At 70.9% G+C, this 57,272-nt stretch carries 51 protein-coding genes and 2 tRNA genes (1 of these 53 running past the window's edge); 38 read left to right on the forward strand and 15 right to left on the reverse strand.

Annotated features, from left to right (window positions below; translation table 11 throughout):
- Positions 1–292: 292 nt before the first annotated feature.
- Positions 293–2,101 carry an ABC-F family ATP-binding cassette domain-containing protein gene (locus tag ACWENQ_RS21060; protein WP_452415722.1) on the forward strand — a complete coding sequence of 603 codons (1,809 nt, stop codon included), beginning with the start codon at positions 293–295 and terminating at the stop codon, positions 2,099–2,101.
- 541 nt (positions 2,102–2,642) lie between these two features.
- Here ACWENQ_RS21060 and ACWENQ_RS21065 read toward each other — a convergent pair.
- Entirely contained in the window at positions 2,643–3,134 is a 492-nt protein-coding gene (locus ACWENQ_RS21065) for a MarR family winged helix-turn-helix transcriptional regulator (RefSeq protein WP_354905465.1), read from the reverse strand.
- Between the two features lie 56 nt (positions 3,135–3,190).
- Here ACWENQ_RS21065 and ACWENQ_RS21070 point away from each other — a divergent pair, with 56 nt between their 5' ends.
- Together ACWENQ_RS21070 and ACWENQ_RS21075 are read left to right on the forward strand one after the other, a co-directional pair.
- Complete coding sequence (locus tag ACWENQ_RS21070) at positions 3,191–3,967, forward strand: trans-aconitate 2-methyltransferase (RefSeq protein ID WP_452415723.1); 777 nt, start codon at positions 3,191–3,193, stop codon at positions 3,965–3,967.
- Between the two features lie 147 nt (positions 3,968–4,114).
- Positions 4,115–5,548, forward strand: a complete 1,434-nt coding sequence (locus ACWENQ_RS21075; RefSeq protein WP_452415725.1) for a CYTH and CHAD domain-containing protein — start codon at positions 4,115–4,117, stop codon at positions 5,546–5,548.
- On the opposite strand, the gene ACWENQ_RS21080 is transcribed toward ACWENQ_RS21075, so the two are convergent.
- From ACWENQ_RS21080 to ACWENQ_RS21095, 4 genes are read right to left on the reverse strand one after another with little or no spacing between them, the layout of a single operon-like run.
- Positions 5,536–6,345: an NUDIX hydrolase gene (locus ACWENQ_RS21080; RefSeq protein WP_452415727.1), complete on the reverse strand. Its 810-nt coding sequence runs from the start codon at positions 6,343–6,345 to the stop codon at positions 5,536–5,538. The genes ACWENQ_RS21075 and ACWENQ_RS21080 overlap by 13 nt on opposite strands.
- Positions 6,338–8,398 (reverse strand): RNA degradosome polyphosphate kinase, encoded by a 2,061-nt coding sequence (locus ACWENQ_RS21085; protein ID WP_449918119.1) that lies wholly within the window; start codon positions 8,396–8,398, stop codon positions 6,338–6,340. Before ACWENQ_RS21085 ends, ACWENQ_RS21080 begins: the two co-directional genes overlap by 8 nt.
- 54 nt (positions 8,399–8,452) lie before the next feature.
- A complete protein-coding gene (locus ACWENQ_RS21090) occupies positions 8,453–9,322 on the reverse strand; it encodes a TetR/AcrR family transcriptional regulator (RefSeq protein WP_449918116.1) in 870 nt (289 codons plus the stop codon).
- Positions 9,323–9,365: 43 nt separating this feature from the next.
- On the reverse strand, positions 9,366–10,304 hold the full coding sequence (locus tag ACWENQ_RS21095) for an acyl-CoA desaturase (RefSeq protein WP_449918114.1): 939 nt from the start codon (positions 10,302–10,304) through the stop codon (positions 9,366–9,368).
- Between the two features lie 281 nt (positions 10,305–10,585).
- Between ACWENQ_RS21095 and ACWENQ_RS21100 the strand changes: the two genes are divergently transcribed.
- From ACWENQ_RS21100 to ACWENQ_RS21170, 15 genes are all read left to right on the forward strand, one after another.
- Positions 10,586–10,657: transfer RNA gene (locus ACWENQ_RS21100), tRNA-Gln, on the forward strand.
- 139 nt (positions 10,658–10,796) lie between these two features.
- A complete protein-coding gene (glmU, locus tag ACWENQ_RS21105) occupies positions 10,797–12,245 on the forward strand; it encodes a bifunctional UDP-N-acetylglucosamine diphosphorylase/glucosamine-1-phosphate N-acetyltransferase GlmU (protein WP_354905480.1) in 1,449 nt (482 codons plus the stop codon).
- Entirely contained in the window at positions 12,242–13,219 is a 978-nt protein-coding gene (locus ACWENQ_RS21110) for a ribose-phosphate diphosphokinase (protein ID WP_354905483.1), read from the forward strand. The genes glmU and ACWENQ_RS21110 overlap by 4 nt, the downstream gene beginning before the upstream one ends.
- Before the next feature lie 178 nt (positions 13,220–13,397).
- Positions 13,398–13,988, forward strand: coding sequence for an RNA polymerase sigma factor (locus ACWENQ_RS21115; protein WP_452415728.1), 591 nt, complete (start codon positions 13,398–13,400; stop codon positions 13,986–13,988).
- Positions 13,988–15,076, forward strand: a complete 1,089-nt coding sequence (locus ACWENQ_RS21120) for a CU044_5270 family protein (RefSeq protein ID WP_452415729.1) — start codon at positions 13,988–13,990, stop codon at positions 15,074–15,076. Before ACWENQ_RS21115 ends, ACWENQ_RS21120 begins: the two co-directional genes overlap by 1 nt.
- Positions 15,077–15,296: 220 nt before the next feature.
- Positions 15,297–15,815: a hypothetical protein gene (locus ACWENQ_RS21125; protein WP_449918104.1), complete on the forward strand. Its 519-nt coding sequence runs from the start codon at positions 15,297–15,299 to the stop codon at positions 15,813–15,815.
- A gap of 198 nt (positions 15,816–16,013) precedes the next feature.
- Positions 16,014–16,631 carry a 50S ribosomal protein L25/general stress protein Ctc gene (locus tag ACWENQ_RS21130; protein ID WP_449918102.1) on the forward strand — a complete coding sequence of 206 codons (618 nt, stop codon included), beginning with the start codon at positions 16,014–16,016 and terminating at the stop codon, positions 16,629–16,631.
- Between the two features lie 69 nt (positions 16,632–16,700).
- Positions 16,701–17,285, forward strand: coding sequence for an aminoacyl-tRNA hydrolase (pth, locus tag ACWENQ_RS21135; protein WP_354905495.1), 585 nt, complete (start codon positions 16,701–16,703; stop codon positions 17,283–17,285).
- Between the two features lie 72 nt (positions 17,286–17,357).
- Complete coding sequence (locus ACWENQ_RS21140) at positions 17,358–18,797, forward strand: sugar transferase (protein WP_452415730.1); 1,440 nt, start codon at positions 17,358–17,360, stop codon at positions 18,795–18,797.
- On the forward strand, positions 18,797–19,561 hold the full coding sequence (locus tag ACWENQ_RS21145) for a 3'(2'),5'-bisphosphate nucleotidase CysQ (RefSeq protein ID WP_449918100.1): 765 nt from the start codon (positions 18,797–18,799) through the stop codon (positions 19,559–19,561). Before ACWENQ_RS21140 ends, ACWENQ_RS21145 begins: the two co-directional genes overlap by 1 nt.
- A gap of 17 nt (positions 19,562–19,578) precedes the next feature.
- Entirely contained in the window at positions 19,579–20,493 is a 915-nt protein-coding gene (cysD, locus tag ACWENQ_RS21150; protein WP_354905501.1) for a sulfate adenylyltransferase subunit CysD, read from the forward strand.
- A gap of 49 nt (positions 20,494–20,542) precedes the next feature.
- On the forward strand, positions 20,543–21,799 hold the full coding sequence (gene cysN, locus ACWENQ_RS21155) for a sulfate adenylyltransferase subunit CysN (protein WP_354905502.1): 1,257 nt from the start codon (positions 20,543–20,545) through the stop codon (positions 21,797–21,799).
- A gap of 281 nt (positions 21,800–22,080) precedes the next feature.
- Complete coding sequence (locus ACWENQ_RS21160) at positions 22,081–22,974, forward strand: sulfotransferase family protein (protein WP_452415732.1); 894 nt, start codon at positions 22,081–22,083, stop codon at positions 22,972–22,974.
- Positions 22,971–23,891, forward strand: a complete 921-nt coding sequence (locus ACWENQ_RS21165; RefSeq protein WP_452415734.1) for a glycosyltransferase family 2 protein — start codon at positions 22,971–22,973, stop codon at positions 23,889–23,891. Before ACWENQ_RS21160 ends, ACWENQ_RS21165 begins: the two co-directional genes overlap by 4 nt.
- Positions 23,892–24,631: 740 nt before the next feature.
- Positions 24,632–25,435, forward strand: a complete 804-nt coding sequence (locus ACWENQ_RS21170) for a WecB/TagA/CpsF family glycosyltransferase (RefSeq protein WP_449918092.1) — start codon at positions 24,632–24,634, stop codon at positions 25,433–25,435.
- 219 nt (positions 25,436–25,654) lie between these two features.
- On the opposite strand, the gene ACWENQ_RS21175 is transcribed toward ACWENQ_RS21170, so the two are convergent.
- Genes ACWENQ_RS21175 through ACWENQ_RS21200 form a run of 6 tightly spaced genes read right to left on the reverse strand, consistent with a single transcriptional unit; the run spans position 25,655 to position 32,299 of the window.
- A complete protein-coding gene (locus ACWENQ_RS21175; RefSeq protein WP_452415735.1) occupies positions 25,655–26,554 on the reverse strand; it encodes a sulfotransferase in 900 nt (299 codons plus the stop codon).
- Positions 26,539–27,852, reverse strand: coding sequence for a lipopolysaccharide biosynthesis protein (locus tag ACWENQ_RS21180; protein ID WP_452415737.1), 1,314 nt, complete (start codon positions 27,850–27,852; stop codon positions 26,539–26,541). Before ACWENQ_RS21180 ends, ACWENQ_RS21175 begins: the two co-directional genes overlap by 16 nt.
- Positions 27,849–28,703 carry a sulfotransferase domain-containing protein gene (locus ACWENQ_RS21185; protein ID WP_452415738.1) on the reverse strand — a complete coding sequence of 285 codons (855 nt, stop codon included), beginning with the start codon at positions 28,701–28,703 and terminating at the stop codon, positions 27,849–27,851. The genes ACWENQ_RS21180 and ACWENQ_RS21185 overlap by 4 nt, the downstream gene beginning before the upstream one ends.
- Positions 28,700–29,605: a hypothetical protein gene (locus tag ACWENQ_RS21190; RefSeq protein ID WP_452415740.1), complete on the reverse strand. Its 906-nt coding sequence runs from the start codon at positions 29,603–29,605 to the stop codon at positions 28,700–28,702. The genes ACWENQ_RS21185 and ACWENQ_RS21190 overlap by 4 nt, the downstream gene beginning before the upstream one ends.
- Positions 29,598–30,893, reverse strand: coding sequence for a hypothetical protein (locus ACWENQ_RS21195; protein ID WP_452415742.1), 1,296 nt, complete (start codon positions 30,891–30,893; stop codon positions 29,598–29,600). The genes ACWENQ_RS21190 and ACWENQ_RS21195 overlap by 8 nt, the downstream gene beginning before the upstream one ends.
- On the reverse strand, positions 30,890–32,299 hold the full coding sequence (locus ACWENQ_RS21200) for a Wzz/FepE/Etk N-terminal domain-containing protein (protein ID WP_452415743.1): 1,410 nt from the start codon (positions 32,297–32,299) through the stop codon (positions 30,890–30,892). The genes ACWENQ_RS21195 and ACWENQ_RS21200 overlap by 4 nt, the downstream gene beginning before the upstream one ends.
- 247 nt (positions 32,300–32,546) lie before the next feature.
- On the opposite strand from ACWENQ_RS21200, the gene ACWENQ_RS21205 reads away from it, so the two are divergent.
- Positions 32,547–33,611: a glycoside hydrolase family 26 protein gene (locus ACWENQ_RS21205; protein ID WP_452415745.1), complete on the forward strand. Its 1,065-nt coding sequence runs from the start codon at positions 32,547–32,549 to the stop codon at positions 33,609–33,611.
- Here the strand turns inward: ACWENQ_RS21205 and ACWENQ_RS21210 are convergent.
- From ACWENQ_RS21210 to ACWENQ_RS21220, 3 genes are read right to left on the reverse strand one after another with little or no spacing between them, the layout of a single operon-like run.
- Positions 33,556–34,437 carry a sulfite exporter TauE/SafE family protein gene (locus tag ACWENQ_RS21210; RefSeq protein ID WP_452415747.1) on the reverse strand — a complete coding sequence of 294 codons (882 nt, stop codon included), beginning with the start codon at positions 34,435–34,437 and terminating at the stop codon, positions 33,556–33,558. The two genes, ACWENQ_RS21205 and ACWENQ_RS21210, sit on opposite strands and share 56 nt — an antisense overlap.
- The gene (cysC, locus tag ACWENQ_RS21215) at positions 34,434–35,663 is read right to left on the reverse strand and encodes an adenylyl-sulfate kinase (RefSeq protein WP_452415748.1); all 1,230 of its coding nucleotides are present in this window, start codon (positions 35,661–35,663) and stop codon (positions 34,434–34,436) included. The genes ACWENQ_RS21210 and cysC overlap by 4 nt, the downstream gene beginning before the upstream one ends.
- Positions 35,664–35,707: 44 nt before the next feature.
- Entirely contained in the window at positions 35,708–36,421 is a 714-nt protein-coding gene (locus tag ACWENQ_RS21220) for a methyltransferase type 12 (protein ID WP_449918069.1), read from the reverse strand.
- Between the two features lie 406 nt (positions 36,422–36,827).
- On the opposite strand from ACWENQ_RS21220, the gene mfd reads away from it, so the two are divergent.
- The 19 genes from mfd to ACWENQ_RS21315 all read left to right on the forward strand — a co-directional run bounded on the left by mfd (position 36,828) and on the right by ACWENQ_RS21315 (position 56,364).
- Positions 36,828–40,316 carry a transcription-repair coupling factor gene (gene mfd / locus ACWENQ_RS21225; protein WP_452415750.1) on the forward strand — a complete coding sequence of 1,163 codons (3,489 nt, stop codon included), beginning with the start codon at positions 36,828–36,830 and terminating at the stop codon, positions 40,314–40,316.
- Between the two features lie 47 nt (positions 40,317–40,363).
- Positions 40,364–40,948, forward strand: coding sequence for a SurA N-terminal domain-containing protein (locus ACWENQ_RS21230; RefSeq protein WP_452415752.1), 585 nt, complete (start codon positions 40,364–40,366; stop codon positions 40,946–40,948).
- 1 nt (position 40,949) lies between these two features.
- Complete coding sequence (locus tag ACWENQ_RS21235) at positions 40,950–41,867, forward strand: MazG family protein (RefSeq protein WP_449918063.1); 918 nt, start codon at positions 40,950–40,952, stop codon at positions 41,865–41,867.
- Positions 41,868–41,901: 34 nt separating this feature from the next.
- Entirely contained in the window at positions 41,902–43,845 is a 1,944-nt protein-coding gene (locus ACWENQ_RS21240; RefSeq protein ID WP_452415754.1) for a protein kinase domain-containing protein, read from the forward strand.
- 42 nt (positions 43,846–43,887) lie between these two features.
- Entirely contained in the window at positions 43,888–45,165 is a 1,278-nt protein-coding gene (eno, locus tag ACWENQ_RS21245) for a phosphopyruvate hydratase (RefSeq protein WP_354905542.1), read from the forward strand.
- Positions 45,166–45,824: 659 nt separating this feature from the next.
- The gene (locus tag ACWENQ_RS21250) at positions 45,825–46,262 is read left to right on the forward strand and encodes an FtsB family cell division protein (RefSeq protein ID WP_354905545.1); all 438 of its coding nucleotides are present in this window, start codon (positions 45,825–45,827) and stop codon (positions 46,260–46,262) included.
- The gene (locus tag ACWENQ_RS21255) at positions 46,249–46,755 is read left to right on the forward strand and encodes a DUF501 domain-containing protein (RefSeq protein ID WP_452415756.1); all 507 of its coding nucleotides are present in this window, start codon (positions 46,249–46,251) and stop codon (positions 46,753–46,755) included. The genes ACWENQ_RS21250 and ACWENQ_RS21255 overlap by 14 nt, the downstream gene beginning before the upstream one ends.
- Positions 46,752–47,699 (forward strand): Ppx/GppA phosphatase family protein, encoded by a 948-nt coding sequence (locus ACWENQ_RS21260; protein WP_449918055.1) that lies wholly within the window; start codon positions 46,752–46,754, stop codon positions 47,697–47,699. The genes ACWENQ_RS21255 and ACWENQ_RS21260 overlap by 4 nt, the downstream gene beginning before the upstream one ends.
- A 176-nt stretch (positions 47,700–47,875) precedes the next feature.
- Complete coding sequence (locus ACWENQ_RS21265) at positions 47,876–49,363, forward strand: hypothetical protein (protein ID WP_452415758.1); 1,488 nt, start codon at positions 47,876–47,878, stop codon at positions 49,361–49,363.
- A 90-nt stretch (positions 49,364–49,453) separates the two neighbouring features.
- On the forward strand, positions 49,454–49,780 hold the full coding sequence (locus ACWENQ_RS21270; protein ID WP_354905556.1) for a PadR family transcriptional regulator: 327 nt from the start codon (positions 49,454–49,456) through the stop codon (positions 49,778–49,780).
- Positions 49,780–50,691: a hypothetical protein gene (locus tag ACWENQ_RS21275; protein WP_452415759.1), complete on the forward strand. Its 912-nt coding sequence runs from the start codon at positions 49,780–49,782 to the stop codon at positions 50,689–50,691. Before ACWENQ_RS21270 ends, ACWENQ_RS21275 begins: the two co-directional genes overlap by 1 nt.
- 120 nt (positions 50,692–50,811) lie before the next feature.
- The gene (locus ACWENQ_RS21280) at positions 50,812–51,633 is read left to right on the forward strand and encodes a uracil-DNA glycosylase (RefSeq protein WP_452415761.1); all 822 of its coding nucleotides are present in this window, start codon (positions 50,812–50,814) and stop codon (positions 51,631–51,633) included.
- Between the two features lie 124 nt (positions 51,634–51,757).
- Entirely contained in the window at positions 51,758–53,035 is a 1,278-nt protein-coding gene (locus ACWENQ_RS21285) for an NAD(P)/FAD-dependent oxidoreductase (RefSeq protein WP_449918650.1), read from the forward strand.
- A gap of 48 nt (positions 53,036–53,083) precedes the next feature.
- The gene (locus ACWENQ_RS21290; RefSeq protein ID WP_354905566.1) at positions 53,084–53,596 is read left to right on the forward strand and encodes a glycine cleavage system protein R; all 513 of its coding nucleotides are present in this window, start codon (positions 53,084–53,086) and stop codon (positions 53,594–53,596) included.
- On the forward strand, positions 53,593–54,108 hold the full coding sequence (locus ACWENQ_RS21295) for a peptide deformylase (protein ID WP_354905569.1): 516 nt from the start codon (positions 53,593–53,595) through the stop codon (positions 54,106–54,108). The genes ACWENQ_RS21290 and ACWENQ_RS21295 overlap by 4 nt, the downstream gene beginning before the upstream one ends.
- Positions 54,109–54,157: 49 nt before the next feature.
- Positions 54,158–54,230: transfer RNA gene (locus tag ACWENQ_RS21300), tRNA-Leu, on the forward strand.
- 483 nt (positions 54,231–54,713) lie between these two features.
- A complete protein-coding gene (locus ACWENQ_RS21305) occupies positions 54,714–55,502 on the forward strand; it encodes a Bax inhibitor-1/YccA family protein (RefSeq protein ID WP_449918045.1) in 789 nt (262 codons plus the stop codon).
- A 180-nt stretch (positions 55,503–55,682) separates the two neighbouring features.
- A complete protein-coding gene (locus tag ACWENQ_RS21310) occupies positions 55,683–55,892 on the forward strand; it encodes a DUF4287 domain-containing protein (protein ID WP_452415928.1) in 210 nt (69 codons plus the stop codon).
- A gap of 61 nt (positions 55,893–55,953) precedes the next feature.
- On the forward strand, positions 55,954–56,364 hold the full coding sequence (locus tag ACWENQ_RS21315; RefSeq protein WP_354905573.1) for a PPOX class F420-dependent oxidoreductase: 411 nt from the start codon (positions 55,954–55,956) through the stop codon (positions 56,362–56,364).
- On the opposite strand, the gene ACWENQ_RS21320 is transcribed toward ACWENQ_RS21315, so the two are convergent.
- Positions 56,333–57,272: the 3' portion of a hypothetical protein gene (locus tag ACWENQ_RS21320; RefSeq protein ID WP_452415762.1), read on the reverse strand. 308 nt of this gene lie beyond the right edge of the window; the window shows 940 of its 1,248 coding nt (coding positions 309–1,248); its start codon lies off the right edge, out of view; its stop codon occupies positions 56,333–56,335. The genes ACWENQ_RS21315 and ACWENQ_RS21320 overlap by 32 nt on opposite strands.

Consider the following 57,272-nt stretch of genomic DNA (forward strand, 5'->3'; position numbering starts at 1 on the left):
TGGCGGCGGGGGCGAAGTGCGGGCGGCGCGGGTCGAGAGGGCTGGCGGCGGGGGCGAAGTGCGGGCGGCGCGGGTCGAGAGGGCTGGCGGCGGGGGCGAAGTGCGGGCGGCGCGGGTCGAGAGGGCTGGCGGCGGGGCCCGGAGAGCTGGCGCGCGGGCCGAGAAGGCAGGCGGTGCGGGCTCGGAGGGCAGGCGGTCCGGGGGGGCCGGGCGAGGGCCGCGTGAGGCTGCCGTATCGCCGAGTGCTTGGTCGCTTAGCCAAATGGGGCGGTAGTCCGTACCCTTGGGGACGATGAATCTGGTCAATCTCGAGTCGGTCTCCCACGCCTACGGGCCCAAGCCGCTGCTCGCCGACGTCTCTCTCGGTATCGAGGCCGGTGAGCGCATCGGCGTCGTCGGGCGTAACGGCGGCGGCAAGACGACACTGCTGTCCGTGGTCGCGGGCGGGTTGAAGCCCGACTCCGGGCGGGTGACGCACAACAGGGGTCTGCGGGTCGGTCTGCTGTCGCAGCGTGACGACCTCGATCCCGGCAAGACCGTTCACGAGACGGTGCTGGGCGCCAGGGCCGAGCACGAGTGGGCGGGTGACCAGACGATCAGGGAGATCCTCGCCAACCTGATCGGCGATCTCGATCTGGAGAGCCCGGTCGGCGACCTGTCCGGCGGGGAGCGGCGGCGTACGGCGCTGGCGAAGCTGCTCATCGACGAGCACGAGCTGATCCTGCTCGACGAGCCCACCAACCACCTCGACATCGAGGCCATCGCCTGGCTGGCGGCGCACCTGGCGCAGCGCAGGAGCGCGCTGCTGGTCGTGACGCACGACAGGTGGTTCCTCGACGCGGTGTCCACCCGGACGTGGGAGGTCGTCGACGGCAGGGTGGAGCGCTACGAGGGTGGTTATGCCGCCTACGTGCTGGCCAAGGCCGAGCGGGCGCGCATCGCGCAGGCCGCCGAGGAGCGCCGCCAGAACCTCATGCGCAAGGAGATCGCCTGGCTGCGCCGGGGTCCGCCCGCGCGTACGTCGAAGCCGAAGTTCAGGATCGAGGCCGCGCAGGCGCTGATCGCCGACGAGCCGCCGGCGAGGGAGACCGTCGAGCTGATGAAGTTCGCGGCGGCCAGGCTCGGCAAGACGGTCTACGACCTGGAGGACGTCACGCTCCACGCGGGCGGGCCCGGCATGGGCCCGCTGGTGCTGGAGCGGTGCACCTACCAGTTCGGGCCGGGCGACCGCATCGGGCTGATCGGGGTCAACGGCTCCGGCAAGTCGTCGCTGCTGCGCCTGCTGGCCGACCAGGTCAAGCCGGACGCGGGCCGCGTGGTCACCGGCCGCACGGTACGGCTGGCGTACCTGTCGCAGGAGCTGGCCGAGGTCGACCCGACGCTGCGGGTGCTGGAGTCGGTGGAGCGGATCCGCAAGTACGTGCAGCTCGGCAAGAGGGAGTGGACCGCCTCCCAGCTGCTCGAACGTCTCGGCTTCAAGGGCGAGGCGCAGTGGAAGGTGGTCGGTGAGCTGTCCGGCGGCGAGCGGCGGCGGCTGCAGCTGCTGCGCCTGCTCATGGACGACCCGAACGTGCTGCTGCTCGACGAGCCGACCAACGATCTCGACATCGAGACGCTGAACGAGCTGGAGGACCTGCTCGACGGCTGGCCCGGCACCCTGGTGCTGGTCAGCCACGACCGCTACTTCCTGGAGCGCGTGGCCGACAGGTGCGTGGCGCTGCTGGGCGATGGGCGGCTCTCGCTGCTGCCCGGCGGGGTCGACGAGTACCTGGAACGGCGGGCGGCGGGCACGGCGGTGACGGCCCGGGTCGCAGGCGCGGCCGCGGCGGCTGCGGCCGCTCCGGTCGAGAAGGTGGAGAAGGTCGAGGCCGCTGGGCTGTCGGCGAAGGAGGAGCGTGAGCTGCGCAAGGAGCTCAACCGCCTCGAACGCCAGCTCGACAAGCTCAGCGGGCAGGAGGACAAGCTGCACGCCGCGATGGCGGAGGCGGCCAGCGACTACGCCAAGCTGGGCGAGCTGGACGGCAAGCTGCGCGAGATCCTCAACGAGAAGGACGCGGTCGAGGCGGAGTGGCTGGAGGTCGCCGAGCGCCTGGGCGAGTGACCGGCGACCAGGTCACCCGCCCAGGCGCGGCGCCGGGGCTCCCGGTGGTCGGCGAGGGAAGACGGCAGAGGCCCGCGCCGGGGGTTCCCGAAGGCCGGCGGTGCGCTGACGTCCAAGATGCCGACGTCCGGGCACGCTGACGTCCCGACGGACTGCTGTCCGGGCGCGCTGCTGTCCGGGCGCGCTGCTGTCCGGGCGCGCTGACGTCCAAGAGGCTGACGTTCGGGCGAGCTGACGTCCAGGGGGTTGCTGTCCAGGCGGGCTGACGTCCCCGGGGCGGGCCGGGGCTGAGGTGCTCGACAGATGGCGCGGGCCCGGGCTCTCGAGGCTGACGTGCCCGACGGTTGGCGCGGGCCTGGGCTGTCGGGGGCTGACGTGCCGGACGGTTGGCGCGGGTCTGAGGTCTCGGGGGCTGGCCCAGGCTGGGCTCCCGAAGGCGGGGATTCCTGGTTCCCTGGGTCAAGGCCGGGCAGAGAGCCGGGCGCTGGAGGTTTCCCAGGGTGTGGCGGAGGGCACGAGGACGCGACAGGGATTCGGGGCGTCAGGAGTCGAAGGGTGTGAGAAGGGTGCGGAGCAGATCTGCCAGGACCTTCTGCTCGTCGCCGCCCAATCCGGCCAGCAGTTCCCGTTCGCGCCGCAGCAGGTCGGCGAAGGCCGCGTCGACCCTGGCCCGTCCGGCGTCGGTCAGCGACACGAGCACTCCGCGCCGGTCCTCGGGGTCGGGGCGCCGCCGTACCAGGCCGGCCTGCTCGAGCCGGTCGATGCGGTTGGTCATCGTTCCGGAGGTGACCAGGGTCGCGCGCAGCAGCGCGCCCGGTGACAGCTCGTACGGCCCGCCCGCCCGCCGCAGCGCGGTGAGCACGTCGAACTCCCACGGTTCGAGGTCGTGTTCGGCGAAGGCGGCGCGGCGTGCCCGGTCGAGGTGGCGGGCCAGGCGGGAGACTCGACTCAGCACCTGCAGCGGCGTCACATCGAGATCGGGGCGCTCCTGCTGCCAGGACGCCACGAGCCTGTCGACCTCGTCCATCGTCATGGCACAAAGTGTACTGTCTTGACATCGAGATATCTCTCTCGATATCAATTATCTTTATGTCAAGAGATATCTGGGACCCGGCGACCTACGCGAAGTACGCCGACGAGCGCGGCCGGCCGTACGCGGAGCTGGTCGGACGCGTGTACGCGGATGCCCCCGATTATGTCGTCGACGCCGGCTGCGGCTCAGGGGAACTGACCGCCACGCTCGCCGAGCGCTGGCCGGAGGCGACCGTCTACGGCTTCGACTCCTCGCCGGCGATGATCAGCAAGGCCCGCGAGCTGAAGACGACCGCCCGCTTCGACGTCGCCGACGTCACTCTGTGGCACCCGGACCGCCCGGTCGACGTGCTCGTCTCGAACGCGCTGCTGCAGTGGGTGCCGACGCACCGCGACCTGTTCGAGCGGTGGGTCGACGACCTCAGCGTGGGCGGCTGGCTCGCGTTCCAGATGCCGGGCAACTTCGACGCCCCGAGCCACGTGCTGGTCAGGCAGCTGTGCGCGAGCGAGGCGTGGCGCGACAGGCTCGGCGACTTCGAGCGGCCCTGGCCGGTGGCCGAGCCGGTGGAGTACGTCGACCAGCTCAGCGGCCTCGGGCTGCGGGTGGACGCCTGGGAGACGACCTACGTCCACATCCTCCAGGGCGAGCGCGCGGTGCTCAACTGGATCTCCGGTTCGGCCCTGCGCCCGATCTTCGACCGCCTCGACGCGGGCGAGCGGCAGCGTTTCCTCGACGAACTCGCCGGCCTGCTGGACGACGCCTATCCGGCCAGGCCGTACGGCACGCTCTTCCCGTTCCGGCGGGTCTTCGTGGTCGGCCAGAAGGTGCGATAGCGCCCCGAAAGCCTTCTGAACAGGTCGAATATGGGTAGGAATACCGCAAGGGTGCTGCCCGCCACCTGACAGCGAGGCTCCGATCAGCCTTCTCCTGTTCATCGCGCAGTGGCATCATTGTCCGCAATTCGACACTTGCGAGGTGTAGTGGGCATCGAGATCGAAGACAAGTTCGACGTTCCTGACGATTACGAAGTCCCCGACCTCAGCAAGTTCGGCGAGGTTCTCGGGCCGAGAAGCTACCAACTCGTGGCGCTCTACTACGACACGCCCGATCTACGGCTGGCCGCCAGGGGTATCACGCTGCGCAGGCGCAGGGGCGGCGCGGATCCCGGCTGGCACCTCAAGCTGCCCCGGGCCAAGGGCGCCCGTCAGGAGATCCAGCTCCCGCTCACCCGCAGCACGAAGATCGTGCCCAGCGAGCTGGCCGGACTCGTCCAGGCCTACACGCGCGGCGCCGCGCTGGCTCCCGTGGCCGAGCTCGACTCCCGCAGGAGCGTGCGGGTGGTGTCGGGGCTGGTCGAGGTGGCCGACGACCGGGTGAAGGGCACGGTGCTCGGCGACGAGCCGCGCGTGGAGCGCTGGCGCGAGGTCGAGGCCGAGCTGCTCGAGCAGGGCGACCCGAAACTGCTGGCCAAGGTCGGCAAGCGGCTGCGCAAGGCGGGAGCCGTACCCGCGGGGACCGGGAGCAAGCTGGCCAGGCTGCTCAAGCCGGCGCCGCCGGCGCGCGTCCAGGTCGGCGACGGCACCGCCGCCGACGTCGTCATCGCCTACCTGGCGGGACATGTCGACGCGCTGCTGGCGCAGGATCCGCGCACGCGCAGGGCGGAGGAGGACGCGGTGCATCAGATGCGCGTCGCCTGCCGCAGGATGCGCAGCGCGCTCAAGGCGTTCAAGACCGTCGTGCAGGACACCGTGCACCTCCAGGACGAGCTGAAGTGGCTCGGCACCGTGCTCGGCGAGGCCCGTGACCTGGAGGTCATCAGGACGAGGTTCGCCCGTCATCTGGAGAGCCTGCCGCCCGAGCAGGTGGTGGGTCCGGTCCAGGCGCGGCTCGGCGACGACCTCGGCGCCCGCGAGGAGGAGGCCTACGGCAGGATCAGGGAGGCGTTGAGCGGCGAGCGCTACTACGCCCTGCTCGACGCGCTCGACGGGCTGGTCGCCGATCCGTCGCTCGGCAAGGCGGCGGAGAAGCCCGCCGACGACGTCCTTCCGGCCATCGCCGGCAAGAACTGGAAGCGGGTGACGAAGGCGTACGACACCGCGCAGACCATCGCCGAGCCGGAGCAGCGCGAGATCGCCATGCACGACGTGCGCAAGGCGGCCAAACGCGCCCGGTACACCGCCGAGGCGCTCGGAATGGGCGATCTGGCCAAGCGCGCCGAATCCATCCAGGACGTGCTCGGACTGCACCAGGACGGAGTGGTCGCCCAGGAAACGCTCGCCAAGGAGGCCGAGACCGCGCGCCAGGCGGGCGAGGACACCTTCACCTACGGCGTGCTGGTGGGCATCGAGCGGGCCACGGCCGAGCGCGCCCAGGCGGACTTCCCCGAGGTGTGGGCGGGGGTTCAGACGGGGTAACGCTCGACGCCGACGACTTTCCCGTCCGCGCGGTGGACGACGGCGAACGCGCCCTTCCGCAGGTGCAGGCGCACTCCGCCGAGCTCGGCGATCAGCGGAGGGAGCACCTTGCCGTGACTGCACACGACCGCGGGGCCGTCGAGCCGGCGGACGAGCTCGGCGGTTCTGGCGGGGTCGTAGCCCGGCTCGCTCAGCAGCGGGTCGAGCCGGATGTCGCCGTCGGGCAGGGTCTGGACGCACCGCCTGCTCGGGGAGCTGAGCAGGGTGGTGGGCAGGTAGGCGGGCAGCACCGTGGCCAGCGTGCGCGCCTGGGCCTCGCCCTCCTCGTCGAGCGGGCGCAGGTCGTCGTCGCCCGTCCATTCCTGGCGTGATCCGGCGCTGCCGTGCCGTACCAGGATCAGGGGGGTGGTCTCGGGCTGCGCGGCGGTCAGCGCGCGCAGCAGCCGCACGTCCCATGCGTACGTCAGGCGCGCGTACGCCTCCTCGACCGGAAGCCAGACCAGCTCGTCCACCTCGGGGCCGGGCACGAACCGGCCGGAGACGGCGCGGGCCGTCCAGTAGTCGACCCGCTTCAACCGGCCCTTGTGCGGGTAATGAGCGGGCGGCAGGGAGCGCCCGAGGGCCACGGTGAGGCCCGTCTCCTCGCGCACCTCCCGTACGGCGCCGGCGATCGGATGCTCGCCCTTGCGCAGCTTGCCCTTCGGGAAGCTCCAGTCGTCGTAGGCCGGCCGGTGGACGAGGGCCACCTCGTCGCCGCGCCGGACGACCGCGCCCGCGGCTCTGATGGAGTCAGTCATCGACCGTTCTCCAGCGCCTGGTGCCGAGCAGGTGGGTCTGCAGGTCCTGGCCGTGGTGGCGGCTCCACGTGCCGTCGGAGTTCAGCCACCAGCTGTTCGTGGTGTCGGCCATGATCAGGTCGAGCAGCTCGATCAGGTAGGCCCGGTGCGCCTGGCCGGTGACCTTCACCAGTGCTTCCACCCGGCGGTCGAGGTTGCGGCGCATCAGGTCGGCGCTGCCGATCCAGACCTCCGGCCGCCGGCCCAGCCCGAACTCGTAGACCCTGGAGTGCTCGAGGAAGCGCCCGAGAACCGAACGGACGCGGATGGTCTCGCTCAGGCCGGGAATGCCCGGACGGAGCGTGCAGATGCCGCGGACCCACAGGTCCACCGGCACGCCCGCGCGGGAGGCCCGGTAGAGGGCGTCGATCAGCTGCTCGTCCACCAGCGAGTTGGTCTTGATCCTGATCCTGGCGGGACGGCCGGCCTGCTGGTGGGCGATCTCCCGCTCGATGCGCGCCAGCAGGCCGCCGCGCAGGGAGTGCGGGGCGACGAGCAGCCGGCGGTAGGCCGAGTGGTTGGAGTAGCCGGTCAGGTGGATGAACAGGTCGGTGACGTCCTCGCCGACCAGCGGGTCGCCGGTGAGCAACCCGAAGTCCTCGTACAGCCGCGCGGTCTTCGGGTTGTAGTTGCCCGTGCCGATGTGGCAGTAGCGGCGCAGCTCGCCCGAGGCCTCCTGGCGGACCACCAGCGCGAGCTTGCAGTGGGTCTTCAGCCCGACCACGCCGTAGACCACGTGGCAGCCCGCCTTCTCCAGCTTGCGCGCCCAGGAGATGTTCGCGTGCTCGTCGAAGCGGGCCTTGATCTCGACGACGACCACGACCTGCTTGCCCGCCTCGGCCGCGTCGATCAGCGCGTTCACGATCGGGGAGTCGCCGCTGGTGCGGTAGAGGGTCTGCTTGATGGCCAGGACGTTCGGGTCCTCGGCCGCCTGCTCGATGAAGCGCTGCACGCTCGTGGCGAAGGAGTCGTAGGGGTGGTGCAGCAGCACGTCGCGTTCGCGCAGCACGGCGAAGATGTCGTCCTCGGCGTGGATCGCCTCGGAGGGGACGAACGGCCGGAAGCTCAGCTCGCCCCTGTCCAGGTCGGCGATCGCGTGCAGCCCGGTCAGGTCGAGCGGTCCGTTGATCTTGTAGATCTCGTGCGGCGCCACGTCCAGCTCGTCGACCAGCAGCTCCAGCACCTCAGGGGTGATCGTGTCCTCGACCTCGAGCCGGACCGCCGGGCCGAACCTGCGCTTGAGCAGTTCCTTCTCCAGCGCCTTCATGAGGTTCTCGGTGACGTCCTCGTCGACGTCGAGGTCCTCGTTGCGGGTGACCCTGAAGGCGTGGTGCTGCAGGATCTCCATGCCCTTGAACAGCTGCCCGAGATGGGCGGCGATCACGTCCTCCAGCGGCACGAACCGGTCCTTGGAGGCGGTCACGAAGCGGGGCAGCTGCGACGGCACCTTGACCCTGGCGAAGACCGTGTGGTCGGTCGACGGGTTCCGCACCACGACGGCCAGGTTGAGGCTGAGGCCGGAGATGTACGGGAAGGGGTGGGCCGGGTCGACGGCCAGGGGGGTCAGGACAGGGCGGATCCGCTCCCTGAACAGCTTGCGCAGCTCGGTGCGCTCCTCACGGCCGAGGTCGTCCCACCGGACGATCTCGATGCCTTCGGTCGCCAGCTGCGGGCAGATCTGCTCGTGGAAGAGGGCCGCGTGGCGCTTGGCCAGGCCGTCCGCGACCGTCGCGATCCGCGCCAGCTCCTCGCGCGGCTTGAGCCCGCTCTTGGTACGCAGCAGCAGACCTGTGGCCATCCGCCGCTTGAGTCCCGCCACCCGCACCCTGAAGAACTCGTCGAGGTTGCTGGCGAAGATCGCCAGGAAGCGCACCCGTTCGAGAAGGGGGAGCGAGGGGTCCTCGGCCAGTTCCAGCACCCGTTCGTTGAACTGGAGCCAGCTCTCCTCGCGGTTGAGGAACCGCTCCTGAGGCAGGGGCAGATCGTTGTCGGGGTGCAGGAGCTCAACGGACATATTACGTAATATGCCCAACGAGATTGAACAAAGCGTTAACTTCTCTTCAACGACTTACTCTTGTTCGAGTTTGGCGGCCCGCTCGGCCAGCCTCGCCTCGCGCTGGCGCAGCTTCTCCTCGCGTTCCCTGGCCTTCTCGGCCTCGCGCAGCATCCGCTCGCGCTCCTTCAGCTCGCGTTCCCTGGCCTTCTCCGCCTCCTTGAGCTCCCTGGCCCTGGCCTTCTGCGCCTCCTTGAGCTCCTTCTCGGTCGGCCTCGGCAGGGCGGGCGCGGGAGACAGCTCCAGGCCCTTGCTCGTCGCGGTGATCTGCGGCTTGGGGTTGAGCCCCGTCAGCCCGTTCCACGACAGGTTCACCAGGTGCGCGGCGACCTCCTCGCGGCCGGGCCTGCGCACGTCGAGCCACCACTGGCCGGTCAACGCCACCATGCCGACCAGCATCTGGGCGTACATCGGCGCCAGCTTCGGGTCGTAGCCCCTGGCCTTGAACTCGTCGGCCAGCACGTCCTCGACCTGGCTGGCGATCTCGCTGATCAGGCTCGCGAACGTGCCCGTGCCCGAGGCGGCGTGCGAGTCGCGCACCAGGATGCGGAAGCCCTCGCTGCTCTCCTCGATGTACTGCAACAGCGCGAGCGCCGCCCGCTCCAGCTTGACCAGCGAGTGCGACGCCGACAGCGCCGCGGTGATCATGCCGAGCAGCTTCTGCATCTCGCGGTCGACCACCACCGCGTAGACGCCCTCCTTGCCGCCGAAGTGCTCGTACACCACCGGCTTGGACACCTGCGCCGTGGCGGCGATCTCCTCGATGGAGGTCCCGTCGAACCCCTTCTCGGCGAACAGCGCGCGGCTGATGGTGATCAGCTGCTCTCTTCGCTCTCTTCCTGTCATACGTCTGCGGGAACGGGATTCGGTGGTCACAGGTTCCATAATGACGGTGCCCGGTCGAAAACCGGGCACCGCTGTATCGGCACTAGCCAATGCGCTTCGCCGCCAGCCGCTCAGGCGTCGGCCACCGTACGTCGTGGACCCAGCCCAGCCGCTCGAAGAGGCGGATCACCGCCGCGCTGATGTCGATCTGCCCCTTCAGGACACCGTGACGGGCGCAGGTCGGGTCGGAGTGGTGCAGGTTGTGCCACGACTCGCCGAACGAGGGGATCGCCAGCCACCACACGTTGCGCGACTTGTCGCGCACCTCGAACGCCTCCTCGCCGAAGACGTGGCAGATCGAGTTGATCGACCAGGTCACGTGGTGCAGCAGGCCGATGCGCACCAGCGAGCCCCAGAAGAAGGCGGTCACCGCGCCCTGCCACGACCAGGTCAGCAGCCCGCCGAGGATGCCGGGAAGCACGATCGAGGTGAGGGCCAGCGCGCCGAACCACTTGTGCAGCCTGACGATGTCGGGGTCCTTGGACAGGTCGGGGGCGTACTTCTCCCTGTTGGTGCGCTCGCTCTCGAACAGCCAGCCCATGTGCGCGTAGAGCAGGCCCTTGGTCATGGACCTGAAGCCGGGGCCGAAGCGCCACGGCGAGTGGGGGTCGCCGTCCTTGTCGGAGAACTTGTGGTGCTTGCGGTGCGTGGCCACCCAGTCGAGCACCGACATCTCCAGCGACAGGCTGCCCGCGATGCCGAGGGCGATCTTCAGCGGGCGCTTCGCCTTGAAGGAGCCGTGCGTGAAATAGCGGTGCAGCCCGACCGTCACGCCGAGACCGGAGACGACGTAGAAGACGAAGGAGATCGCGACGTCGGTCCAGCCCAGCCCCCAGCCCCACGCGAACGGCACGGCGGCGGCGAACGCGACCAGGGGGAGGCCCACGACGAGAGCGAACATGATCAGCTCGGGCTTGGTCCTGGGCTCGGGATCCGCGTCTGGCTTGGGACCGGGCGCCGGTCGATCGGTCAGGACGGTCATGGGCTACCTCTCACGACAGGTATGAGGATGATTGTCCGGGCTACGCATCCGTAACTTACGTCAGCGTAAGTTAGGAATTCCTAAGAGGCGAATGTGGGGAAGGTGAAGGTATCGGCGAGTTGCCGAGTGGGTTCTGTGCCTTGTGGAAAGCCGTCGCCGGCTGGTATAAGCCCGGCCGAGCGTCCGAGGGCCTGCCCTGTCCGGGAGATGGAATGCGGGCGCGGAGGTGAGGTGCGGGTCGGTATCGTATGTCTAGCCGTGACACGCCAGTGTCCGGATTATCCCGGATCGTCTAATTGGCAGGACAAGTGGTTTTGGTCCACTTTGTAGGGGTTCGAGTCCTCTTCCGGGAGCTCTGAGGCGGTTCGCGGCCACCGGCTGGGTGGCTAGAGAGACACCGAGGGCGGGAAGGTATCCTCACGGTGTCGGGAGGGTGGCGGTGCGGTAGCCGTACCGCGCCCTGATCCGCCTCGTCACAGGGAGCCTCAGTCCGTGAGTGTGCCGCGCCCGGCCGCCGTCATCGTCCTCGCCGCAGGCGAGGGCACCCGGATGAAGAGCCAGACCCCCAAAGTCCTCCATGAGCTGTGCGGCCGCCCGCTGGTCGACCACATGCTCGCCGCCGCCAGAGAGCTCGACCCCGAGCGGCTCATCGTCGTCATCGGTCACGCGAGGGAGCGCGTCGGCGGTCACCTCGCCCGCAACAGCCCCGACGCGCGCGCCGTCGTGCAGCGCGAGCAGCGGGGCACCGGCCACGCCGTCCGCACCGTGCTCGAAGAGGTCGGCACGATCGCCGGCACGGTGCTGGTCACCTACGGCGACACCCCGCTGCTGCGCGGCCGGACCCTCGCCGACCTGCTCGAGGCCCACGCGAGCGAGCGCAACGCGGTCACGGTCCTGACCGCCGAGGTGCCCGATCCGACCGGTTACGGACGGATCATCCGCGACGGTTCGGGCGCCGTGCTGGAGATCGTCGAGGAGAAGGACGCCACCTCGGCGCAGCGCGCCATCAGGGAGATGAACTCCGGCGTCTACGCCTTCGACGGCCTGCTGCTGGCCGACGCGGTCAAGCGGGTCTCGACCGACAACGCGCAGGGCGAGGAGTACCTCACCGACGTGCTGTCCATCCTCAGGGCCGACGGCCACCGGGTCGGCGCCCACATCGCCGCCGACTACGTCGAGGTCGAGGGCGTCAACGACAGGGTGCAGCTCGCCTTCGCCCGCAAGGTGCTGAACCAGCGCGTCCTCGAGACGCACATGCGGGCGGGCGTCACCGTGATCGACCCCGCGAGCACCTTCGTCGACGTGCAGGTCAGGCTCGAGGCCGACGTCGTCATCCACCCCGGCACGCAGCTGCACGGCAGCACCGTCGTCGAGACCGGCGCGCAGATCGGCCCCGCCTCCACGCTGACCGACACGACGGTGCGCGCCGGAGCGGTGGTGCGCTACGCCGTGTGCGACGGCGCGGTCATCGGGCCCGAGGCCGCCGTCGGGCCGTACGCCTACCTCAGGCCCGGCGCCGAGCTGGGGCACAAGGCCAAGGCGGGCACCTACGTCGAGGTGAAGAACTCCACGGTGGGGGCGCGCTCCAAGGTGCCGCACCTCACCTACGTCGGCGACGCGACGATCGGCGAGGACGTCAACATCGGCGCCTCCGCCGTCTTCGTCAACTACGACGGGGTCAACAAGCATCACACCACCATCGGGGACGGCGTCTTCGTGGGGTGCGACACCATGCTGGTCGCTCCGGTGACCGTCGGCGACGGCGCCTACACCGCCGCCGGTTCGGTGATCACCGAGGAGGTCCCACCCGGGGCGATGGGCGTGGCGAGAGCGCGGCAGCGCAACATCGAGAAATGGGTCTTGCGCAGGCGCGCGGGCACGAAGTCGGCAGCGGCGGCCGAGAGGGCGCTGGCCGAGAAACAGCGGGAGAGTGGCACGTGACGAGCATCAAACAGCCGGGGTCGAAAGAGCTGATGCTCTTTTCTGGCCGGGCCTACCCTGAGCTGGCCGACGAGGTCGCCCGGAATGTCGGGGTCTCGCTCACGCCGACGAAGCTGATCGACTTCGCCAACGGTGAGATCTACGCGCGCTACCTCGAGTCGGTGCGCGGGTGCGACGCCTTCGTGATCCAGAGCCACACCGGACCGATCAACAAGTGGATCATGGAGCAGCTCATCATGGTCGACGCGCTCAAGCGGGCCTCCGCCAAGCGCATCACCGTGGTCATGCCGTTCTTCGGCTACGCCAGGCAGGACAAGAAGGGCCGCGGCCGCGAGCCCATCACCGCGCGGCTGATGGCCGACATCTTCAAGACGGCGGGCGCCGACCGGCTCATGTCGATCGACCTGCACACCTCGCAGATCCAGGGCTTCTTCGACGGCCCCGTCGACCACCTGTTCGCGATGCCGGTGCTGGAGAGCTACCTCAAGGACAAGCTCGACCTGGCCACCACCACGATCGTCTCGCCCGACACCGGCCGCGTACGGCTGTCGGAGCGGTGGGCCGACACGCTGGGCACCCCCATGGCGTTCATCCACAAGCGGCGCGACCTCGACGTGGCCAACACGGTGAAGGTCAACGAGGTGGTCGGCAAGGTGCGCGGCCGCACCTGCGTGCTGATCGACGACATGATCGACACGGCGGGCACGATCTGCAAGGCGGCCGACGCGCTGTACGAGCAGGGGGCCACGAACGTCATCGTGGCGGCCACCCACGCGGTGTTCTCCGACCCCGCCGTGGACCGGTTGAAGAACTCCCGCATCTCCGAGGTGATCGTGACGAACACCTTGCCGCTGACGGAGGAGAAGCGGTTCGACAAGCTGACCGTGCTGTCGATCGCGCCGCTGATCGCGCGGGCGATCACCGAGGTGTTCAGCGACGGCTCGGTCACGAGCATGTTCGAGGGCAACACCTGAGTTCGCCTGGGCCGGTGCGCCCAGGCAGGACCTGCGGGGGAGCTGTTCCAGCTCCCCCGTTTTCTTTTCCCCGCGGCGGATCCGGGGGCCGCGTGCACACGGCTACCGGCCCGCCGTGAAGACGGATCAGGGCAGCGCCGTACCACTGGTGTCCGACACACATCGTCGAAGGGCCACCATGCATGTCAGCCCACCACAAGATCCCGAGATCCTCCTGCTGGGTACCGATGCCGAACTGATCGGCGATTCGCTGGAGCGGCCCGAACGCTTCGGCGCCGTCTTCGACCGCCATTTCGACGCCATCCACCGCTACGTCCACCTGCGCCTGGGCGAGTCGACGGCAGACGACATCGCCGCCGAGACGTTCCTGCGCGCCTTCCGCGCCAGGAAGCAGTACGACCTGTCCAAGCCCAGCGCGCGCGCCTGGCTCTACGGCATCGCCTCCAACCTCGTCGCCGACCACGCCCGCTCCGAGGCCCGCAGGTACCGGGCGCTGGCCAGGAGCGCCGCGCCCGCCGACCAGGAGAGCCACGACGACCGGGTGGCCGGCCGGGTGTCCGCCGCGGTCATGCAGCCGGCGCTGGCCGCGGGCCTGGCGAAACTCTCGGCGGGTGACAGGGGCGTCCTGTTGCTGATCGCCTGCGCCGACCTCAGCTACGACGAGGTGGCCGCCGCCTTACGCATCCCCAAGGGAACAGTGGGCTCCCGGCTCAACCGGGCGCGCAGGAAGCTACGCAAGATCATCGGAATGAACGGGGAGGACCTGTGATGAACGAGCTCGACCTGATCAAGGAGTACCACGACGGCCTCCCCGGGCCGTCCCGGCGGGCCTCGGCGCGTGCCTGGAGCCGGCTGGCCCCGCAGGCGCAGGCGCCGGAGGGACTCGGACCGGTCCCCGCTCGCGGCCGCGGCCTGCGCCGGCTGGCCTTCAGGGTGGGCGTCGTCGCGGCGCTCGTGTCGGCCGTGAGCGCCGGCGTGGTCGTGGTGGGCGGCGACGGCGGTGGCTCGCCGCTGTCGCTGCGCCCGGCCAACGCCGCCGAACTGCTGGAGCAGGCCGCGGCGGCCTCGCTCAAGGACCCGCGGCCGCGCGCCGACCAGTTCGTCTACCTGGACCGCAAGGACCTGCAGTACCACATCGGCAGCGGCCCGGAGGGTGAGTGGGAGGGCGCGCAGGAGGTTCGCAGGGAGATCTGGGTCCCCGCCGCACCCGACGGTGAGGTGATCACCCGTGCGACCTTCGGGAAGGACGTCCTGACCCGCGGCAAGCCGTACGAGGGCCAGGCTGCCGAGGGGACGGTGAACTACTACCGCGGCGACCAATGCGTTGCGATCGCGGGTGGCGTGCTGCGCCGGGACGCGGGCGAGTTCCCGACGGAGCCGGGCGCGCTCCTGGCCAAGGTACGCCAGGAGGCGGTGCGGGAGGTCCGTGACCCGTCGACCTTCGACCAGGAGCTGGCTCCCGAGGAGATCCCGATACTGGTCGAGGGCTTCGTCGTGGACAAGCTGGTGTCGCTGGTCGAGAATCCCTTCGCCACCCCCGAGATCAGGGCCACGGTCTTCCGCGCGCTGAAGACCATGCCGAACGTGACGATCGCCCCCGACCTCGCCGACGCGGCCGGCCGGCACGGGATCGGGGCCGAGATCTCGTGGGCCGGGCTGGAGGGCAGGCAGCGATCGGAGATCGTCTTCGAGCAGGAGACCTTCAAGCTGTTCGGCTGGCGGCACTTCGAGGAGCTGAAGCAGCCCGACGGCGGCGCCAAGGAGACGCTGACAGGCAGCACGGCGTTGATGGCGAGCGAGGTCGTCGACTCCACGCCGGAGATCCCCGCGGGCAACGAGCCCCAGTACCCCTGCTGAAAGCCGGCGCCCGTCTCCTCGGCCAGGGGGCCGCCGAGGAGGCGGCGCGGTCCGCGCCGAGACACGACGTTCTTCACAGTTATCTCAGCCCTCTCGAATGTCACTATGTGCACATGTATCATTGCTCTCCGTAGCCAATCGGTGGTGATGCGTACAGCGCGCCCACCGCTCCACGACAAGGACTCTCGTGAGTTCTTGCGCACACAATCGGGGATGAATCATGAGCATTCGAGTGATCGGCGCGACCATCGTGGCCGCGACCGCGATAGCAGGCGGTCTGGCGGTCTTCGGCGGCGCGTCCATGGCGTCCGAGTTCAGGCCGGCGCCGACGCCTGGGCCCGGCTCGGACAACAGGACCATGTCCGACTCCGACGCCAACTCGACCTCCACCACCTCCTCCCAGTCCGCGCCCAGGAAGAGCCGGTCCAGGAACCAGAGCAAGTCGGTCTCCTGCTCCAACGGCTCCTGCACGGTGAAGCTGTCCGGCGCGCCGGTCAACAGCGCCGACCTGATCGCCACCAGCGACACCTCGGTCTCCGACCTGGGCAGGGCGGCCCTGGGTGTCAGCGACTTCATGTCCGACGGGGTCGCGGTCGAGGTGGAGGGTCAGGAGAAGGGCCTCAGGATGGGCGAGCCGGTGACGATCGGCGACTGGACCATGACTCTGGAGCGCGTCAACCCGCGCAGGTACGAGGCTCAGCTTGTCGCCACCTACAAGGCGCCGAACACGGGACGTTGATCCCGGCGCCGCAGGGGATTCCGGCGGACGTTCCGCCCCGGCCGGTCGCCGGCCGGGGCGGTTCCCCGCGCCCCGCGTGCGAGCCGAGGGGTGAGGGAAGCGGGTAGACTGCACAGGTTGCGTTCGTAACGCCTTCCGCTAGGGCGGGTGAGGGTGAACGCAGTATCCGATCTTTCCGATGCATCCCTAGGAGATGTCGTGTCCGAAGTACGTATCGCCGCCGAGTCGCGCACCGAGTTCGGCAAGGGCGCCGCCCGCAAGATCCGTCGCGCCGACAAGGTGCCCGCCGTTCTGTACGGGCACGGCATCGACCCCAAGCACCTCACGCTGCCCGGCCACGAGGTCCTGCTGGCCCTGCGCACCGCCAACGTCCTGATCCACCTCAAGGGCGAGGGCATCGACGAGCTCGCGCTGCCCAAGGGCGTCCAGCGCGACCCGATCAAGGGCTTCGTCGAGCACGTCGACCTGCTGCTGGTCAAGCGCGGCGAGAAGGTCACGGTCGAGATCCCCGTCACCACCGTCGGTGACGTCAACTCCGAGGGTCTGCTCGACCAGCAGTCGGTGAGCGTCGCGGTCGAGGCCGAGGCCACCCACATCCCGACCGGCGTCGAGGTCGACGTCGAGGGTCTCGAGGTCGGTGCCTCCATCACCGCCGGCGACCTGCAGCTGCCGAAGGGCGCCACGCTGGCCGCCGACCCGGAGACCGTGATCATCCAGGTCATCGCCAAGCCCACCGAGGCTCCCGCCGAGGCCGCCGCCGAGGGTGAGGCCGCCGAGGCCGCCGCCGAGGGCGAGACCGCCGAGGCCGCCGAGTAAGAAGCCAGAGCCCGGAACGGGGCGAGCCGGGCACGCGCCCAGCTCGCCCCGTTTCTGCATGGAGGAGCGATGGATCGCTGGCTGATCGTCGGCCTGGGCAACCCCGGGTCCCAGTACGAACGCAACAGGCACAACGCGGGCTTCATGGTGCTCGACGAGCTGGCCGCGCGGGCGGGCGGCACGTTCAAGGCGCACAAGAGCCGCGCGCACGTGCTGGAGACCAGGGGTGCGGTGCTGGCCAAACCGCAGACGTACATGAACCTGTCAGGGGGCCCCACCAAGCATCTCGCCGACTTCTACAAGATCCCCCCGGAGCGGGTGATCGTGGTGCACGACGAGCTGGACATCCCGTACGGCGCGCTGCGCGCCAAGTTCGGCGGCGGCGACAACGGCCACAACGGGCTGAAGTCGATCACCAAGGTCCTGGGTACCCGCGACTACCTGCGGGTACGGTTCGGCATCGGCCGCCCGCCCGGCCAGATGGACGCGGCCACCTTCGTGCTCAGGGACTTCGGCACCGTCGAGCGCAAGGACCTGGCCTTCCTCGTCGACAGAGCGGCCGACGTGGTCGAGTCGCTGGTGGAGAAGGGGCTGGAGACCACGCAGAACGCCTTCCACAGTCTCGACCTGAAGATCTCCGGCCCGCCACGCTGAAATCCCGCCATCGGGTACTACCGGGCGCTACCATTCCATGACTGTCCGTTGATACAGGTCGTGGGGGGGCAGATGACGGTCGCGAAGGTCGAGCCGCCGCTCGTCTGGCGGGCCAACCCTCGCATGCCTGGATGGGTGCGTTCCTACCGCGTGCAGGCGTTGTGGACAGATCTGTCGTGCGCGGCGGCGGGGGCGATGCTCGCCTTCGCCGCCCGGTTCGGCGAGATCACGCCCCACGCCGCGCCGTACATCGTGCTCAGCCTCGCGCTGCCGCCCGTGTGGGTGTGCGCGGTGGCGCTCAACAGGGCCTACGAGCCGCGCCTGGTCGGCATCGGCTCGGAGGAGTTCCGCCGGATCGTGCGGTGCGGGGTGGCGCTGACCGCCGCGATGGCGATCTGCGCCTACGCCACCAAGACGGAGGTGGCGCGCGGCTACGTCGTGCTGGCACTGCCGCTGACGACCCTGCTGACCGTCGTCTTCCGGTACGGCCTGCGCCGCGCCCTGCACAGGCGCAGGGCGGCCGGGAGGTGCATGCGCAGGGTGGTGGCCGTCGGCCACGCCGCGGGCATCGCCGAGCTGGTCAGCAGGTTCCGCAAGGAGCGCTACCACGGCATGGAGATCGTCGCCGCCTGCCTGCCCGAGGACTCTCCGGACAAGGAGGTCGGCGGCGTGCCGGTGGCGGGCGGGTTCGGCGACGTCCCGCTGGTGGTCGGCCAGTACGGCGCCGACACCGTGGCGGTGCTGGCCTGCCAGGAGATGGACGGCGTGGCGCTGCGGCGCCTGGCCTGGCGGCTCGAGCGCACGCACACCGAGCTGGTCGTCGCCCCGGCGCTGATGGAGGTGGCCGGCCCGCGCACGACGATCAGGCCCGCCGCGGGGCTGCCCCTGCTCCACGTGGAGCACCCCGAGCTGGCCGGGATGCGGCAGCTGGTGAAGAACGTGTTCGACCGGCTGGTGGCCGGAGTGCTGCTGGTGCTGGCCACGCCGCTGCTGCTGGCCGTGGCGGTCGCCGTACGGCTGGACAGCCCGGGCCCCGCGCTGTTCAGGCAGACCCGCGTGGGCAAGGACGGCAGGCTGTTCACGATCGTGAAGTTCCGCACCATGCGGCAGGACGCCGAACGGCTGAAGGTGCTGCTGGTCAGCGACGCCGACGGCGTGCTGTTCAAGGTCAGGAACGATCCACGCGTCACCGGCATCGGCGCGCTGATGCGCCGCCATTCCCTGGACGAGCTCCCGCAACTGGTCAACGTGTTGCTGGGGCACATGTCACTCGTCGGCCCCCGCCCTCCGCTGCCGGAGGAGGTCGCCAGGTACGGCGACGACGTCCGCCGGCGACTGCTGGTGCGCCCGGGGCTGACGGGGCTGTGGCAGGTTTCCGGCAGGTCGGATCTGTCATGGGAGGAATCCGTCCGCCTCGACCTGCGTTACGTCGAGAACTGGTCACTCATGCTGGATCTGCAGATCCTGTGGAAGACTTGGTCGGCCGTCGCCCGCGGGCAAGGAGCTTATTGATGACGATTCGCGACGACCATTCCCTGGCCTCCGACCTGGCGACGGAGGCGGGCGAGCGGCTGCTCGCGCTGCGCTCCCGCGAGGGTTTCGGGCACCCGCCCACGCTGCGCGCCGAGGGTGACCGGATGTCCCACGTCTTCCTCACCGAGGCGCTGGCGCGGCTACGGCCCAGCGACGGCGTGCTGTCGGAGGAGGCCACCCGCGAGGAGCGCGAAGACCCCGCCAGACGCGCGGCCGACCGGGTGTGGATCGTCGACCCGCTCGACGGCACCAGGGAGTTCGCCGAGGAGGGCCGCGCCGACTGGGCGGTCCACGTCGCGCTCTGGGAGCGCGGGGCGCTGGTCGCCGGAGCGGTGGCGCTGCCCGCCCAGGGCCGCACGCTGTCGACCGGCGAGCCGCCCAAGCTGCCCGCCTACCAGGGCGGCAGGTTCCGCATCGCGGTCAGCCGCACCAGACCGCCCGAGTTCGTCCAGAGACTCGCCTACCTCGCGGGCGCCGACCTCGTGCCGATCGGCTCGGCCGGAGCGAAGATCTCCGCGGTGCTGACCGGCGAGGTCGAGGCGTACGTCCACGCGGGCGGCCAGTACGAGTGGGATTCCGCGGCCCCCGTGGCGGTCGCGCAGGCCACCGGAGCGCACGCGAGCCGCATCGACGGCGCTGAGCTGGCCTATAACCAGGAGGACCCCACTCTTCCGGATATCCTTGTTTCCCTACCGGAGCTGGCGCCAACGTTGCTCGCCGGGATCCGCGACCTGCACCGCTAATGCCGGAGGAAGCCCCCATGCTTCAGCGCGACTACACGACGTCGCAGCTCGACGTCCTAGAGGCCGAGGCCATCCACATCATGCGCGAGGTCGCCGCGGAGTTCGAGCGGCCGTGTCTGCTGTTCTCCGGCGGCAAGGACTCCATCGTCATGCTGCGCATCGCGGAGAAGGCGTTCTGGCCCGCGCCGATCCCGTTCCCGCTGATGCACGTCGACACCGGACACAACTTCTCCGAGGTCATCGAGTTCCGCGACCGGCGGGCGGAGGAGCTCGGCGCGCGCCTGGTGGTGGCCAGCGTCCAGGACTCCATCGACGCCGGGCGCGTCACCGAGGAGACCGGACGGCGCGCCTCGCGCAACCGCCTGCAGACCACGACGCTGCTCGACGCCATCGAGGACCACGAGTTCGACGCCGTCTTCGGCGGCGCCCGCCGCGACGAGGAGAAGGCGCGCGCCAAGGAGCGGGTCTTCTCCTTCCGCGACGAGTTCGGCCAGTGGGACCCGAAGAACCAGCGCCCCGAGCTGTGGAACCTCTACAACGCGCGCATCCGCAAGGGCGAGCACATCCGGGTCTTCCCGCTGTCCAACTGGACCGAACTCGACATCTGGGACTACATCCGCCGCGAGGGCATCGAGATCCCCTCGATCTACTTCGCGCACACCCGCAAGGTGTTCGAGCGCGACGGCATGCTGCTGCCCGACGCCTCCGTGGTCAACAGGGGCGAGGACGAGCCGCTGTTCGAGGCCGTCGTCCGCTACCGCACGGTCGGCGACATGACCTGCACGGGCGCCGTGCAGTCCACGGCCGCCACGGTCGAGGAGATCATCGAGGAGATCGCGGCGACCAGGATCACCGAGCGCGGCGCCACCAGGGCCGACGACCGGGCCTCCGAGGCCGCGATGGAAGACCGCAAGCGGGAGGGCTACTTCTGATGCGCGACCTTCCCCTCGCCAGCCGTACCACCATGGGAGAGCAGCTGTAATGGACATCCTTCGCTTTGCCACGGCGGGAAGCGTCGACGACGGCAAGTCCACCCTCATCGGGCGCCTGCTCTTCGACTCCAAGGCCATCTTCGAGGACCAGCTCGAGGCCGTCGAGCGCACCTCGCGCGACCGCGGCACCGAGTACACCGACCTGTCGCTGCTCACCGACGGCCTGCGTGCCGAGCGGGAGCAGGGCATCACGATCGACGTGGCCTACCGCTACTTCGCGACGCCGCGGCGGAAGTTCATCATCGCCGACACCCCTGGTCACATCCAGTACACCCGCAACATGGTGACCGGCGCCTCCACGGCCGACCTGGCGATCATCCTGATCGACGCGCGCAAGGGCGTGCTGGAGCAGTCGCGCCGCCACGCGTTCCTGACCTCGCTGCTGCGGGTGCCGCACCTGGTGCTCGCGGTCAACAAGATGGACCTGGTCGACTACTCCGAGGACCGGTTCGAGGAGATCCGCGAGGAGTTCACCGCCTTCTCCTCCAAGCTCAACGTGGCCGACCTGACCTTCATCCCGATCTCCGCGCTCAACGGCGACAACGTGGTGTCCAGGTCGGAGAACATGCCCTGGTACCAGGGCTCCTCGCTGCTGCACCACCTGGAGAACGTGCACATCGCCTCCGACCGCAACCTGGTCGACGTGCGCTTCCCCGTGCAGTACGTCATCCGTCCGCACAAGACGGAGTTCCACGACTACCGCGGCTACGCGGGGCAGGTCGCGGGCGGCATCCTCAAGCCGGGCGACGAGGTGCTCCACCTGCCCTCGGGTCTGACCTCGCGGATCGCCGCGATCGACACCTTCGACGGGCCCGTCGAGGAGGCGTTCCCGCCCATGTCGGTCACCCTCCGGCTGGAGGACGACATCGACATCTCCCGCGGCGACATGATCTGCCGGCCCAACAACCGGCCGCACGTCGCCCAGGAGCTGGAGGCGATGGTCTGCTGGATGTCCGACGCGGCCAAGCTCGCGCCGCGCTCCAAGCTGACCATCAAGCACACCACGCGGACGGCCCGCGCGCTCGTGCGCGACCTGCACTACCGGCTCGACGTCAACACGCTGCACCGTGACGAGACGGCGACCTCGCTGGGCCTGAACGAGATCGGCAGGGTGTCGCTGCGGGTCACCCAGCCGCTGTTCGTCGACGACTACGCCCGCAACCGGCTGACGGGCGGGTTCATCCTCGTCGACGAGGGCACCAACACGACGGTCGGCGCCGGGATGATCGTCGACGCCCGAGCGTGACGTTCGACAGGGCCCGCGGTTCGACCGCGGGCCCTGCCGCGTTTCCGGGCGCTTCCCCTTTTCCGGGCGTTTCTCCGCGTGCTCGGCGGGACGGGCCCTGCGTGGTCATCGCCTGCCGGGTCCTGCGTGCCTGGCCGCGCGGGCAGTACGGCCGGCGGCTCATGATCGGGTCGGTGGGGCCGCCGCTTAGGTAGATCCTTTTACGTTTCCGTGACACTGTGATTACTCTCCGCGCTAATGTCTCCACGGTCCGTATCCGCCGCACCGCCGGAGGCGAGCCCATGACCAGCCGGGTGATCTTTCTCGGCGGCCTCGGCCGCAGTGGTACCACGCTGCTCGAACGCCTCCTCGGCGAGCTGCCCGGCGTCGTGCCGCTCGGCGAGGTCGTCCACCTCTGGGCGCGCGGAGTGCTGGCCGACGAGCCGTGCGGCTGCGGCGAGCCGTTCGGGCGCTGCCCCTTCTGGCGGCAGGTGGGCGAGCGCGCCTTCGGCGGCTGGCCCCGGGAACTGGCCGAACGGGTCCTGGCCCTGCGCCACCGGGTCGACCGCACCAGGCGCATCCCCGCCGTCGGTCACCCCGACCTGGCCGAGTACGTCGCCGCCTACGACCGCGTCTACTGTGCCGCCCTGGAGGTCACAGGCGGCACGGTCGTCGTCGACTCCAGCAAGCACGCCTCGCTGGCGTTCTGCCTGTCGGCGGGCGGCGTGGCCCCCCGCGTGGTCCACGTCGTGCGCGACCCCCGCGCCGTGGCCCACTCCTGGCGCAGGACGGTCGCCCGCCCCGAGGACGGCCGCCCGATGACCAGGTGGGGCGCGATGCGCACCTCCCTCCACTGGAGCGCCCAGAACCTCGCGCTCGACCTGCTGTCCCGACGGGGTGCCAGGGTGACCAGGGTCCGCTACGAGGACCTGCTCGCCGACCCCCACAGCACCCTCACCGCGCTCGCCACCGAACTGGGCCTCGAGACCCGCCTCGGCTTCCTCGACGGAGCCACCGCGAGCCTCGGCCCCGCCCACACCGCCTCGGGCAACCCCATGCGGTTCGCCGTCGGCCAGGTGCGGCTCTTCCACGACGACGCGTGGCGCGGCGGGCTGCCTCCCGTGCAGCGCGCCGTCGTCTCGGGCCTGACAGCCCCTCTCATGACCAGGTACGGCTATCGCGGAGCGGCGGCATGACTCCTTCGGTCGGCGTGGTGATCCCCACCGCGGGCAAGCGGCCGGCGCAGCTGCGGGCAGCGACACGCGCGGTGCTCGCCCAGGACTATCCAGGCCGCGTCGAGCTGGTCATCGTGGCCGACGGCGGAGACCCGCCCGCGGTCGCCGAGCAGGTGGCCGACGCCGTCGCGCCCAGGTCCCACGCCGACGGGCGCCACCGGGTGCGGGTGCTGCCCAACCGGTTCAGCCCCGGCCTGCCCGGCGCCCGCAACACCGGCATCGCCGCCTCCGACACCGACCTGGTCGCCTTCTGCGACGACGACGACGTCTGGCTGCCCGGCAAGCTCGCCGCCCAGCGCCACGCCCTCTCCGATGGCGCCGACTTCGTCAGCTGCTCCATCGAGGTCGAGTACGGCTCCCGCCGCGTCCCCAGGCTCGCCGGAACTGACCAGGTCACCAAGGCCGACCTGGTGCGCTCGCGCATGGTGATGGTGCATTCCTCGACGTTCCTGTTCCGACGCGGTGCCTACTGGGTCGACGAGAGCGCGCCCGCGGGTCAGAACGAGGACTGGGACCTCGCGTTGCGCGCCGCCAAGCGGCAGCCGATCGCGCACGTCGACCGTCCGCTGGTCAGGGTCCGCTGGGGGGCGTCGCAGTACGTCACCAGATGGGCCGACCGCATCGCCGGGCTGGAGTGGATGCTCGCCCGGCACCCCGAACTGGCCGTGGATCCGCGCGGCGCGGCGCGGATCTACGGCCAACTCGCCTTCCACCACGCGGCGCTGGGGCGGCGCAGGGAGGCGGGCCGGTGGGCGCTGCGCACGTTCGCCGCCCACCTGGGCGAACCACGCGCCCCGATCGCGCTGGCGGTGGCGGCGGGGCTGGTGTCCGCTCCCGCGGTGCTGGCCCTGCTGCACGACAGGGGTCACGGGATTTGAGCGGTCCGGCACCGCACCCCACCCCCGACAGGAGCCCCGCCGAGGACCAGCCCTCCCGGCCCACCACCCGGGACCTGACCGGAGAACCGCTCTCCTCGCCCGGGACTCCCAGCCGCTGCCTGGGGCTTCCCCCTCCCGAGGCGTTCCCGGCTTGCGGGGTGTTCGCGGCTCCTGAGGCGTGTCGTGTGCCTGAGGTGCTTCCGGTCTCCGGGACGCCATCGGCTTCGCGCGTGGTGCTCGCTCCTGGGGCGGTTCCCGCTTCAGGGGGGTCCAGGGCTTCCGGGGCGCTTCGCGCTCCCGGGGGCTCCGCGGCTCGTGGCGTGGTCCCGGCGCGCGGGGTGCTTCCAGGCTGTTGGGCTTTTCCGGCTTCCGGGACGCTTCCGGCTCCTGGAGTGCTTCCGGATTCAGGGGGGTCCAAGGCTTCTGTGGTGCTTCCCGTTCCCAGAGGCTCCGCGGCGCGTGGTGTGGTCCCGGCGTCCGGGACGCTCCCGGGTTGTTGGGAGCTTCCGGCTTCTGGGGCGCTTCCGGTCTCTCAGATGGTTCCCGCTCCTGTGGTGCCGTCGGCACCTGGGGTGTTGCTCTCTCCGGGCGCGGCACGGGCACCCCAAGGCGCCGCCGGTTCCGGCGTGGCCGGGGCAGCTCGGGGCGCCGCCGGTTCCGGCGTGGCAGCTCAGGGCGCTTTCGCTTCCGGTGTGGTGACAGGGGCAGCTCAGGGGGCCTCCGCTTCCGGCGTGGCGTGGGTGCGCGAGCCCGATGCCGGCCGGACGGGTGGCCGGCCCGCGCGGGTGGAGGTGGCGGGGGTCGAGGTGGACCCGCTCACCGAGCGCCAGGTGGTCGACTGGGTGGCCGCGGCGCTCCGGCGCGGCACGGGCGGCCACATCGTCACGCCCAACATCGACATCTGCCGCGCCGTCTCGCGCGAGCCCGCGCTCAGGCGCCTGGTCGCCGCCGCCGACCTGGTGGTGGCCGACGGGATGCCGCTGGTGTGGGCGTCCAGGCTGCTCGGCACGGCCATCCCCGAGCGGGTGACGGGCGCCGACCTGATCTGGTCGCTCAGCGCCATGGCCGCCGCGGCCGGTCATCCGGTCTACCTGCTCGGCGGTCCGCCCGGCGTGGCGGCCGCAGCGGCGCGGGAGTTGACGGCGCGGTGCGCTGGGCTGGCGGTGTGCGGGGTGGACGCTCCGCCGTACGGGTTCGACAGGAGCGCCGAGGTGCTGGCCGAGGTCAGGGCCAGGTTGGTCGCCGCCGGGCCGGGCATCGTGTTCGTGGGGCTCGGGTTCCCCAAGCAGGACCGGCTGATCGCCGAGTTGCGTGCCGACCTGCCGCAGGCGTGGTTCGTGGGGTGCGGTTCGGCGATCGCGTTCGCGGCCGGGTCGGTGGCCAGGGCGCCGGCGTGGATGCGGCGCACGGGGACCGAGTGGCTGTTCCGGCTGGCGGCCGAGCCCGACCGGCTGGCCAGACGCTACCTGGTCGACGACCTGCCGTTCGCGCTGCGGCTGATGTCCAGGTCCTTACGGGACCGGTGGACGTCGGCCCGGCGATGAGGGCTCACCGGTTCTGACGATCTCGGAGGCGATCACGCGGCTGAGGGCGGCGATTCCGCTGGTCTCACGCTCGGGCCAGCTGGTGAGGGCACGCGGGTTCCGGTGGCTTCGGGCCCTGGGGTGGCGAGGGCGCGGGTTCTGACGATCTCGGAGGCCGGGCGTCCGTGCTGGTGGGCTCGGGCCGATGGCCGGGTGTCCGTGCTGGTGGGCTCGGGGTGGTCAGCTGGTGAGGGTGCGGATCGTGGCGATCTCGGCGTCGGTCAGGCGGTCCCGGTAGGAGTGGAGCGCGCTGCTGGAGTCCATCGGGCGGTAGGCGGTGCGTGACAGGCCGGACCAGGCGAAGCCGCGCTCCGCCGTACCCGGGGTCGTGCAGGCGCGCGTGACGCGGCGCTCGGCGGCGGGGGACCAGCGCAGGCCCGCCAGATCGTAGAGCCTGCGGAATCCCGGCAGGGGCGCGCCGGCGAGATCCTCGTAGGAGACGACGGTGACGCCCTCCGCGCGGGCGAGGACCGCGCGGGCCACCCGCCACAGCGCGCAGATCTTGGCGATGCGGTCCTGGGAGCCGACCAGCGCCCGTAGCTCCTCCACCTCGGGATGGTCGCGGACGAGCAGCGGCTGCTCGAGCAGTTCGTGGAAGTAGACGGTCCAGCCGAGCCGCGTCCACGAGCCGGCGAGCGAGACCGGGTCGCGGACCAGCGCGATGACCGTGCAGCCGAGCGTGCGCGCGAACCAGCTCGCCGACAGCACGGCGAAGGGGTCGTCCAGGAGCGCCCGCCGTCCGGTGCGGCGTCCCCAGGCGAAGGCGGTGCCGTACCGGACGAGCCGGGCCAGGTCGTACGGCGAGCGGTTGGCACGCAGTTCGGCCAGCCAGCCGTAGCGGAGGGCGACGGTGTCGCGGAAGGCGGGCAGCCAGTCGGCGGAGTTGTCGTCGCAGATGTACTGGAAGCGGTGGGTGACGCCGGCGCGCAGCACGCCGGGGCAGCGGCCGGGCGGGTGTTGCGGGTTGAGCGGCTCGTTGACGTAGACCAGCTCGCCCGAGGCGGCCAGCATCTTGCCGACCCAGCTGGTGCCGCTGCGGGGCAGGCCCGTCACGAGGACGGGGTTCACGCGGCCGCCCATGAGCGGAACCTGAGCGCGGTCATGCTGTGGCGGCCGAAGGGACGCAGGCCGTAGCGCTGGTGGATCTGCCAGAGCGGCAGCAGGTTCTTCAGCAGCACCCCGCCCGACCAGCCGAGCGCCGCGCCCAGCGCGCCGTGCGCGGGGATGAGCGCGACGTCGAGCAGGACGGTGAACCCGACGGCGGCGAGCAGGTTGGCGAGGCTGGTGGTGGTGTGGCCGGCCGAGGTGAGCACGACGTCGACCATGCCGCACGCCGTCGCCACCATCATCGTGCCCGCCAGGACCAGCGCGATGGGCACCGCGTGGCCGTACCCGGTGCCGAAGACGCGCAGCAGCCAGGGCGCCAGGACGGCGTAGCCGAGCCACACCGGCCAGGTCAGGAGCACCAGCCACATGGTGGTCACCTGGTAGAGCTCGCGCGCCCGCGCCAGGTCGTCCTCGGCCAGGGCGCGCACCAGGCGGGGCTGGGCGGCCTGGGCCAGGCCCTGGTTCGCGAGCTGCCCGACCACCCTGAACCTGGTCGCCGCGGTGTAGCAGGCGACCTGGGCGGGGCCCGCCAGCAGGGCGACGACCACGATGTCGAGCCGCTGGAACACCGCCTGGATCGCGCCCGCGGCCGAGCGCGGCGCGGTGTGGCGCCACAGGTCGCGCGCGGTGCCGGGCAGGTACGGCGTGCGCGGCAGCCGCGCGCGCAGGCTCACCGCCGCCAGGATCACGACCATCAGGTACGGCACGCCCCACGCTCCGGCGAGCACTCCGGGGACGGGGACGCCGGGCAGGAGGCCGGCCGGCACGGCGTAGGCCACGGCCGCCACCAGGGCCAGTTGCGCGACGGGAAGCACGATCCCGTCGAGCAGCACGGTCGGGCGCATCGCGCCGAACCCTCGGGTGGCGGCCAGGAGCACGTCGGCGACGACGATGCAGGGGAGCGCCAGGGCGAGGGGGCCGAGCTGGGGGTGGAGGAGTACGCCCGCCGCGAGGGAGAGCACCGCGCCGGGAGCCACGGCCGCCCGGACGTATCCGGAGATGCCGCGGTAGTCGTAGGTCCTGGCGCGGGCGATGAAGTAGACCAGGCCGTTGCCCGCGTCGAGCTTGGCGATGCCGGCGACCATCAGGGCCAGCGCGACGGCGGTGAAGAAGGTGCCCGCCTGCTCGACGGTGAAGGCCCTGGTCACCACCACGGCCAGCAGGAACTGGGCGAGCGCGCCGGCTCCCGCGCCGGTGATGCCCGCGATGCCCCCGCGGGCCACCCGCCCCACCGCCCCCCGCCCTTCCCGGCCGGCGGGATCCGTCGTCACCTGCGCCACGAGGGATCACCGCCCAGCCACGGGACGAGGTCCAGGTCGTACACCTCGAAGTGCTCCATCAGCGCCTGCCGTACCGGCTCGGGCAGCGGTTTGGGCCTGGACCTGCCGTTGTGCCGCTCGAAGACCGGGTCGCCCATCGGGGGGACGCCCAGGAAGTCCAGCACCTCGTCGTGGACCACCTCCGGCTCGGCGAAGAACCGGTGGCTGTCGATGACGAGGATCCGGTCCCGCCCGAACAGCGGCTCCAGCCGGTTGAGCTGCTCGGCGTAGCGGCCGCGCGCCAGGTAGGCGTGGTGACGGTGCGAGTGGTGGACCGAGTAAGGCTGGGAGCGCAGCTGGTCCTCCGCCCCTGCCAGGCGCCTGAGCTCCAGCTCCACCGCGTACTCGAAATGGGACTCGAGCTCGAACCCGCGCGCCAGCTCGTGGGAGTGCGCGGAGAAGGCCCGCTCGACGGGGTCGCGCACCAGCACGATCAGCTTCACACCCGGCAGGTCCCTGACGATCCGCTCGCCGGCCAGGGGATGGAACATGTAGTAGGGGGCCGACTCGAAGGCCAGCGGCTGCCTGCCGTACCGCTTCTTGAGCAGCGCCGCGCCCACCTTGAGCGGGAAGTGCCCCTGGTACCACGACGGGCCCTTGGCATAGTCGATGTCGAAGTAGTGGATGCCCTTGTGCAGCACGGGCTTGAGCAGGAGCGGGTGCTGGGCGAGCGCGCGGTAGAGCGAGGTGGTGCCGCACCGCTGGGCTCCCACGATCAGGAAGGACGGCAGCACCCGGCCGCCGGAGGTGAGCCGCCCGGTGGTGCGCGAGACCGACATGACCGAGTGCTTCATGGCGTTCATATGAGGAGCTCCTGGTGATCGACGAGCGGGTTGAGCCAAGAGGACGGCGGGCCCAGCGGCTCGTGGCCGTCGGCGGCGTGCCGGTCGGCGAGCGCGATGAGGTAGCGGATCGCGGTCAGCCGGGCCTGCGCGGACGAGAGCCCGAGCGGCGCGAGCGCCCGCGCCGACCGGGCCAGGCAGGCTCTGGCGGCCTGGTCGGGCGGCATGCGGCGCAGTGCCCGCTGGAACAGGTGGTGGAGCGCGTCGAAGCCGGGCGGCACGCCGACCTCGTAGCGCTCCCAGTCCCACACGTGGAGGCGGCCGTCGCCGGTCGGCGCGATGTTCCACGGCGACAGGTCGCCGTGCCAGGCCGGGCCCGCGGGGCCGCCGGTGGCCGCGATCTCCTTGACGGCCGCGGTGAGCAGCGCGGGGGAGACGCGGGCCCGCCGTACGGGCAGGGCGGACAGGGCGAGGACGGCCAGCTCGTTCCAGGCGCCGTGGTAGAGCACGACCGGCGGCACGACGGTCTTCAGCGGCAGGTCGGCGAGCTTTCGCAGCGTGGCGGCCTCGTTGGTGATGAGCTCGCGGGTCCGTGGCGTGTCGCCGATCTTGGCGTAGGCCATGAGCGTGCCCTGCGAGTGGAGTTCGAGGACGGGCTTGCGGTTGGGCCTGCGCGCGGGCCGTACGTGCAGGACCACGCGGACGGGCGCGCCGAACACCTCGCTCAGATGGCTCTCGATCGAGCCCTCGAGAGGCAGCATGAGCTTCGGCGCGAGGGGCGCGTGCCACCAGCGGCGCGGTCGCAGCCGCCGGGGGAGCACGGCGTGCGGGAGCACGCTGTAGGCCTGCGGCCGGCCCTGCCCCGGATAGAGCAGGCGGATGGTCTGACCGAGGTAGCGCAGCCTGACGCGGGCGTCACGCATGGGTGTTCCTCCACAGGAGGGCGAACGAGACGAGGTAGAGGCTGAGCGGCGTGACCAGGCCGTCGTAGACGAACATGTAGAGCAGCACGAGGATCATCACCAGCACGCCCGCCAGGCCGATGGGGCTGCGGTCGGGCCAGTGGCGGCGGATCGCGCCGAGGAAGAAGGCGACGTAGAGCGCGGCGCCCACGAAGCCCTGCGTGATGATCAGGTGCCACAGCTGGCCGTCGCTGCCCAGCGGTGGGTGGCCGCACTCCCTGCACCAGTCGGTCCTGCCCGTGGTGATCGTGCGGTGGTTGCCCATGGCGTTGCGGGTGTTGCCGTAGCCGATGAACGGCGAGCCGGCGGCGGCCTTGACGGTGGCGGCCACGGTGAAGGCTCTGATGTCGTTGCTGTGTGGGTTGTCCAGGCGCTGGATCACCAGGTCGGTGAGGGGGCTGGCGGCGAACACGACCGCGCCGAGGGCCCCCGCCGCGCACAGTGTCAGGCGGGTGCGCCCGCCGACCCTGACGACGAGGTAGACGACGATCAGGCCGAGGCCGATCCACAGGCCCCTGTTGAGCGAGTAGACGACCGGTACGGAGGCCGCCGCGACGAGCGCGACGGCCGCGGCCTTGCGGCGCGGCCCGCCGTGGACCCACCAGCCGACCACGAACCAGATGAGCAGCACCGACAGGTTGCTGCCCCACGCGTTGGCCCACTCGAAGGGCGCCTCGGGCCGCGGCGAGGCGTGGCCGAGCACCTTCTGGATCTGGGCCGCCGTCGGGTGGATCAGGTTCTCGACGAACGGGTTGCCGGCGATCCAGGCGGGCAGCACGCGTTCGAGCGGCGAGGTGAAGGCGAAGGTGGGCCAGAACACGCCGAGCAGGCCGCCGGCCACCGTGGTGACGAACAGCACGCCGAGCATCCTGACCAGGCGCAGCTGCGGGAGCTCCCGTTCGGTGAGGTTGCCGAGGTAGAGCACCATGATCAGGAGGGAGACGTAGAGCGCCAGGCGCATGAGGTAGCCGATGACGCGGCCCGCGCCGAAGTCGCCGTAGGTGTCCTGCGGCATCTCGCCCAGCATGAGGGCGCTGAGCAGGTAGCCGGCCAGCATGAGCGCCCACAGCCCCAGCCCGCGCGGCAGCCTGATCGGCCGCCTGCGCCACAGGACGCACGCCATGGGGACGGCCAGGACGATCACGGCCAGGCCGCCGAAGCCGAGGGCCCACCATACGGGATAGCCGACCAGCAGGGCTCCGATCGGCCATGCTGCCCGGCTGTTCGGGCGGGTGTCCCGCACCGTCACGTGTCGGACACCTGGGGCATCGGTGACGTCTCCGGCCCCTCGGTGCGCTGCCGCGGGCCCGTTGCGCCCATCGCCAGGATGTCGCCGGTGACGGGGCTGACCCTGGCCGCCCGGCGCGCGGGGGCGGGGACGATGGGGGTGGGGATGCTCGTGGCCGCCTTCGCCGGCACCGCCTTGCCCGGCACCGCTCTGCCCGGCGCCGCCTTGTCCAGCGCCGCCTTGCCCGGCACCGCCTTGCCCGCGACGGGCGCGGCCGGCGAGGGGCCGGGCGCCGTGACCGTGACCGCGCCGATGACCGGCACCCGGTGCCGCTCCAGCCGCCGTACGGCGAGCGTCACGTCGCCGGCCCGTACCGCGCCCAGCCCGATGACCAGCAGCGCGCCGTCGGCCCTGGCCACGTCCGCGACGTCGGCCCCGGTCAGCACGGTGACCCGCGCGGCCATCGACAACCGCTGGGCCAGCGGGGCCGAGCCGATCGCCGGCGGAACCTGCCACAGCAGCAGGCGCGGCCCCCGGCACGAGGCCACCACGGCGGTGGCCAGCTCGTGCAGCGTCCGGGGGTCGGCGGGGCCGGACAGGTCGGCCAGCAGCGGCAGCCCGGTCAGCCGTTCGACGTCGCCTGCCGTACGCACTCGGGTGTCGAGCCGGTCGCAGGCGTATGCGGCGGCCGCGCCGCACAGCAGCCCGAGCATCACGCCGCTGCCGAGGTAGAGCGGGACGCTGGGGGAGCTGGGCGCGGCAGGTTCGGCGGCCTGGCTGATGACGTAGCCGGGGGTGACCGCGACGGTCTTCAGCGAGTCGTACTTCATCGTGAGGCTGTAGACCTGCCGGGTGAGCAGGTTCTGCCGCTGGGTGGCGACGGTGTGCTCGGCGGACCCCCTGCGCAGCAGGGCCAGCTCGGCGACGACCTTGCTCAGGCCGGTGTTGACCTGCTTCAGCTTGGTGGTCAGCGCCTTGAGCTGGGCACTGAGGGCGGCCTGCGCGGTCTCGGTGCGGTGCTGGAGGTAGGCCTGGGCGTAGGCGCGCGACTGGGCGGCGGCGATGGCGGGGGTGTCGGCCGTGACGGCGATGGACAGCACCGCGGAGTTGGGCGGCACCGTCACCTCGGCCGGCGAAGGGGTGGCCTTCAGCACCACCGCGGCCTTGGCCGCCACGACCGCCGACTGGGCGACCTGCGCCTCGGTGTCGAGGTTGAGCGCCTCGCGCTGCCTGCCCGTCACCTGGTTGGGCTGCTCCTGCACGCCGGTGGAGGCGACGAGGACCTGCGTGGTGGCGGTGTAGGCGGGCGGGATGAGGCAGAGCAGCGCGAGACCGCCGAGCAGGCCGGTGAGAAGGCAGGCGAGGAAGAGGTTTCTGCGCCTGCGCAGCAGTGAGAGGTGCTCGGCCAGGTCCACGCCGGAGGACATCAGGCATCTCCCTGTAGTCGCTGTGCGACTCTGGGTTACTGGGTCACGTCACTATAGGGCGGGCGGATATTTCCCCGGTTGAATACTGAAGATTTTCTCCCGGACCCCCCGCTAAATATCGCCAATTATTGCGAAATGTCGGTGTTGGCGATCCGGGAAACTCGCGACCCGGCAGGTGGCAGGCGTGGCAGGGTAGTTCGGCAACACGGCGGGGGCTGACAGTAATTACGAGGGGAGTGGAGACGACTTGCGTCTCAGAAAAGCAGTGGCGCTCATTCTGCTCGCCGCACTGCCGGCCTGCTCCACGGCCTCGGGTACGGCCAGGCACGTCCAGGCCGATCCCACGGTCGAGGCCGAAGTCAACGGCATGCTCGGCATCACGGAGTCGCCGGCGTGCGAGGTCACGGCCAAGCTCATCCCGTCCTGCGGCGCGTGGTGGGGGATCGCGCCCGAGATCTTCACCGGGCTGACGTCCGACAGGGCGCTCGCCAGTGCGGAGAAGCGCATGGGGCGCACCGCCGACATCCTGCACGTCTACCACCGCGGCAGCGAGCTGTTCCCGACCGGCAGGGAGATCGCGCTGGCCCGCGACCCCGCCCACCCGAGGCTGCTGCTGGTCAACTGGAAGCCGACGTTCGACACCACCTGGGCCGCCATCGCCGGCGGGGCGCTCGACCGCCGCATCGACCGGCTGGCCGACCACATCAGGCGGACTTTCCCCGAGCGCTTCTTCCTCACCATCCACCACGAGCCCGAGGACGACGTCAGGGCGGACCCCGGCTCGGGCATGACGGCCACCGACTACGCCGCGATGTTCCGCCACGTCGTGCAGCGGCTGCGCGCGAAAGGGGTCAGGAACGCCGTCACGGTGATGACCTACATGGGGGCGCCCAACTGGGCCTCACAGCCGTGGTTCGAGCAGCTCTACCCCGGCGACGACGTGGTCGACTGGGTGGCGATGGACCCCTACGTCGACAGCGCGGTGCGCGACTTCGACGGGCTGGTCAACAAGACGCGCAAGGACTACCCGCGCTGGCCGGGCTTCTCCCGCTGGATGCAGTGGCGCTTCCCCGGCAAGCCCATCATGATCGCGGAGTGGGGGGTGTTCTCCGCCGGCCACAAGCGCGCCTTCTTCGAGTCCGTGCGCGCCCAGGTCGGGCGCTATCCGCAGATCAAGGCGCTGGTCTACTTCGACTCGCCGCGCGCGCCGCGGGGCGACACCAGGTTCGACACCGACCCGGGGGCCGCGCGCGCCTTCACCACACTCGCGACGGATCCGCACTTCTCCGCGACGAGCGTGCCGCGACCGTGAGCGCGGCGCCGCCGAGGACGGCCGTCGCGCCAACGATCCACAGCGTGGCCGGGTCGGGCACGCTCAGGAGCTTGAGCGCCGACGCGAGCAGGACCAGGACCAGCAGCGCCCTGATGGTCGCGCCGGGCGCCCACGCGGAGATCCGCGCGCCGAGATAGACGCCGGGGACCGAGCCCAGCAGCAGCGAGAAGGTGAGGTCGAGCTGGAAGTCGCCGAAGAACAGGTGCGCCAGCGCCGCCGCGCCCACGAGGGGGACGGCCTGCACCAGGTCGGTGCCGACGAGCTGGTTGGCCTTGAGCGCCGGGTAGAGGGCCAGCAGCGCCACGACGATCAGTGACCCGGATCCGACGGAGGAGACACCGACCACCACGCCGCCCACCGTACCGACCAGTACAGTCGGAATCGGGCGCACGACGATCTCATGGGCGCTCGACGAGCCCCCCTTGCCGCCGAGCCAGGCCTTCAGCACCAGACCGGCGACGGCCAGGAGCAGCGCGATGCCCAGCGACACCTTCACCGCCTGCTGGACGGCCGCGCCGTCGCCGAAGGCCCGCACCAGGAAGACGCCGCTGAAGGCGGCCGGCACCGAGCCGGCGCACAGCCAGCCCACCAGACGCAGGTTGACGGTGCCCCTGCGCAGGTGGACCAGGCCGCCGACCGGCTTCATGACCGCCGAGGCGACCAGGTCGCTGGAGACGGCCGCCAGCGGAGGGACGTTGAAGAACAGCATCATCATGGGCGTCATCAGCGCCCCGCCGCCCATGCCGGTCAGGCCGACGACGATCGCGACGACGAACGACCCGGCCGCCAGGGGGAGGTCGATCAACGAACCCATCCTCCGCCGCGAAGGGTGTCGAGGACCCGGGAGACGGCGGCTCCCACCGAGAGGTGCGTGGTGTCGATGACCAGGTCGGCGTCCTCGGGCTCCTCGTAGGGGTCGGAGACGCCGGTGAACGCGGGGATCTCGCCGGCGCGGGCCTTGGCGTACAGGCCCTTGCGGTCGCGGCGCTCGCACTCCTCCAGCGGCGTGGACACGTGCACCAGCAGGAAGTCGGCCCCGACCGACTCGACCAGCGCCCGCACCTCCTCGCGGGTGGCGGCGTAGGGCGCGATGGGCGCGCAGATGGCCAGCCCGCCGTGCCGCGCGGCCTCGGCGGCGACGAAGCCGATGCGGCGGATGTTGAGGTCGCGGTCGGCCTTGGAGAAGGTCAGGCCCTTGGACAGCAGGTGACGCACCACGTCGCCGTCCAGGTGGGTGACCGTGCGGGTGCCGAGCTCCAGCAGGGCGTCGCGCAGGCCGCGGGCGATCGTCGACTTGCCGGACCCCGACAGGCCGGTGAAGAAGACCACGACACCCCTGCGGTGCGGCGGGCCCGGCAGCGTGACCGGCTCGGGGCCGGCCAGGTGCTCGGTGGCGCCGTAGGCGGTCGCGACGTGCTCGCGCAGCTCCAGGTCGATCTCGTGGTCCTCGCGGGGGGCCAGCGGCACCGAGACGACGATCGTGTCGTCCGGCAGCTTCTCGCGGGCCTTCAGCGCGGCTCTGACCACCGCGGGGCCGCCCTCGCCGTACGCCAGGGGCAGCAGCACGACGGCGCCCTCGAGTTCCTCGGCGACGGCCAGGATCTCCTGCGTGCTCAGGTCGTCGAGCGGGCCGCGCATGGTGACGGCCAGCGCGGGACGGCCGGCCAGGTCCTCGCGCACCTCGGCGGGGGTGCGGCGCAGCCGGGCGAAGGGGCCGTGCTCGGCGGCGCCGAGCGCCTCGACGGGGCCCGCCACCAGGTCGTCGTGGCCGGTCTCTGCCACCGTCAGCACGGCGAGCGCGACGCCCTCAGGGTCGAGGAGGGTCACCCTGTCGCCCTGCTTGGCCTCGGGGACGCGCAGCGTCACGGGCGCGGGCCAGGGGCTGCCGTCGGCGAGCGTGCCGTGCGCGGCGACCTCATGAAGGTCGTCATGGCCGAGGAAACCGGTCAGCGGGTGGAAGGCGCCGGAGAGCAGCAACTCAAGGTCGGCGAGCTCGCGAGGGTCGGGGGTCCACTGGAAATTCGCCGTCATCGCTCCACAATTCCGGTCGACTTAGTCGGATATACCATACCCGGTCATATCAGCCGGGCGAAATGATTCTGGGGCTTCCTGATGACCATCGTCACCTCGTCGTAGGAAGAGGTGAACCGCCCCCGCGACAGCTTGTCGACCAGCCGCACCACCGCCGAGCCGATCCGCCCCATGGCGGGGCCGCTGGTCGAGCTGAGGTCGTCACAGATCATCAGGCCGCGCATCAGGCAGAACGCGTGCATGCCCTCGCGGGAGGAGACCGGCTCGTAGACGGCGGGCAGCGGCCCCGCGCCCTCGCCGGTCGACAGGCGCGGCCACAGCAGGCGGCGCAGCCACCCGGGGGTGAGCCTGGCGCACAGGCCGTAGGCGGTGGACCGGTCGCGCATCCGCAGCAGGAGCAGCCCGCCCGGCCGCAGGCCGTTCAGCAGGCGGTCGAGGACCAGTTCGGCGTGCTGGATGCGCTCGACGAGAAAGGTCACCTGGACGGCGTCGAACGAGCGCGGCGTGACGGGCACCGAGCGCAGGTCGCCGAGCGTCCAGGCGTCCAGGTCGGTACGGCCCGCCATCAGGGCCCTGACGGCAGGCAGGTCCTCGTCGACGCCGAGGGCCCTGGTGTCGATCCCGTCGAGGGCGAGAGGCGAGTCGTGGGCGCACCCAGCGACGAGCAGGTCGAGCCTGCGCCCCAGTTGCTCGGTCCACTGCTCGCGGATCCGCTGCTCGAAGAGGTCGCCCCTGGCGACCGACTGCACGTCAGCCATGTCACCCAGAGTAATCACACAAACGCGATCTGTTGGGTATTTCCTTCGCGATCCTGTGGGGTACTCGCGGGCGAGTCTCGGTTGACGTCAGGGGCTGCTCCGGCGGGCGCGGTGCCGTCCTCGTGGACTCTAGCCCGCGCTCGCCCGCCGTCGTGCCGGGTTCGGGAGGAGCGGGGTTCGGCTGGTCTCCGGGCGGCGAGCAACCCGGGGTGAGGGCGGGTCGCTCCGGCATCCCCTGGGAGGCCGAGGCTCCGGCATCCCACTGGGAGAGCGAGGGGAGGGCCGGGGGGCGGCGTCGCGGGCGTGTGGTGGCGCCGGTGGAAGTAGTCTGGTCGGACAAGACCCCCGCGACCCCACCCGGCCGGGGGTAGTCGTGTTGCCGTCGTGGGGCTTGAGGGCGTATCTGATGAGTCTTTCCGGACTGCTTGACCTTGTCTCCGCCGACCCGAAGTTGACCGCCGCCCTCAAGCAGGGCGGCGACGCCGCGTTGATCGCGCCTGCCGCGCTGCGGCCCTTCGCCGTGGCCGCGCTCGCCGAGCACGACCGGCGTACGGTGCTGGCCGTCACCGCGACGGGCCGCGAGGCCGAGGACCTGGCGGCGGCGCTGACCAGCCTCATCGACCCGGGCACCGTGGCGGTCTTCCCCACGTGGGAGACGCTGCCGCACGAGCGCCTGTCGCCGCGCAGTGACACGGTGGGCCAGCGACTGGCCGTCCTGCGCAGGCTCGCGCACCCGGTGAAGGGCGACGCGACGGCGGGCCCGCTGTCGGTGATCGTCGCGCCGGTCCGGGCGCTGCTGCAGCCGATCGTGAAGGGCCTGGGCGACCTGGAGCCGATCCGTCTCAAGGTCGGCGACGACGCCGAGCTCGACGACGTGGTGGCGCGCCTCATCCAGAACGGCTACTCCCGGGTCGACATGGTCGAGAAGCGCGGCGAGGTGGCCGTGCGCGGCGGCCTGCTCGACGTGTTCCCGCCGACCGAGGAGCACCCGCTGCGCCTGGAGTTCTGGGGCGACACGGTCGAGGAGATCCGCTGGTTCAAGGTCGCCGACCAGCGCTCGCTCGAGGTGGCGGGCGACGGCCTGTTCGCGCCGCCGTGCCGCGAGCTGCTGCTGACCGACGAGGTGCGGGCGAGGGCGGCCGAGCTGGCCGGCGAGCACCCGTCGCTGGCCGAGGTGCTCGACCAGCTCGCCGAGGGCATGCCGGTGGAGGGCATGGAGGCGTTCGCGCCGGCCCTGGCGGGGGAGATGGACCTGCTGATCGACCACCTGCCCGCGAAGGCGGCGGTGTTCGTGTGCGATCCGGAGCGGATCAGGGGCAGGGCGGAGGAACTGGTCAGGACGAGCCAGGAGTTCCTCGAGGCGTCGTGGATCAACGCGGCGGCCGGCGGCGAGGCGCCGATCGACCTCGACGCGGCGGCCTTCCGCACCCTGGAGGAGGTCCGCGACCAGGCCGACTCACTCGGCCTGCCATGGTGGACGATGGCGCCCTTCGGCGAGGGCGTCGAGCTCGAGGCCCAGGACAGCGAGTCCTACCGGGGCGACACCCAGAAGGCGCTGGCCGACATCAAGGGCTGGCTGGGCGAGGACAAGGCGGTCGTGCTGCTCAGCGAGGGCATGGGGCCGGCCGAGCGGATGGTCGAACTGCTCAAGGGTGTGGACGTGCCCGCCCGCCTGTCGAGGTATCTCGACAGCACACCGGAGCCGAAGGTGGTGCACGTCTCGACCGGGCGCATCGAGCACGGCTTCGTGACGCCGGGGCTGGCCGTACTCACGCATCTGGACCTGGTCGGGCAGAAGGCGAGCACCAAGGACATGCGCCGCCTGCCCAGCAGGCGGCGGAACATGGTCGACCCGCTGCAGCTCAAGGTCGGCGACCACGTGGTGCACGAGCAGCACGGCGTGGGCCGCTACGTGGAGATGGTGCAGCGGACCGTGCAGGGCGCCACCCGCGAGTACCTCGTCATCGAGTACGCCAAGGGCGACCGCCTCTACGTGCCGACCGACCAGCTCGACGAGGTGACGCGCTACGTCGGCGGCGAGGCGCCCACGCTCAACAGGATGGGCGGCGCCGACTGGGCCAAGGCCAAGTCGAGGGCGAAGAAGGCGGTCAAGGAGATCGCCGGCGAGCTGATCCGCCTCTACAGCGCGCGCATGGCCAGCCCAGGCCACCCCTTCGCGCCGGACTCGCCGTGGCAGCGGGAGATGGAGGACGCCTTCCCCTACGCCGAGACCGGCGACCAGCTGGAGGCCATCGACGAGGTCAAGCGCGACATGGAGCGGCCCGTCCCGATGGACCGGCTGGTCTGCGGCGACGTCGGCTACGGCAAGACCGAGATCGCGGTGCGGGCGGCCTTCAAGGCGGTGCAGGACGGCAAGCAGGTCGCGGTGCTGGTGCCGACGACGCTGCTGGTGCAGCAGCACCTGTCGACGTTCAGCGAGCGCTTCTCCAGCTTCCCCGTCACGGTGAAGCCGGTCTCCCGCTTCCAGACCGACGGCGAGGTGAAGCAGACCCTCGAAGGGCTCAAGGGCGGCCAGGTCGACCTGGTGATCGGCACGCACCGGCTGCTCAGCCCCGAGGTGCGTTTCAAGGACCTGGGTCTGATCATCATCGACGAGGAGCAGCGCTTCGGCGTCGAGCACAAGGAGGCCATGAAGCACCTGCGCACCCAGGTCGACGTGCTGGCGATGTCGGCCACGCCGATCCCGCGCACACTGGAGATGGGTCTGACCGGCATCAGGGAGATGTCGACGATCCTGACCCCGCCGGAGGAGCGGCACCCGATCCTGACCTTCGTCGGGCCGTACGACGAGAAGCAGATCGCGGCCGCCGTCAGGCGCGAGCTGATGCGCGACGGCCAGGTCTTCTTCGTCCACAACCGGGTCGCCTCGATCAACAGGGTCTCGGCCAGGCTGAAGGAGCTGGTCCCCGAGGCGCGCATCGCGGTCGCGCACGGCCAGATGAACGAGCACCAGCTCGAGAAGATCATGGTCGGCTTCTGGGAGCGCGAGTACGACGTGCTGGTCTCCACGACGATCGTGGAGTCCGGCCTGGACGTGCCCAACGCCAACACGCTGATCGTCGACCGGGCCGACAACTACGGTCTGTCGCAGCTCCACCAGCTGCGCGGCCGGGTCGGCCGGGGCCGCGAGCGCGGCTACGCCTACTTCCTGTACCCGCCGGAGAAGCCGCTCACCGAGACCGCGCACGAGCGCCTGGCCACCATCGCCCAGCACACCGAGATGGGCGCGGGCATGTACGTCGCGATGAAGGACCTGGAGATCCGCGGCGCGGGCAACGTGCTCGGCGCCGAGCAGTCGGGATTCATCGCCGGCGTCGGCTTCGACCTGTACGTCCGGCTGATGGCGGAGGCCGTCAAGGAGCAGAAGGCCAAGCTCTCGGGCGTCGAGGTCGAGGAGGAGCACCAGGACGTCAAGGTCGAGCTGCCGATCAACGCGCACATCCCGCACGACTACGTCACCTCGGAGCGGCTGCGCCTGGAGGCGTACAAGCGGATCGCCGCCATCACCGCCGAGACCCACATCGACGAGGTGCGCGCCGAGCTCACCGACCGGTACGGCAAGCCGCCCGTCGAGGTGGACAACCTCATGGAGGTGGCGCGCTTCCGGCTCAAGGCCCGCAAGGCGGGGCTGACCGACGTGACGCTCCAGGGCCAGAACATCAAGTTCGGTCCCGTCGTGCTGAAGGATTCGCAGCAGGTCAGGCTGGACCGGCTGTACAAGAAGGCCATCTACAAGCAGGCGGCCGAGACGCTGCTCGTGCCCGCGCCGAAGACCAAGCCGCTGGGCGGGGTGCCGCTGCGCGACCTCGAGCTGCTGAAATGGTGCTCGGACCTGGTCGAAGTCATGTTCCTCGAACCGGCGAGGGTAAAGTAACCGACGAAACGCGCTCGGGCAGCGTGATCGATCGCGAAGGGATCAAAGTGAAGTCGATTCGAGTGGCCGTCGCCGTGGCCGCGCTGGGTGTCGCGGTGACCGCCTGTTCGTCGCCCGTTCAGGCCGGGGCCGCGGCCATCGTCGGCAACGAGCGCATCTCGGCCGACGCTCTGAACACGAACGTCAAGCAGCTCGAAGCGGCGCTGGCCAAGGCCAAGATCCCGCAGTCGCAGATGCAGCTGCCGGTCACGCAGTACGCGCTGCTGCAGATGGTCAACGTCGCGCAGTTCAGGCAGCTGGCCGCCAAGACGGGCGCCAAGGTCACCGACGGCGAGATCGACCAGCTCATCGCCCGTTCGGGCGGGCTGCCCGCGGTCGAGCAGCAGACGCTGGCCCAGGGCGTGCCGCCGGCCTACACCCGCGAGTGGATCGGCACCTCGATCGCCATCTCCAAGCTGATGCAGCAGTACGGCGGCGGCACCGACCAGGCCGCCCAGCAGCGCGGCCAGCAGAGGCTGATCAAGGAAGCCGCCGCCATCAAGATCACCTACAGTCCTCGCTACGGCACCTTCGACCCCACCAAGGGCTTCGTCGACTCCGGCCGTTTCGGCAAGCTGTCCGCCCAGGGCTGAGATGCCGCTCGTCGTCGTCACCACCTCCCCGCGGGTCGCGCCCGGCCTGCTCAGCCGCCAGGCGTGGCAGGCGCTGGCCTCGGGGCGGGTGCTGACCGCCTCGGAGGACCACCCGCAGCTGCCGTACCTGGCGGAGGCGGGCATCGAGGTGGAGGTGGTCGTACCTGACCATGCCGCCCTGGTACGGCAGGCCGTCGACGCCACGGTGGTCTGGCTCGCCACCGACGACGAGCACTTCATGCGCGCGGTCGGCCACGCCGCTCTCGCGCTCGACGAGCCGCCGGTGATCGAGGTCGTGCCCGGCTCCTACGACCTGCCGGGCGCCCGCGTCCTCGACCTGGTCGCGGTGATGGACCGGCTGCGCGCCGAGTGCCCGTGGGACCGCAAGCAGACCCACGCCTCCCTCGTGCCCTACCTGATCGAGGAGGCCTACGAGGTCCAGGAGTCGGTCGAGCGGGGCGACTACGCCGAGCTGCGGGAGGAGCTCGGCGACGTGCTGCTGCAGGTCGCCTTCCACTCGCGGGTGGCCGAGGGCTTCGACATCGACGACGTGGCCGACGCGATCGTCACCAAGCTCGTGCGGCGCCACCCGCACGTGTTCGGCAGCGTCATCGTCGAGAGCGCCGACGAGGTCAACGCCAACTGGGAGGCCATCAAGGCCGCCGAGCGCGCGGGCAAGGAACTGTTCGACGGCGTGCCGATGGGCCAGCCCGCGCTGTCCCTCGCCGCGCAGCTGATCCGCAGGGCCGAGAGCACGGGCGTCCCGGAGAGCCTGGCCCACGCGGTCGGGCAGGGCGTGGCCAGGGAGTTGTTCGACCTGGTACGGCGGGCGCAGCAGGCGGGGCTCGACGCCGAGGCCGAGCTGCGCGCCGCGGCGCGGACCTACCGCGACCGGGTGGAGGCCTGGGAGTCCCGGTAGCGGACGTCACTCCCGAATGCCAGGATCGTCCGGCATGGGGGTATTAAGGCGACTGCATCCTGGTGAGCCGCCCGAGGTAGGCGGTTACCGTCTGGTCGGCGGCATCGGCGACGGCGGTCAGGGCTCGGTGTTCCTGGGGGAGGGACCCGACGGCCGCAGGGTCGCGGTGAAGATCCTGCACGCGCGGCTGCTGGGCGACCAGCACGCCAGGCGCAGGTTCCTGCAGGAGGGCGCGACCGCCGCGCGGGTGGCCGCCTTCTCGACCGCCAAGGTGATCGAGACGGGGCTGGCGCAGGGCAGGCCGTACATCGTCAGCGAGTACGTCGAGGGTCCCTCGCTGCAGGAGCTGGTCGCGAAGGAGGGCCCGCGCGCCGGCGGCGCGCTCGACCGGCTGGCCGTCGGGACGGCGGCCGCGCTCGCCGCCATCCACCGCGCGGGCATCGTGCACCGCGACTTCAAGCCCAGCAACGTGATCATCGGCCTCGACGGCCCCAGGGTGATCGACTTCGGCATCGCGAAGGCCGTGGACGCGGGCACCACCGCCTCCAGCGTGGTCGGCACTCCCGGCTACATGTCGCCGGAACAGATCGCCGGCCGGCCCGCCACCCCCGCCTCGGACATGTTCGCGTGGGCGACGACGATGGCCTACGCCGCCACGGGCCGGGAGCTGTTCGCGGGGGAGTCGATTCCCGCGGTGATGCACCGCATCCTCACGGCGCAGCCCGACCTGCGGGGCATCGGCGAGCCGCTGCGCTCGCTGCTGGCCGCCTGCCTGGCCAAGGAGCCGGACTCGCGGCCGTCGGCCGACGAGGTGCTGCACGCCCTCCTGGACGGCACCACGACCGGCGGCACCGCACCCGGCAACGCGAGGCCTTCGCGGGCGTCCTCGCGTGCGTCCTCGCCCAGGGCGCGCCGCGCGGCCCCGGTACGGCGCCGCCCGCTCGCCGTGGGCGCCGTGGGCGCGGTGCTGATGACCGGGCTGGCGGCCGGCCTGGTCTGGCAGGGCGGCACCACGGCCCCGAGCACGGGCGGAGGCGCCGTCGCGGCCGCGTCACCCGCCCCGGCCTTCGGCAGGCGGATCGGCGCGGCGTTCGGGAGGGGAACGGTGAACGCCCTGGCCGTCGGCCGGCTCAACGGGTCGGCCGTCGTGGCGGCGGCCGAGGCAGGAACCGGCGAGCTGAGCGTGTGGGACCCGGTCAAGGGCGGCCTGGTGGCCCGGGCGCCGCGGCAGCGCGCCCGCGGGCTCGGCTCGCTCACCTTCGCCGACGTGGGCGGGCGGCAGGCGCTGGTGTGGGCGGCCGACGACGGCGCGGTGCGCTGGTGGTACCCGGGCAGCTCGGTTCCCGTGAAGGCGATCCCCGTCTGCGAGGGGCGCCCCCATCTGGCGGTCGTCCAGCGGCCGGAGGGCGCCGCGGCGGTCGCCGGCTGCGCGGAGGGCCGCATCCAGGCATGGGACCTGGCGACCGGCGGCAGGACGGGCACGTTCCTGCTCGACGGCCGCGGGACCGGCAGCCTGTCGTCGGCGGGGGACGGCGAGAGCGTCTTCGTCGGCGGCTCCGACGGCCGGGTCAAGAGGTGGCGGCCGTGGGCCGGCACGCCAGGGCCCGAGACGATGCCATGGAAGGGCGCCGTCGCGGTCCACGCCGCCGTCCCTGCCGCGGGCCGGCGGGTGCTGGCCGTCCAGGGGCGCGGGCAGGTGCAGGTCGTCGGCTCCGACGGCGGTCAGGAGACCTGCCGCGTCGACTCCGCCCCGCCCTTCCTCGCCGCCAGCGGGAACCTGCTGGTCGGAGCGGGCGACGGCGTGCGCGTATGGGACCTGGCGACCTGCCGGCCGTACGCCACCGTGATCGCCGCCGGCAAGGTGGGCGCCGTCGCCACGGGGGTGGTCGGCGGCGAGCCCGTCGTGGTCGCGGGCGTCGCCGGCAGGGGCATGGCCATGTGGAGCCTCGATGGCGTACCGGCTGGTAGAGGTCGATAGGCTTTCATGGCAAACCGTCCTTCGACTCTAGGAGCGCCTGACGTGGCTTCCATCGAGGCCGTTTCCGCCCGCGAGATCCTCGACTCCCGGGGCAACCCGACGGTCGAGGTCGAGGTCCTCCTCGACGACAACAGCACAGGCCGCGCAGCGGTCCCCAGCGGGGCGTCCACCGGCGCTTTCGAGGCCGTGGAGCTCCGCGACGGCGACGAGCGCTACGGCGGCAAGGGCGTCGAGAGGGCCGTGCTCGGTGTCACCGACGAGATCGCTGACGAGATCCTGGGCATCGACGCCGACGAGCAGCGCATCATCGACCAGGTCATGATCGACCTGGACGGCACGCCCAACAAGGGCAAGCTCGGCGCCAACGCCATCCTCGGCGTGTCGCTGGCCGTGGCCAAGGCCGCGGCCGACAGCGCCGACCTGCCGCTGTTCCGCTACATCGGCGGACCCAACGCGCACGTGCTGCCCGTGCCGATGATGAACATCCTGAACGGCGGCGCCCACGCCGACACCAACGTCGACATCCAGGAGTTCATGATCGCCCCGATCGGGGCCGAGACGTTCCGCGAGGCGCTCCGCGTCGGCACCGAGGTCTACCACGCGCTCAAGGGCGTGCTGAAGGAGAAGGGCTACGCCACGGGCCTGGGCGACGAAGGCGGCTTCGCGCCCAACCTGCCGTCCAACCGCGACGCGCTCGACCTGATCCTGGTCGCCATCGAGCGCGCCGGCTACCGGCCGGGTGAAGACGTCGCGCTGGCGCTCGACGTGGCCGCCTCCGAGTTCCACAAGGACGGCGTCTACACCATCGACGGCAAGGGCCACTCGGCCGACGAGCTGATCGCCTTCTACGCCGACCTGGTCGAGTCCTACCCGCTGGTCTCCATCGAGGACCCGCTGGACGAGAGCGACTGGGAAGGCTGGAACAAGATCACCAAGGCGCTCGGCGACAAGGTCCAGCTCGTCGGCGACGACCTGTTCGTGACCAACCCCGAGCGGCTGGCCCGCGGCATCGCCGAGGGCACCGCCAACGCGCTGCTGGTCAAGGTCAACCAGATCGGCACGCTGACCGAGACGCTCGACGCGGTCGACCTGGCCCACCGCAACGGCTACCGCTGCATGATGAGCCACCGTTCGGGCGAGACCGAGGACACCACGATCGCCGACCTCGCCGTGGCGACCAACTGCGGCCAGATCAAGACGGGCGCCCCCGCGCGCTCCGACCGGGTCGCCAAGTACAACCAGCTGCTCCGCATCGAGGAAATCCTGGACGACGCCGCGCGTTACGCGGGTCGCGCGGCTTTCCCACGGTTCCGGCGCTAGTTTCTACTACGGCCCTGCGTCAGGTCTCGGGCGCCTCCTCGAAACCGGCCGCGGGGTCGCCCGCGCGCCGGGCCCCGTGGCTCGCCGAGCCCGGACGGCCGGCCGCTCGACGAGCGGGGAACACCCCGTGGCCTGGCCACCTGGTGACCGGAGCGAGCGGGAACGTCCCGCGTGGTCCGGCCACCTGGCGGCTGGGATGAGTGGCAACGCCTTGGATGGTCTGGACACCTGGGGTGTGGACACCTCGTGTACGGGCGCCCGCCCGGACACCGACCATCCGCCGGCCCGGTCCCACCGGTCTGCGACCGGCCCGGTATCACGGCCGGGCAGCCGGACCGGGACCATCCGGCCTACGGTGGGAACACCGGCTGAGCGGCCGACCCCGGCGAACGGCGGGGAGGCGTGTGGCTGTCGGACGGTCCGGACCTCCTCCGGCGGTCCGGGGGTGCTTGGGCGTGCTGGGCGGTCCGTGTGGCTGTCGGGCGGTACGGGCGTGCCGGGTGGTCCGGGTGGCTGTCGGGCGGTCCGTCGAGCGTCCCGGGGGCGGACTGGAGCGGGCGCGCTGCCGGGCCCCGGTGGCCGAGGGCCCGCCGCCCGATCGCAGGGGAGGCGGTCACGGCCGGGGGTAGGGGCAGCGGAACGAGGCGGAGGGAGCACAGGTGGCGAAGCGACCGCAGTTGACGGGACGGGCCGCGATCCTCGCGGTGGTGGTGTGCGCGATCGCCATGAGCCTGGCCTATCCCGTGCGCGAATACGTCGCCCAGCGTCGCGCGATCGCCGAGCTGGAGGCCGAGAAGGCCAAGGAGCAGGAGGAGCAGCGCCTGCTGGCCGAGCGCCAGCGGCAGCTGCAGGACCCCAACTACATCAAGCGCGAGGCCAGGCGCAGGCTCCACTACTGCGGCGCGGGCGAGAAGTGCTTCATGGTCGCCGACAACAAGCCGAAGCAGGCCAAGTCGGGCGCCCGGCAGCAGCTCGCCATGACGCCGCCCTGGTACCAGACGCTGTGGGAGTCGGTCGAGGCGGCCGACACGGGCAAGGGCGTCAAGGCCCCCGCGTCGGCCACGGCCGAGGAGAAGAAGGACGATGGAAAGCCATGACATCGAGGCGGTCGAGCGGCAGCTCGGCCGTCCGCCGCGGGGCCTGCGCAGGGTCGCGCACCGCTGCCCCTGCGGCAACCCCGACGTGGTCGAGACCGCGCCGCGGCTGCCCGACGGCACGCCGTTCCCCACGCTCTACTACCTGACGTGCCCGAAGGCCGCCTCGGCGATCGGCACCCTCGAGGGCTCGGGGCTGATGAAGGAGATGCAGGCCAGGCTCGCCGACGACGAGGAGCTGGCCGCCGCCTACCGGGCCGCCCACGACGACTACGTGGCCGGGCGTGACAAGGCCGCGGCCGAGGAGGGCATGGAGCCGCTGCCGCGCGACATGCAGAGCACGGGCGGCATGCCGTACCGGGTGAAGTGCCTGCACGCGCTGGTCGCGCACGAGCTGGCGGTGCCGGGCGGCAACCCGTTCGGCGCGGAGGCGCTGGAGCGGCTGCCGGAGTGGTGGGCGGACGGTCCCTGCGTGCGGGTGGAGGACGAACAGTGACCAGGGTGGCGGCCGTCGACTGCGGCACGAACTCCGTCCGCCTGCTGATCGCCGACATCCGGTGCGGCGAGCTCCACGAGATCGAGCGGCGCATGGAGATCGTCAGGCTCGGCCAGGACGTCGACCGGACGGGACGGCTCGCGCCCGAGGCGCTCCAGCGGACCTTCGCCGCCATGCGCCACTACCGCAAGCTGATCGACCAGCACGGCGCGACCGGCACCAGGGTCGTGGCGACGAGCGCGACGCGCGACGCCGACAACCGGCAGGAGTTCGTCGACGGGGTGCGGGAGATCTTCGGCGTGGCGCCCGAGGTGGTCTCGGGTGGGGAGGAGGCCGAGCTCTCCTTCACCGGCGCCACCCACGGGCTGCTTCACCTGTCGCTGGAGACCGGTGTGCCCGAGGGGCCGCTGCCGCCGTACCTGGTGGTCGACATCGGTGGCGGCTCCACCGAGTTCGTCGTGGGCACCGACCACGCGCAGGGGGCGCTGTCGGTCGACATCGGCTGCGTACGGCTGACCGAGCGCCACCTGCGGGAGGCGGGCGACCCGCCCTCGGCGGAGGCCCTCGAACGGGTGGTCGCCGACATCGAGGCCGCGCTCGACCGGGTCGAGGCGGAGGTCCCGGTACGGCAGGCGCGCACGCTCGTGGGCCTGGCGGGTTCGGTCACGACGGTCGCCGGCATCGCGCTCGACCTTCCCGCCTACGATCCGGAGCGGATTCATCACGCGATTATCTCGGCCGAAGAGGTTCATGAGGTGACGCGTCGGCTTCTCGCCATGACGCATGGTGAGCGGGCCGCGGTTCCTGTGATGCATCCCGGACGCGTCGACGTCATTGGCGTGGGGGCGTTGATTCTGGACCGTATCGTGCGACGTTTCGGGTTTGCGCAGGTCGTCGTGAGCGAACACGACATTCTGGACGGAATCGCCTGGTCCATCGCCTGAAATTTTCTGGATTTTCGGACATTCACCCCCTTTGGGGCCTGTTGAGAGTGCATTCTGTTCTGTGATTAGGTAAAGGAGCTTTACGGGGGCTTTGCCATATGGTTCGGCACGGGGTGTGCCGGCGTGGCGACCGTTCCCGAGCGCACCTTTTCCCTCACGGAATGGAGCACTCTCACATGAAGTCCTCAGGACTGGCTCGCAGAGTGGCCGCCTTCGGCGCCACGACTGCGGTGCTGGCCGCCATGGTCACGGGGCTGGCCGCCGCCCCGGCTCAGGCGGCGACCACGGCCAAGGCCGGCACGCTGTCCACCGCTGCCGGTGCCACCAAGGCGAAGCCGCTCGCGATCTCGGTCACGACGCCCAAGGCGTCTGTCCGTGACTACGAGGGCGCCTGCCCGGTGAACGTCAAGTTCTCCGCGCAGATCAAGGTCAAGCTCAAGGGCTCGACCACGGTCGCGTGGCGCTGGCTGCACGGCAATGGGTCCAAGGGCAAGGTCCAGACCAAGAAGGTCGCGGGCAACGGGGTCAAGACGATCAACGTTGCGCAGGCCATCAAGTTCACGGACAACGTCAAGGGCTGGGAGGCCGTCGAGGTCCTCGGCCCGAAGCACGTGAAGTCGAAGAAGGTCTACTTCTCGGTCGCGTGCGGTGACAACGGCAACAACGACGGGGACGGCCTGCACGAGGCCGACTACGACAAGGTGTACGCCCGTGCGTGGGCCTCGCCGAGCACGTACGTGGGTTCGTGTACCCCCGGCGACAAGATCGACTTCACCGGTGTGATCAAGGTGGACCGCCCCCGCTGGGTGCACTACCGCTGGATCCTCAACGGTGACGTCGTCGACGGCGGCAAGGTCAAGGTCTGGGACACGCGGAAGGTCGGCTTCGGCTTCTCCCCGCGTTACAGCCACCGTGGCTGGGCGGTCCTCGAGACCCTCGGCCGTGGCGCGACCGAGTCGAACCGCGCCGGCTACAAGGTCTGGTGCAAGGATGACGGCGGCCACAACGAGACCAAGGTCTCGGTGGCCACTCCCACCACCGGCACCAACCACAACACCTGCGCGGTCGGCGCCAACGCCACCATCAACGCGACCGGCCGTGGCCGTGTCGAGTACGTGTGGTCGGTGAACGGCAAGGCCGTGGCCAGCGGCGACACCTACTTCGGTGGCGCCGGCAGCAAGACGGTCGAGCTTTCGGAGCAGGCGCTGAGCGGTGAGGCCACCAAGGGCGGCACCGTTTCGATCTCCATCGTGGGTCCGAACAACCGCGACTCGGCTTCGCAGTCCTACGCGGCCTGCCAGAAGCCCGAGCCGGCCGCGACCTCGGTGAAGGTCAGCGTCTCCGCTGTGCACGACCAGACCACCTGCAAGGGCGGCAAGGGCTCGACGATCAACGCGACCGCGACCGTGACGGTCAACGGTGCCGCGAAGAACGTCGTCGTCCAGCTGTGGAGCGAGGTGGGCGGCTTCAGCAAGAACGTCACCCTCGACTTCGACAAGGCGGGCAGCCAGACCGTGTCCTTCAGCCTCCCGGCTGCGGGCACCAACGGCATCAACGCCAAGGCGACCCTCGCGGGTGTCGGGTCTGACAGCAGCCTGGCCACGTACGGCGACCACTGCCCTGCGCCGGCCAAGGCGGACGAGAAGGCTTCCACGGATGCCTGATCGGCTGAACTGAGACCGGGCGGCGCCTTCGCCGGCGCCGCCCGGTTTTTCTGTTGCCGGTATTACGCATTGCACAGTAGTGTGCATCGCGTGGATAGCACCCAGCTCCTCAAAGGCGTGCTCGACCTCGCCGTCCTGGCGGTCCTCCACGAACGCGACAGCTACGGCTACGACGTCGTCCGGAGGCTGCGAGAGGCCGGTCTGGAGGACGTGGGCGACGCGTCCGTCTACGGCACGCTGCGCCGCCTGTTCAAGTCGGGCGCGCTGACCTCGTACGTGGTGGCCTCCGACGAGGGGCCGCATCGCAAGTACTACGGCCTGAACGACGTCGGCCGGGCCCAGCTCGCCGCCTCGGCCGCGACCTGGACCTCCTTCGCCGCGACGATGGCCGACCTGCTCAAGGAGAGGCATCCCTGATGACACCCGAACAGTACGCGCAGGCCGTACGGGAGGCCCTCGCCGGCCATCCCAACAGCGAGGAACTGCTGGAGGACCTGGACGACCACCTGGCCGAGGTGGCGTCGGAGTCGGAGGTCTCGCTCGAGGAGCGCCTGGGGCCGCCCGAGGCGTACGCGGCGGAGCTGGCGGCCGCCTACGGCGGCAGGACCGGTGAGCGGCGCACGAAGTCCCGGCTGAGGCAGGCGGGCGCGGCGCTGGCCCGGCATCCGGCCCTCACACGGTTGAGCGGCTTCCTCCCCGAACTGCGGCCAGGGTGGTGGGTGCTGCGCGGTTACGTCCTGGCCATGCTGCTGATCTCGGTAGCGGACGAAGAGCAGCTCGTGCCCGACGCGTTGGGCGAGATCGCCCTGGTCGCCGCAGCCGTCTGGATCTCTGTCCTCCTCGGCAGGGCGCCGAGGAGCCGCTGGCCGCGGCTCACCTCGGCGCTCGCCTCGGGCATCGCCGCGCTGGGCCTGCTCGCCGGCGCCGTCCACGCCGACCAGATGCGGATGAGGCTCGAGAACCCGCCGATGGCCTACGAGGCGCCGGTCCAGATGGACACCGTCTCCTCCTTCGGCGACGTCGTCAACATCAGGCCGTACGCGAAGGACGGCACGCCGCTGACCGACGTCTACCTCTACGACCAGGACGGCCGGCCGGTCACCACGAACTTCGAGGACTCCGGCTACGTCGTGGACCGCTCGTGCGGCGAGCCGGTGCTCAACCGCTACCCGCTGCCGCTGGTCGAGCCGGCCGTCGAGCCCGGCGTCGAGGACGGCTCGGTCCCCGCGCCCACCAGGGCGCCCGCCGCCTGTGCGAGGCCGTCCGAAGCGCCCGTGCCGATGGGCACCGCCACGCCCGCCCCCGTCCGGACGGACGAATCCGAGTAATCCGCCGGACGGCGCTGTCGCCCGCCGGAGGCCCACAGCGACGCGCCGGGCCGTTGCTGGGGGCGCCGGCGATGGGCGGGGCCCTGCCGGCGGTTTACACCATCGGGCACTATCGGTGCCATGAGCTTCGTACCTCCCGGCACCGGCTGGCCCGATGATCCCGCGGCTCCCGACACCCCCGTGGCGCACTCGCCCGAGGGGGTGCGGGAGCTCGCGGCCGCCAGCCGTACCATCGCGGAGCTGACGGCCCGTCAGTCGGTCTGCAGGGCGTGCCCGCGCCTGGTGGCGTGGCGGGAGGAGGTCGCGCAGGTCAGGCGGCGCGCCTTCGCGGAGGAGACCTACTGGGGACGGCCGGTCGCGGGCTGGGGCGCGCAGGAGCCGCGCGTGCTGCTGGTCGGGCTCGCGCCCGCCGCCCACGGCGGCAACAGGACCGGGCGCATCTTCACCGGCGACCGCAGCGGCGACTGGCTGTTCGCCTCGCTGTACCGCACGGGGCTCGCCGTCCAGGAGACCAGCGTGCGCGCCGGCGACGGCCAGCGGCTCATCGACACCCGCATGGTCGCCGCCGTGCGCTGCGCGCCGCCCGCCAACAAGCCGCTGCCGGAGGAGAAGGCCGCCTGCTATCCCTGGCTCCAGCGCGAGCTCGCGCTCGTCGCCGGCAGCGTGCGCGTGGTGGTGGCGCTGGGCGGCTACGCCTGGCAGGCGGTCTGGCCCGCGCTCAAGGAGACCGGGTACGGCATGCCGCGCACCAGGCCGCCGTTCGGCCACGGCGTCGAGGTCCCCCTGTCGTACGGCGAGGCCGGCGTGACGTTGCTCGGCTGCTATCACCCCAGCCAGCAGAACACCTTCACCGGCAGGGTCACCGCCGCGATGCTCGACGGGATCTTCCGCCGCGCGGCGGAGATCGCCGGGCAGGTGCCCGAATGTGGGGAGGCTCACTAGGGAATCCCTTGGCCTCCTCCGCGGTTGCACGGTTATGCTTGTGAAAGATTTCACAAGGGTGAACTCGAGGATGGGACCTCAGGTGAACAAGCACATCCTGATCGTCGGCGGTGGCTACGTCGGCATGTACACCGCTCTGCGACTGCAGCGCAGGCTCGGCAAGGAGCTGCGCGACGGCCGCGTGCACATCACCGTCATCGACCCCAACTCCTACATGACCTACCAGCCCTTCCTGCCGGAGGCCGCCGCGGGCAACCTGTCGCCGCGGCACGTCGTGGCCCCGCTGCGTCGCGTGCTGCCGAAGGTCGAGATCCTCAACGGCGTGGTCACCAAGGTCAACCACGCGGGCAGGACGGTCACCTTCGCCCCCGGCGAGGGCGAGGCGAGGGACATCTCCTACGACGTCCTCGTGATGGCCGCGGGCTCGATCTCGAGGACCCTCCCCATTCCCGGCCTGACCGACATCGGCATCGGCTTCAAGACCGTCGGCGAGGCCATCGCCCTGCGCAACAGGGTCCTGCACCAGCTCGACGTGGCCGAGTCGACCGAGGACCCCGAGGTGCGCGAGCGGGCGCTGACCTTCGTGGTCGTCGGCGCCGGGTTCGCGGGCGTCGAGGCGCTGGCCGAGCTCGAGGACATGGCCAAGGACTCCACCCGCTACTACCGCAACATCAAGCCGTCGGACGTGCGCTGGGTGCTCGTCGAGGCGACCAACAGGGTCCTGCCCGAGGTCGGCCCCGAGATGGGCAAGTGGACGCTGGAGCAGCTGCGCGAGCGCGGCATCGAGGTCAAGCTGGAGACGCGCCTCGAGTCGGCCACCGGCGGCCACGTGGTGCTGTCGGACGGCACCGAGTTCGACGCCGAGACCCTCGTCTGGACGGCGGGCGTCAAGCCCAGCCCCATCGTGACCGAGGGCGACCTGCCGATCGACGAGCGCGGCAGGATCAAGACCACCACCAAGCTGACCATCGCCGGCACGAAGGACGCCTACGCCGCCGGTGACGCGGCGGGCGTGCCCGACGTCACCAACCCCGGCCAGTTCTGCGCGCCCAACGCCCAGCACGCCGTACGGCAGGCGAAGGTGCTCGCCGACAACATCATCCACGCGCTCCGCGGCGAGCAACTGGTCGAATACCGCCACAAGTATGTCGGATCGGTCGCCGGGCTGGGGCTCCACCAGGGCGTCGCGAACGTCTACGGCATCAAGCTTCGCGGATTGGCTGCATGGTTCATGCACCGCACCTACCATCTGTCCCGGGTACCGACGCTGAACCGCAAGGTGCGCGTCGTCGCGGACTGGACGCTTGCGCTGTTCTTCAAGCGGGAGACGGTGTCTCTCGGCGAGATGGAGCACCCGCGCGACGGTTTCAGGGCGGCGGTCGCGAGCAACCGCCGCCGATAACGCTTCGGAACCCTCCTTCCCGCACGATGAGAAGGGGGAGATCCAGGGGTGGGGCTCTCTGCGGTGACCGTGCTCGGCGTCGACCGGCCAGGCGTGATAGCCGAGGTGACAGGATCGCTGGCCGAGTGCGGCGTCAACATCCAGGACTCGACCATGACGCTGCTCGGCGGGCACGTCGCGATGATGCTCCTCGTCGCGGGCGAGCTGTCGGCCGAGCAGTTGCGTGAGCGGGTGCGCATCCCCGAGGTGGTGGTCAGCGCGGCGGCCGTCGACGCGAGCCGTCACTTCAGCTGTCCGGGCGCCGGCCTGGAGTACGTGCTCACGCTGCACGGCCCGGACAAGCCGGGGATCATCTCGGCCGTCGCCGGGGTGCTGGCCTCGGTCGGCGGCAACATCACCGGGATGAGCACCCGGCTGAGCGGGCGCCTCTACGTGCTCATCGCCGACGTCGCCCTGCCGGCCGCGGTCGACGTGGCCGATCTCATGCGCAAGCTGGCGGCGGTCGGCGCGAACCTCGGCTCCGAGATCACCTTCCGTCCGGGCGAACCGGACCTGCTGTGAGCGGAGTTCCGCGCGAGGTCGTGCGCGCCCCCCACGCGGTGCTGTCCGCCTCGGCCGAGATCGTGGACCCGACCGATCCCTTCGTCGTCTCCGCCGCCGACGACCTGCTGGCGACGCTGCGCGCGATCGGCAAGCCGTCCGGGCTGTCGGCTCCCCAGATCGGGCTGAGCTGGCGGCTGATCGCGGTGAACGCGAGCCTGCACCCACGCAGCAGGTCGAGCGCAGGCGCGGTCACGCTGGTCAACCCCCGCCTGGCGGAGGCGGCCGGCTGGCGCCACGGCAGGGAGGGCTGCTTCTCGGTGCCGGGACTGCTCGGCGAGGTGCCCCGCGCCACGAGGATCACGGTGTCCGGCGAGCTGCCCAGAACGGGCGAGTCCGTGACGATCGAGGCGGACGCCTTCGAAGCCCGCTGCATCCAGCATCAACTGGACCATCTGGACGGTGTGCTCTTCCTGGACAGAGTGTCCGGAGCGCGGGCACTTCACCACAGATCTCACTCTTGTTACGCCTGATACAAAGTTGTGCTCCTCGTGAGCATGGTCCGTTTCGTATGATTGCGGCGCCCCCGTGGCCCAATGGCAGAGGCAAACCCCTTAAAAGGGTTGACGTGCGGGTTCGAATCCCGCCGGGGGCACCGCTTATTTATATCGAATTTATGGCTCTGACCAGGCGTTTCTCCTTGACGTCCGGACCTGCTGTCAGGGGCCCGCGACGCTGCGTGTCCGCCGGGCATCCCGGTGATCGGCGGGTCCGGCGAAGGGCTTGACAGCCGCCCTTTCCTCTGGTCGGTTCGCGTCTCTTTATGCGGGCGGCTGAAAACGGTTTTCCGGCCCGGTTAAACCGAGGTGAACACCTCTTACCGGAAGGCCACGCTTAGTGACGGCAATAGGTGGGCGGATGCGTTCCGCCGCCTCCAAAAACAGGACAAAACGGGCAAATAACGCCGACCTGGGATCCGGGCCGTTCATCGAGGTCGCGGCGTCCGGGAACCGGCGGGAGGCCTCGTTCGTTGGGCACGCTGCAGAAGTCTCGAAAGTACATAGATCCCGGCGTGACTTGGCCAGTGTGACGCCCTGTCCCATATTCTGATCACGTTGGTCGCAGCGTGGAGGCAGCGATGGAGAGTAAGAACCCCGTTTTCAGCCGGTCGCCGTACACCCACCAGCAGCAAGGGTGGACCCCGAGCCCCGAGCACCTGCAGGGGATGTACGACAGCCCGGCCTACGCCCCGCCCACCGCGCCGGCCGTCAGGACGATGACCATCGACGACGTCGTGGTCCGCGGATTCATGACGCTCGGCACGCTCGTCGTGGCCGGCGCCGCCGCGTGGTACTTCGAGGTGGGCATGGGCGTGGCCGCGGTCTCCGCCCTCATCGGTGTGGTCCTCGGCCTCATCGCCTCGTTCAAGCAGAGCACCAGTCCGGCGCTCATCCTGGGCTACGCCCTGTTCTACGGCGTCTTCGTCGGCGCCCTGAGCCGCATGTACGAGTCGTTCTTCAACGGCATCGTGCTCCAGGCGGTGATCGGCACGGCGCTCGCCTTCGCGGCCGTCCTGACCGTCTACTCCCTGCGGATCGTCAGGGTCACGCCGAAGTTCACCAAGTTCGTGGTGGCCGCCGCGATCGGCGCGCTCGCCCTGGTCCTGGTCAACCTCATCGCCGGCTTCTTCGTCGACGGTGGCCTCGGCCTGCGGACCGACAGCCCGCTCGGCTGGATCTTCAGCGCCGCGATGATCCTGCTCGGCACCTTCTTCCTGCTGCTCGACTTCGACGAGATCGAGCGCGCGGTGAAGGTGGGCGCTCCGGAGAAGTTCGCGTGGCAGTGCGCGTTCGGGCTCACCCTGAGCCTGGTCTGGATCTACCTCGAGGTGCTGCGATTCATCAGCTACTTCTCGGGCGACGACTGATCGTCGACCCACAAGACCCCGCTGGTCCACCAGCGGGGTCTTTTCTTTGCGCCACCAGTGATCTACCCGGCGTGACAAAACGCTGGCCGCCGAGGGGTTGCCATTCGCGGTGAGGTGTTGCAGTGTCGAGCAAAGGACCAATCCGTGGAGGTGCCCATGTCCTTGAACCACTCACCGGAGATGCAGACGAAGCTGATCGCGAGGGTCCCTGCCATTACGGGACGCGAACTCCCAGAGTGGTTCCAAGCCATTGACAACGGTCCATCGTTCCTCAGATGCGACGAGCGAGCTCATTGGCTCGCCGAGGAACACGGGCTCACTCACGGCTACGCCGCAGCCATCGTCCTCGAGCACGAGCGGCACCGCCGTAACCGGATGGGGTTCATCTAAAACCCCACACGCCCCGACGCGCCCGTGCCGTGGAAACGGCCCGGGCGCGCATCATGGGTGAATGGATCTCGACAAGGCGCGCGACTTCCTGGCGCGCAACCATCACGCCGTCCTGCTCACCCACCACGCCGACGGGCGGTCCCAGATGTCGCCGGTGCTGGTCGGCGTCGACGAGGACGGCTACGCGGTCGTCAGCACCCGGGAGGGCGCGGCCAAGACCCGCAACGCGCGCAGGGACCCCCGGGTGGCCATCTGCGCGTTCACCGACGCCTTCTTCGGCGAGTGGATCCAGGTCGAGGGCACGGCCGAGGTCGTCTCGCTGCCCGCGGCCATGGACCACCTGATCGCCTACTACCGGGGCGTCGCCGGCGAGCACGCCGACTGGGCCGAGTACCGCGCGGCCATGGAGAGGGAACGCCGCGTGGTGCTGCGGATCGCGCTCAACCGGGCCGGCCCCGACCACCACGCCTGAGCAGGTACTCCCTGCCGTCGTCGGTGTACTCGCCCGGCCAGCCCACGGCCCACAGGTCCTTCGTGCCGGGAATCGCGGCCACGGCCGTGATCGTGCCGTGGCCGGCGCGCTCGGCGGTCCAGCCCCTGCCGTCGAAGCGCAGGAAGACGGGGACGTCCGGCCGGTCGCGATCCCGCGCCGCGACCCACACGTCGTCGGGGCCGAACGCGGTGACGCCGGTCAGCTCGGCGTTCATCGGCGGCAGGGCCACCTGCTTCCAGGCGCGCCCGTCCCAGTGGAGGGCCAGGGGAAGGGCCGGAGAGTCGGTCTCGGCCAGCACACCGGAGACCCACTCACCACAGGGGCGGCCGGGGATCCGCTCCACCTGGGCATTCTCGACGATCTTCCCCACGGCCCACACGTCCGTCGGGGTGATCTGCACGACGGAGGTCAGCGTGCCGCCGGGGACGAGCGGCACGCGCATGGCCTCCCACTGTCCGTATCCTTCGCGGCCGGCCTTCCTGCTGTGCACGACCAGCGGGGTGACCTCCGCGCAGTCGCGGTGGGGTGCCGCGCCCACGATCCAGGCGTGTCCCGATCCGGAGGTGACCGCGTCGAGCACGCCCTCGGGGCTGAACTGGAGACGGAAGCGGTCGTGCCTGCCGGTGACGATGAACGGCGCGCCGTCCTCGCTCGCGCCGATCAGTACCGCCGTGTCGCCGTCCGTGGCGACGTCGTCGAAGGACTTGTCCTCGGAGATGCCGAACGGCCGCGTCCTGGTCCAGCGGCGCCCGTCCCAGTGGGCGACCGTGTCCCCCGCCGCGATCCAGAGATCGTCGGGGCCGCCGGCGTCGAGGCCGTCGTAGCCGCCGACAGCCGGCGTGCCGGGCAGTTTCGACCACGTGGTGCCGTTCCATCGCAGCACGACG

It is taken from the genome of Nonomuraea sp. NPDC004354, assembly GCF_053602555.1.

Coding starts and splice junctions, on each gene's coding strand:
- ACWENQ_RS21060 (WP_452415722.1), top strand. CDS start 293: ATGAATCTGGTCAATCTCGAGTCGGTCTCCCACGCCTACGGGCCCAAG.
- ACWENQ_RS21065 (WP_354905465.1), bottom strand. CDS start 3,134: ATGACGATGGACGAGGTCGACAGGCTCGTGGCGTCCTGGCAGCAGGAG.
- ACWENQ_RS21070 (WP_452415723.1), top strand. CDS start 3,191: ATGTCAAGAGATATCTGGGACCCGGCGACCTACGCGAAGTACGCCGAC.
- ACWENQ_RS21080 (WP_452415727.1), bottom strand. CDS start 6,345: ATGACTGACTCCATCAGAGCCGCGGGCGCGGTCGTCCGGCGCGGCGAC.
- ACWENQ_RS21085 (WP_449918119.1), bottom strand. CDS start 8,398: ATGTCCGTTGAGCTCCTGCACCCCGACAACGATCTGCCCCTGCCTCAG.
- ACWENQ_RS21090 (WP_449918116.1), bottom strand. CDS start 9,322: ATGGAACCTGTGACCACCGAATCCCGTTCCCGCAGACGTATGACAGGA.
- ACWENQ_RS21095 (WP_449918114.1), bottom strand. CDS start 10,304: ATGACCGTCCTGACCGATCGACCGGCGCCCGGTCCCAAGCCAGACGCG.
- ACWENQ_RS21115 (WP_452415728.1), top strand. CDS start 13,398: ATGCATGTCAGCCCACCACAAGATCCCGAGATCCTCCTGCTGGGTACC.
- ACWENQ_RS21120 (WP_452415729.1), top strand. CDS start 13,988: ATGAACGAGCTCGACCTGATCAAGGAGTACCACGACGGCCTCCCCGGG.
- ACWENQ_RS21125 (WP_449918104.1), top strand. CDS start 15,297: ATGAGCATTCGAGTGATCGGCGCGACCATCGTGGCCGCGACCGCGATA.
- pth (WP_354905495.1), top strand. CDS start 16,701: ATGGATCGCTGGCTGATCGTCGGCCTGGGCAACCCCGGGTCCCAGTAC.
- ACWENQ_RS21140 (WP_452415730.1), top strand. CDS start 17,358: ATGACGGTCGCGAAGGTCGAGCCGCCGCTCGTCTGGCGGGCCAACCCT.
- ACWENQ_RS21145 (WP_449918100.1), top strand. CDS start 18,797: ATGACGATTCGCGACGACCATTCCCTGGCCTCCGACCTGGCGACGGAG.
- cysD (WP_354905501.1), top strand. CDS start 19,579: ATGCTTCAGCGCGACTACACGACGTCGCAGCTCGACGTCCTAGAGGCC.
- cysN (WP_354905502.1), top strand. CDS start 20,543: ATGGACATCCTTCGCTTTGCCACGGCGGGAAGCGTCGACGACGGCAAG.
- ACWENQ_RS21160 (WP_452415732.1), top strand. CDS start 22,081: ATGACCAGCCGGGTGATCTTTCTCGGCGGCCTCGGCCGCAGTGGTACC.
- ACWENQ_RS21165 (WP_452415734.1), top strand. CDS start 22,971: ATGACTCCTTCGGTCGGCGTGGTGATCCCCACCGCGGGCAAGCGGCCG.
- ACWENQ_RS21175 (WP_452415735.1), bottom strand. CDS start 26,554: ATGGGCGGCCGCGTGAACCCCGTCCTCGTGACGGGCCTGCCCCGCAGC.
- ACWENQ_RS21185 (WP_452415738.1), bottom strand. CDS start 28,703: ATGAACGCCATGAAGCACTCGGTCATGTCGGTCTCGCGCACCACCGGG.
- ACWENQ_RS21190 (WP_452415740.1), bottom strand. CDS start 29,605: ATGCGTGACGCCCGCGTCAGGCTGCGCTACCTCGGTCAGACCATCCGC.
- ACWENQ_RS21200 (WP_452415743.1), bottom strand. CDS start 32,299: ATGTCCTCCGGCGTGGACCTGGCCGAGCACCTCTCACTGCTGCGCAGG.
- cysC (WP_452415748.1), bottom strand. CDS start 35,663: ATGACGGCGAATTTCCAGTGGACCCCCGACCCTCGCGAGCTCGCCGAC.
- ACWENQ_RS21220 (WP_449918069.1), bottom strand. CDS start 36,421: ATGGCTGACGTGCAGTCGGTCGCCAGGGGCGACCTCTTCGAGCAGCGG.
- mfd (WP_452415750.1), top strand. CDS start 36,828: ATGAGTCTTTCCGGACTGCTTGACCTTGTCTCCGCCGACCCGAAGTTG.
- ACWENQ_RS21235 (WP_449918063.1), top strand. CDS start 40,950: ATGCCGCTCGTCGTCGTCACCACCTCCCCGCGGGTCGCGCCCGGCCTG.
- ACWENQ_RS21240 (WP_452415754.1), top strand. CDS start 41,902: ATGGGGGTATTAAGGCGACTGCATCCTGGTGAGCCGCCCGAGGTAGGC.
- ACWENQ_RS21255 (WP_452415756.1), top strand. CDS start 46,249: ATGGAAAGCCATGACATCGAGGCGGTCGAGCGGCAGCTCGGCCGTCCG.
- ACWENQ_RS21265 (WP_452415758.1), top strand. CDS start 47,876: ATGAAGTCCTCAGGACTGGCTCGCAGAGTGGCCGCCTTCGGCGCCACG.
- ACWENQ_RS21275 (WP_452415759.1), top strand. CDS start 49,780: ATGACACCCGAACAGTACGCGCAGGCCGTACGGGAGGCCCTCGCCGGC.
- ACWENQ_RS21280 (WP_452415761.1), top strand. CDS start 50,812: ATGAGCTTCGTACCTCCCGGCACCGGCTGGCCCGATGATCCCGCGGCT.
- ACWENQ_RS21285 (WP_449918650.1), top strand. CDS start 51,758: ATGTACACCGCTCTGCGACTGCAGCGCAGGCTCGGCAAGGAGCTGCGC.
- ACWENQ_RS21305 (WP_449918045.1), top strand. CDS start 54,714: ATGGAGAGTAAGAACCCCGTTTTCAGCCGGTCGCCGTACACCCACCAG.
- ACWENQ_RS21310 (WP_452415928.1), top strand. CDS start 55,683: ATGCAGACGAAGCTGATCGCGAGGGTCCCTGCCATTACGGGACGCGAA.
- ACWENQ_RS21315 (WP_354905573.1), top strand. CDS start 55,954: ATGGATCTCGACAAGGCGCGCGACTTCCTGGCGCGCAACCATCACGCC.